Genomic DNA, 57671 nt, shown 5'->3' on the forward strand with positions numbered 1-57671 from the left:
GCCGTTACTTTCAACGGCTTGCTTTGCGCTGGAAGCAATTGGATGGAACTTGGGACTGCTACCAACTGGTTGGGCGTGATCACTCGTACACTTGCTACTGGTGTCGTCTGATTTTGTGTCGTGCCGTCTCCCAGTTGTCCTTTGTCGTTTCGACCCCATGCCCACACGATTCCGTCTTCCTTGACTATCAGGACGTGATCACTACCCGTTGACAACCTCCGTACCTTGCTACCTGGTTCCGTTCCTTCGATTACTTTCACCGCCACGCTCCGCTGCTTGCCGGAAAATGCTGCGGTAAGCGTCGCCGTTCCTGCTTTTTTAGCTGTCAGCAAACCGCCCGTACTTACGGATGCGATGGACGGGTCATCGACAGTGTACTGAGCCTTGTCGGTAATGTCGGACTCTGTTCCATCTGCGTGTACAGCCTTGACGATGAGCTGTTTCGTCGCATGTTCCAGTAAGGTAATGGCTTCCGAAACGATCTTGATGTCCATAACCGCGTTCTCCGCCGTGACGACAACGGGTACGTTGACGCTCACGCCTTCATACGTCACAGTGAGGCTCGTACTTCCTGCCTGGACAGCGGTGACGAGTCCGTCAGGCTGGACGGTTGCTGTGGCTGGATCTTGCGACAAGTACGTAACTTGTTTGGATACGTCTGCCGTTTTGCCGTCTTTATAGGTGGCCGTTACTTGCAAGGTTTGCGTTTTGCCTACCAAAAGATCCAGTTGGGCAGGGGTTACGGTCAGGCTCTGGACGGGCTCCCGGGCTTCTGTGATTTGAACGGGCACAGAGACGGTTTTGCCGCCAAACGTAATCGTAATCGTCGTGGAGCCTACTGCCACTCCCGTAATCAATCCAGTCGCTGAAACCGTGGCAATCGCGGGTTGGGCGATTTGGTAGGTGGCTTGGCTGGTCACATCGGTCACCTTGTTATCGCTATACGTTGCTTTGACTTCCAGTTGCTGAGCCGCACCCTTTCTCATGTTGACGGACTCTGGACGAACGGCGAGCGTCTGCAAGCTGACGACACTTCCCGTGACCGGAATCGAGATGCTCTTTCCGCCATATTGGACCGTAATTTGCGCCGTGCCTTCCGCCAGTGCTGTAACTACACCGCTGCTACTTACGGAAGCAATCGTGGCGTTGCTGCTGGTGTACGTGGCCTTTTGGGAAACATTTTCTTCCGTGCCATCTTTGTAGGTTGCCGTCACTTGCAACGTCTGCGTCTTGCCTACCAAAAGCTCCAGTTTAACAGGCGTGACGGTCAGACTCTGCACCGGCTCCTGAGCTTCTGTGACCTGTACAGGCACAGAGACGGTTTTACCGCCAAAAGATACGGTAACTGTCGTGGAGCCAACGGCCGCTCCTGTTATCAAGCCAGTCGCTGAAACTGTGGCAATCACGGGTTGGGCGACTTGGTACGAAGCTTGGCTGGTCACATCGGTCACCTTGTTATCGCTATACGTTGCTTTGACTTCCAGTTGCTGAGTCGCCCCTTTTTTCATGCTGATGGACTCCGGACGAACCGAGATGGTCTGCAAGGTGACGACCGTTCCTGTCACCGTGACGGGAACGGAAAGGCTTTTCGCTCCGTAGGTGACCTGGATGGTTGTCGTTCCGGCGGCAGTTGCCACCACGCCTCCCATGCCATCGACCGAGGCAATCGCAGGGTTGCCGCTGGTGTATTGGGCTTTGGCCGAAACGTTTTCCTCGACTCCGTTGGAATACTGTGCGTAGATGCTCAGTTGTCCCTTGTTTCCGGCTGCCAGCGAAAGCTGCGCGAGACTGGCTTTCAGCCCCAGCAAGTAGGCTCCCTGCACCGTTACTTGAGCGGAAGCGCTTTTGCCGTTATAGGAAGCGGTAATCGTCGCGGTTCCCGGGGCGATCCCGGTCACGACGCCCTGGCTACTCACCTGCGCCACCGATGGACTGGAGGAAGAAAAGCTGGCGACGCTGTTGATGTCTTTGCTGCTGCCATCGGTGTAGTAGGCGGTGGCGTACACGCGCTGGATTTGTCCTTCTGCCAGGGTCGTTTGCGCCGGGCTCAGGCTGATGGACGACAAAGAGATCGCCGGAGCGCTTACGGTAATCGTGAGTGTCTTCGTTTGTCCGCCGTAGTACAGCCGTGCCTGGGTGGTCCCGCCGTTGACGGCGTAGACGCGCCCGTTGCTGATGTACGCCACGGATGGATTTTCCACGATGACCGTCACTTGTGAGGTGACGTCCACCTGACTGCCATTTTCCAGCGTTGCGGTTACCTGGATGGACGCCGAGCCGCCGGAGGACACATCCACTTTGTCTGAATCCAGCTTCAGCGCGGTTGCCTTTGGCTGAGGCGAAACGGCTTGCTTGACGCTTTTGAGCAGATTGCCGTTCTCATCGTGGGTGAAGGTGACGCTGTTGGCGCCGTTTTCCTTGATCGCCGTGATCCGGTTGTTGGCATCGTAGACGTATTCATACAGCGTGCCTCCTGCCAGTGGAGCAAAGACGGTAAACGACAGGCTAAGCGCAGTGGTGTCGTTGTTCGTCAGCCGGACGGTGTAGCTGCCGGATGCCAGCTCGTACACGGCCTCGGCCTCGCTTGGCTTTTGCTTCGGACTGACGAGCGTGCCGTTGGACAGCACAGCGACCGTCGGGTATTTGCTGCCTGGATTTTTCAGTTGGACCACGGTGCGGTAGGTTCCAGGGATCACTGCATTCATGGACAGCTCGACCGATTGCCCGGCTGGGATCGTGAGTTCCTTGGCCTGGTTGAACACAATCGCTTCTCCGCTCGCCTTGGCCAGGAGCGTCGCGTACAAGGAGCTGCGGGACTGGACGGACAGATAGTACGTTTTGCCTGCGACCAGCGCCGCGCTGACACTCCCGTTTTCACCGGAAGCGATTTGGTCCGGCGTTTGCAGAGACGCGCTGCGGAACACCGCGATTTTCCCTGCGGCGAGGGAACTGGAATCGTTGGTCAACGTAAACTGGTACGTGCCGCTCGTTTTGGCGGTGAGCTTGAAATATTTCGCTTGATCCGCCGGGTAGTACATGCGAATCGGGCTGTTTTCCTGCAACAGCGTGAAGTTTTCCTCCGCAGGCAGCGTCTCGACGGAAATCGAAGCCGGGTAGCTGCTGATTCCAGATGGGCTGTAGGCCCACAGCATGATCGTATAGGCGCGGCCTGGCTGGAGGCCGGAGAACGTATAGCTGGTGACGTTCCCTACATCTCGCGCCAGAGGATGGTTATCCAGGCGGATCTGGTAGGTGCTGGCTCCGGGGCTCGGGTTCCAGTACACCGTGATGGCGTTCTTGGTCGGCTCGGTCTTGACAATGACCGGCGCTCCCGGTTTCCGTTCGACGACCAGGACTCCGCTGTAAGAAGCGACATGTTTGCTTGCGCTGCGTACCTCCGTATTCGTATACGTACCTTCACCCAGCTCCTGGCCCAGCCAGCTCATACTCCAATAACCAGCTGAACCAGTCGTGGTCGTCGTTTTCCTGGCATACGTCGCCGGGTAAATCGTTCCTGTGAGCGTATCTCCTGCCTGCAAGCGGCTGTACGTGCCATCCAGGGTAAAGGTTTCCTTCAAGTCGATAATGCGCTTCTCTTTAGGGGTGTAGACCGCCAGATAAGGGAGGTGATCCACCAGACGAGCCGAGTAGACTTGCGGCTCCGACCAGGCTCCGCGGTTATCTTGGGCCTGCGCGGTCCAATAGATGGTCCGAAACAGCATGTCTTTGGTGATGGGAAATTGGTAGCGACTCGAGGTTCGCTTGGCCTGATTATCCTCGGGGAGGTTCTCCATTGTCTCTCCCACCTCATTCCCACCCGGCGTCCAGCCGACCCGAAGTTTCCGTGCCACCAGCTTGTCTGTAGCATCCTTTTCCACAATCGAGTAGGTGATAAGTCCGGTGTTTCCTGAGTAAATGACATCAAATTCCGTGCTCTCCATGATGGGCGCCGTATTCCCGTACAAAATCTTGAAATTCCGTTTGATCGTGGAGCCTTCTACGTACGACGGCACACCGCTAATGTTCAAAACGGTACGCAGCCGCGCTTCCACCGTAGCGTTTTTCGTAATCATGGATGTGTCCATCTCATACGAACGGGTTTTGGCAGACAGCTTCTCCTTGATCGTCGGCGTGAGTTGTCCCGATTGCGTAATATAAATCGTCAATTCCTGACTCGTTATTTTGTCCCCATACACACTGAATGGATAGTCTGGCGAGTAATCCCAGGTGAATACGATGCGATCTCCCAAATGAAACTCGGTGTTGTTCGCGGGGCTCTTCCAGGTTGCCTCGATATAGACCGGGTCTTTTTCCTTGGCCTGCGCGCGCATATCCAGGGTGAAGTCCACCTGCTGCACGGGAGACAGGCCCTGCTTCTGATCGGTGGCCCAGACTTTCAGGGAGTATACGTCGTCTGGCTTCAGGTCTTGCACCGGAGCATGGTACAAAAAGGCGGAGGCGTTTTCTGACGCCAGGAACGAAGCGATCTGGTGCACTTCCCCTTCGTCGATTTGATACCAGAGGCTGACGCGATCCCCGATGTTCGGGTCCATGACCCAACCGGAAAGGGTGATCACATCCTGTCCGTTCACCTGATCGATGACTTTTCCCGTAACGGGAGTGGTGACGTACACACGCGGCGCGGCGTTATCCGGGATGTTCGTGGAGAGATAGTCAATCTCCGGGGTCCATTTGAATGAATCCCCCACCTCGGTTTCTTTTGCCTGCGCTTGGAAATACAGCTTGTCTCCTGCCTCAACTTCCAGCTCTTGCGCTAGCTCCACCCCAATCTGATCGTTGAACGCAATGGACTGCCAGCCTGCCGACGGCCAGATTTGGGTATCGTTTTTCAAAAGGCGGAGGTTAACGCCGTCTCCTTCGTTTCCTTCGAGCATGGACGCCCAGCCGCCGACGTGAATCTTCCCGGAACGCGGCGCTTCCCAGCGAATGACCGGATCGGAGCCGCCGATGTGCATCCACGTATTCCCGATGATCGTCTCGCCTTGCGGGCTTTTCCACTGCTCGCTTTCCTGGTTCCACACCAGTTCGGTGTAGCGCTCTTCCTTGGCCTCCAGGTAGGACCAGTTGTGTTTGCCCTGTTCCTTGGAAAATTGCAGCCAGTAGCGATTTTCTTCGGTGATCGCCTCGACAATCGTTACCGTTCTCTCCAGGTTGGTTTGTTTTCCGTCTTTTTCGGTAACCCGTACGGTCAGCTTGTGCGTTCCCTTTGGCTGCTCCTCTGCACGCAGCCTATAGGAAAAGCCTGGCTTCGCGCCTTGGCTGCCCGGGTACGTGCGCAGCACATCGGGGCGCTCGGTGCCGTACAGCGCCTCGCCCAAAACGGTTTCGTCCAGCAGCACCTCGATTTTGTCCAACTCGCCCTCAGGGAGGAACCAACCCGTGACGAGATAGTTGCCGCTGATGACTTCGTTGTCTGACGGCGTGTCGATTTCTCCACCGTGGCTCGGTCCGTCTCCTTGGACCTGCACCGGATACGTCTGCACGATTCCGGCATACGATACGCGCAGATGCGTGTTTCCTGGCATCAGGCCCGTGATCAAGCCAGTCGACGCCTCGATTTTGGCGAGGGCCGGGTTCTCAAACGCGTACGTCGCTTCGGCCGTGACGTCTTTTGTGCTGTTGTCCCGGTGAGTGGCGGTCAGTTGGAAGGTCACGGTCTTGTCTTTTTCCAATGCGATCGAGGTGAGATTGGCGGTCAGTTTGGCAACGGGACCAATGACCACGTCTCTTTCCAGCACGAGGCTTTCCTGTCCCGTCTGATTCGTGGCGCGGATAGTCAGCTTGTGCGTGCCTTCGGCGAACGGAAGCGTGTCCCATTGGTAGCGGAACCCGGCGTTTGCCTGGCGGTAATGCGGATACAGCGCCGCAATATCCGGGCGAGGCTCGCCGTATTCGGCGGTGCCCACAGCTTGTCCATCCACGAGCACCTCGACTTTGGCAATGCCAGACGGATCGAGCAGCCAGCCTTGGACGGTGGTCACGCCGCCGATGACAGCGCGGTCAAATGGCAGCTCTAATTGCCCTTTTGGCTGCGTGGACCCGGCTTCTGTCTCCGTCACGGTGACGGGGATGGTGACAGATTGCCCGCCGTAGCTTGCGACTACGTTGGTCTGGCCGACTTGCAGCCCCGTTACCACACCGAGAGGGCTGATGTGGATGATCTCAGCCTTTTCTGCCGTGTACTGTGCTTCTCCTGTGATCTCTTTGGTCGTTTGCTCCGTCAGTAGCGCGGAGATGGTCAGCTTTTTGCTGGAATCTTTCGGCAAGGTGACGGTTGGCTCTTGTGGCTGCAAACGAAGGATCGGGGGTTGTTTCCCGATGACAAAACGTTTTTCTGGCAACGGATGCGATTTGCCTTCTCCGTCGATGGCCACCACGGCAACGGTATGCTCCCCGGCTGGCAGGTCGGATCCCTCCAGCGTCAGGCTAAAACCGGCGTGGCTGTTCGCATAATCCGGGTACAGCAAGGCGATATCAGGGCGAGCGATGCCTGCTTTTGCTTCGCCTTTCTTCGTTCCGTCTACGAGAACATCGTAACGCGTAATAGGTGTCGTCGCTAAAAACCATCCGGCAATCGTGCTTGTGCCCTCGATGACAGCTCCCTGGACGGGCGTCTCCAATTCGCCCATTGCGGACAGTGGCCCGGCTTCCGTGACGGTGATGGGGATCGAGAGGCTCTGCTGTCCGTAGGTAATGGTCAAGTTTGCCGTGCCAGGTGTAATGGCGGTGACGAGGCCATCTGTGTTTACTTTCGCTACTAACGCATTATCCACTATATAGCGAGCTAACTTGGTGACGTCATGCTCACTCTGATCTTCCAAGATCGCCTTGATCACGAGTAGATGCGTTTTTCCCTCTGCGAGGCTCAGTTCAGTGCGGTCTGCCCGCAAGCTTTTCGCTGGCAAAAGCGGAACGACGTGGATCTTTCTTTCTCCAAGCATCGTCTGCGTCCCGTCTTGGCCCGTTCCGCGTACGGAAAGCGTATGCGTTCCTTCCTGGAGCTTGCCCGTATCGAGATCGAATTGATAGCCGATATCGTGATTCGGCGAGGAGACATCCGTGATCTCTACTTCTGGACGGGGTATGCCGTAGGCGGCTTCCCCTTGGAGGATACCGTCTACCAGCACTTCCACCTTGGCGACTCCGCCCGAGTGGAAATACCAGCCCGTAATCGGGTACACGCCGCTAATGGTCGCGTTGTCCGGTGGGGTATCGATTCCGCCTTGGATGAAGCCTGCCGCTTCCCGTACCGTTACGGGAACGGTCAGCACATGCTCCTGGTAGTGGACGGTGATGGTCGTTTGTCCGGCTTCTAATCCCGTGACCATTCCGCTTGGCGAAATACTGGCCACATGCGGATGGTCTGCGGCATAGGTCGCTCCTGCGGTCACGTCTTTTGTCTCTTGATCGGAAAGGACAGCCGAAATGCGTAGCTGTTGCGTTTTCCCGCGAGCCACTTCTACTTTTTCAGGCGCAGCCGAGATGCTTGTCGTTGGCTGTTCTTGTTCAACTAGGATAGCTCGCTCCGCCAGCACATGTTCCGTGCCGTCGTTGCTGACAGCCGTTACTTTCAACACATGCGCCCCTTCTTGCCCAGCGCTTGTCTGGAAAAGGAACTGAAAACCTGCCGCCGGATTGCGGTAGTCCGGGTAAGCTGTTTCGATGTCGCGACGGGCAAGCCCGTACTGCGCATCCCCCAGCCGCGTTCCGTCCAGTTGCACTTCGATCTTCGCCACGCCTGCCGGGTCCAGATACCAGCCTTCCACCAGCACTTGACCCGCTACGGTGGCGTTGTTTGCCGGGCGCTCCACTTCCCCGCGCGCAGGGAGCGGCGTTTCTTCCTTGACTTGAACCTGTACCGGGATGACCAGCGTCTTATCTTCGTAGGTAACGGTAAGGTTTGCACTGCCGACTCCAACCGCTTGCACGACTCCCGTCTCACTCACGATAGCGACTCCCGGGTCAGAGGAAGTATAGCTGGCAAGCTGCGTCACGTCTTGGACCGAGCGATCCTCCAAAATCAGGGAGATTTTCAACGGATGGCTGTCGCCCGGAGCCAGCTCCAGCTTCTGGACATCCGCCTGCAAGCCCTCCGGCAACGGCGTTTCCCCGACATAAAAAGCTCGGCCCGCGATGGTCGTTTTCTCGCCAGCCGCATTTTCTATGATCACCGCCAGTGTATGCGCTCCGCTCGCTAGTGTTTGCGTGTCCAGTTGGAACGTAAACCCGGCGTTTGGATTGCCATACGCCGGATATTTCGCCGCGATATCCGGGCGTGGCTGACCGTACTGCGCTTCTCCTGCGTCAGCCCCATCCACTTGGATGCGAATGCTCGCCACTCCCGCAGAATCGAGATACCACCCTTTTCCATTCAACAGGCCGCTCGTCCATTCGCCATTTTCCGGACTATCCAGCCCTGCCAGTGGACGCAGCGGTTCCGGCGGGGTCACCGTAACGGAAATCTCGAAGTGATGTCCTTCCAACTCTCCCGTTACTTTGGTTTCGCCCGGCCCGACGCCGCTTACCACGCCCGCAGCACTTACCTTGGCAATGGCCTCATCCTGCACGGCATAGCTGACCCGCTTGGTCACGTCTTGCTCCGAATCATCTGTGCGCTTGGCTGTGACTTTGAGCGGCTGGCTTTCCCCCTGTGCCAGCTTGAGTTCTGAAACAGAAGGCAAAAGCGCTGCGATTTCCGCAGAACTTTCCCCTTGCCCCAGCGCCTTCTCCAAATGCACCAGCCCTTTGCCATAAAAACGGGACTCGCCCAGCGGCGTAGCGCTTTTCGTCAACAGATCGCGCAGCTCAGTGCTAGAAATGTTTCCTTTCGCCGACCAAATCACGGCCGCCGCCCCCGCTACGTGCGGAGCAGCGAGCGAAGTGCCGGACCTCGTCTGAAAATCTCCACCAGGCGCGGTACTCCGGATATCCACCCCTGGCGCCATGAGATCCAGCTCTTTTCCGACACTGGAAAAATCGGCGCGCTGGTCTTCCCGGTCAACCGCGCCGACCGAAATCGTTTCCGCATACTGAGCCGGGAACAGCTCGGTTTCTTCGCCCAAGCCCCGGTTGCCCGCCGTCGCAATGACCAAAATACCGTGCTCATTCGCCCGTTTGATCTGGTCGTGCAAGGCGCGGCTGTTCACATAACCGCCCGCGCTGATCGAGAGGATGTTCATCCGGTTTTGAATCGCCCATTCGATCCCCTGGATCATGCTGGAGTAGGTCCCGTGGCCTTTTTTGTCCAACACTTTAATCGCGTACAATTCCGCTTCCGGCGCGACGCCGACGATACCAAAATCGTTGTCCCGAGCGGCGATGACTCCCGCTACAGCCGTACCGTGGCCGTGCTGGTCGCCAAAATCGTCCTCCCCTTCGATGTAGGACACACCGCCCTTGATCTCCAAGTCAGGATGAGCGGAAATTCCCGTATCCAGCACCCCGATTTTGATGCGTTGCCCTTTGTACTGCTGGCTGTGCGCAGCGGCGGCGCCGATATGCTCGACGCCCCACGGCACTTGCTGGCTTTGGCTCGGCGAGAGACTTGCTTCCGCCAGCTCGGTTTCGCTGTCTTCTTCGATGTAGGCGACATTTTCGTCTTCCAGCATCGCTTGTTTCTCGCTTTCGGTCAGTTCGGCGACCACGATTTGTCCGGTGAGTGGCTCAACGGATGACCGCTGGATCGCCCTGACCTTGGCGCGTTCCTGTTTCTTGAAGCCGATCAGGTACGTCTTGCTGTCCGCACTCGCCGCCGCATGCACGGGAACGAGCTGCAAAAGCAGGAGCGACACCAGGAGGAACGCCTGGAACATACTGAATAAACGGATGAAGGCCTGGTTCATTCACGTGACTCCTTATCTAGGTTTGGTTTGTTAGTTGCGCTTGTGCATCAGCAGTCCAATGGCTCCCACTCCTTTTCGCCAATAGTTGGTTTAAATTGATAAAAAAGCAAAGATAGGAAAATATTCCTGTTGCATTCAGGCGAATTATATTATTTTTAAAAATTTGGTTCAACAGGAATTTACTTAAAAGGCGTTTTTTCGACATTAATAGAATTTTTTCGACAAAAACGACTTGTAGAAAATAACCCATAAAAAAAGAAACCCCGACTACCCACGGGGTTCCTCAACAAACCAGCCTGCAAAAAGACCGCTCTTTCCAACCGGAAATCTATCCAAACCAATCATTTCTCAATCCGGTAATACCGATCCCCTGTCTTCGGATTGTAGTAGACGCGGCGCTTTTCCTGCGAGACGGGGTCGATATTCACTTCGTTCGTCCACTCAAATCCGGGCGGGATTTCTTCTCCATGGTCTTCGTGCAGCCGCTTGTCCTTGATTTTTGACAAGATCAACAGAACGAGCAGGAGCACGACCTGAAAAATGAGGTAATAGACGAAAAAAATCATCCACTACACCTTTTCAACGACGACCGCTGTGCCGTACGCGACGACTTCGCCCATGTTGCCCATGCTTCCCGAGTCGTAGCGGAACATGACGACAGCGTTTGCTCCCATCGCGTTGGCGTTTTTGATCATGCGGTCGAGCGCCTGTTTGCGCGCATCTTCCAACAGAACGGTATATTCCTTGATTTCTCCGCCGACGACAGAACGCAGCCCAGCCATGATGTCTCCGCCGATTCCTCGCGCGCGAACGATCAGGCCGAATGTCGTTCCTTTCACTTCAACGATGCGATAACCTGGAATGTTTTCGGTTGTTACTACGAGCATTTGCTTCCCTACTTTCTGCTTTTTTTGAAAATCACATGCAGCACGATATCTGCGCTGAAATGACTGATGATGGCAGCTTCCAAGCCGTATTGCCAGAACAGGCAGCCAAACAGGATGCCCATGATGCCGTTCAAAAGCAGTGTCCACAGCGTGGCGACTTTGCCTTTTCCGTACGTCATGAAATTCGCCGGGAGGTGGGCGCAAGCAAAAGCGAGAGCCGCAACCCCAATGCCCAGCCAGTAGGCGGTGTCTGCAAGACCGAGCTTCTGTGCCAAAAATACGACGACCGTCATGACGCCGAGCCGCATGAGCACTTCTTCGCAGAACCCTCCGTAAAAAGACGAGAGGACACCGAGCAGCCGCGACGAGATCGGCTCTTTGCCTCTTTTCGCCATCATGTGCGGCTGGAAAAAGCAGTGGTCCAGCCATTTGACCACGAGTCCTACTGCGATGCCCGATCCAAGCGACACCGCCCAAAAGCTTTGCATGGAAAAAGGCAGCGCCGCCCCGGACGACCAGTGGTCGAGCACAAACAGCCGAAGCTCAGTTGCAGGCAGGAGCCACAAGCCTGCAGCAGTCGCGATAGCGAGAATGACGCAGGTCTGAATCATCGTCAGCGCAACCATGACAGGCACTGGCGGAACCTTGCTGTTGCTGGCAGGATGCATCTCTGCTTGCAGCTGCACTTGCTGGCGAATCGTTCTGAACTGAATCGGGATGATCCCTAGAGCGCACAAGACGCTGATCACCCAGATTAGCCAAAAGTGTTCCACAGCGACGCCCCCCACCTAGATTTCAGATCGTTCCAGCAAGTACCAGCCCATGAAGAAAAAGACGAAGTTGAGCGTCAAGACGCCTGCAAGCCCCGGCACAGCTGTAATGGCGGCTTCGGCAATTGTCGAGTTTTCCTGGATCATCATGATCGCGGCGTTTGTCAGTCCGCCCGGTGACACCATGTCCAAAAACTTGCCGAGAAACTGTGGCACGGTAAAAATCACGATGTTGAAAAGCAGCGAGGCCCCGCCAGCGCCGACAGCGTTGTTGAAAAAGCTGGAGGCGCAAATTGTCGTCGTTACGACAAGCAATAAGTTCGGTATGTAAATGAGCGTACCGAGCCACACGTGCGCCCAATCGAGTTGGCCGAAAAGCAGCTGCGTGTAGTATGCGGTGATCCCGATTCCGATCAGCATGCTGCCGATGGTCAAGGCGTAATAAGTGACGGCTTTGGCGAGGTAATACTTGGCCCGGCTGACTGGCTTGACGAATACCATGGAGGCGACCCCGGACGCTTTTTCTCCGGCAATCGTTCCCATCGCGACGAGAATCAGCACGAACGTGCCCAGCGAGCTGAATTTGCTGATCGCCGTCGAGAGCACTTCCGGAGCAGACGGGGTGGGGATATTGATGACCGTCCCTTTTGGCAGTCCCGTAGAATTGGCCAAAATTTCCGGCAGCATTTTCATCGTGATCGGCTGCGTGATCATCAAAGCGATAAACACGATCGGGACGATGAGAATTTTGTAGGTCTTCATCAATTCATGAAATTCTTTGCGGATCATCGGGTAGGAAGTCATCCGTTGTTCACCACCTTGAGGAAAATATCCTGAAGGGTCAATGCCGACAGGCGATAATACGCAAGCGTCCCGCCAGATTCCAGAACGATGTGCGGCAGACGAGCCTTGGCTTGCGGCATGTCATTGGCGAAAACCTTGTAAACGCCGCCATCCTGACTCCACTCTTTCACCCAGGCAAGCCCGTCCAGCACGTCCGCCAAATCGATGTCCTCCTGATCCAGCTTGAACTCGATCAACGGCTCTACATGGCTGGCCCGCAACTCTTCCAGACTGGATGACAAAAGCACCGTGCCGTCCTTGATGATCACGATATGATCGGCGATTCTCTCGACGTCATCCAGGATGTGTGTCGACATGAAGACCGTCATGTGCCGTTTCAGCTTTTCGATCAGGAGCAAGACGTCATGCCGCCCCATGGGGTCGAGAGCGGAAACGGGTTCGTCGAGGACGAGCAGCTTCGGGTTGTGGATCAGCGCCTGGGCAATTCCCAGACGCTGCTTCATTCCCCCGCTGTAGCCGCTGATCGGACGATTGCGCGCTTCATTAATTCCGCACAGTTCCAGCAGTTCATCCGTGCGCTGCGCAATCGTATGCTTGTCCAATCCGTACAGTTTGCCAACCCAGTGCATCCACTCCACTGCTGTCATGTAGTTGTAAAAGGCAGGAATTTGCGGGCAGTAGCCTACTTCACTGGTAACTTTGTTGCGTTCGGTTACGACGTCGTAGCCGACCACTTTCACTTTTCCGGCTGTCGGTGCAGCCAGGCCAGTCAAAACGCGAATCGTCGTCGTTTTCCCCGCGCCATTTCCCCCGAGGAACCCGATGCAGCCGATATTGTCGATGGAAAAAGTAACGTTCTTGAGCGCTTTATGGTCCTTGTATTCCTTGGTGAGGCCGTCGCATTCGATTACTCGCAAAGAAGGTCAACCCTTTCTTCGTTTCTTGGGCTAGTCTTTTCGGCCGACAAAGAAATACACAATAGGCCCCAACGTATTGATAAAGATGATGCCGAGCGCCCACGGCCATTTTTTTCCGCCCGCCACTCTCCCTGCATCGCGGCGAACAAGATCAATCAGGGCGATCACCATCAGGAGCAATTGAATCCCAATCAGCGGAGCGAGGAGCTGCATATCTACTTCCATGGATAAAACCTCCAAATTTTATAGTTATTTAAAGTTTACCATTAATTTCATTTTTTTCCACCCAACATCCTGTATCGAGATGTCGGGTGGACTGTTTTTGTGTCAGTTCCGTGTATTTTGTGTCACACGCAATTGACCGGTTCTGGCAAAGTAATCGAGAACTTTCGCAAACACCTCTTCATCGATTTCCGGGCACTCGATGTCAGCCTGGCGCAACAGACGAGTCGTTTTATTGCCGACGTAAACGACGCTGCCCCTGCTGCTGTGACCGTCCGAGAACAGATTGCCGAGCGGTGCGGCCGAGTTGGCGTCCATGCCTTTGTCCTTCGCGTCTTCCTGCACGGCTTCGATCCATTCGTCCATCGTGACTCGTTCCAGCTCAAAGCCTTTGTTCTCGATGGCTGCGATCAAGTCGTCGTAATCGGTTGCGTTCGGATTGAGCAGGTGGAAGTTGCTGTTCATGCTGTGCTCGGTCATGGAGAGGTGAACGATTCCTTTACTTGCAAAATCGACTGGCATCATGTCCAAATCGCCGCTCATGTCAGGAGCTTTGCCCAAATCGATGATTCCGGCGGCAATTCTCCACATCAGGTCGTCTTTTTGGCATGCCCCTGTTTCGCTGTCGCCCGTCATCCGGCCGCAACGGTAGATCGCTGTCGGAATACCGCGCTGGCGAGCCAGGTTGACGATGTGCTCGGCGACCCATTTGCTCTGCGTATAGCCGGAAGTGAGGATGCGGCTGTTCTCCGGCATGTCTTCCTCGCGAACAGCGACGGATTCCTCGCCTTCCTCCGAGGCAAAGGTGAAAATCGTCGAGACGAAGTGGACAGGCTTGGTCTTTTTGGCCGCAGCCAGGCGAATAATTTCCTCCGTGCCGATGACGTTTGCCTTTTTCAAGGCGGCGTACGGATAAACGAAGTTGACCAAGGCGCCGTTGTGGTAGATGACATCGACTGTTGCGGCCAGCGCGTCAAACTGCCCGGCAGACAGTCCGAGTCGCGGCTGGGCCAAATCGCCGATTACCGGAATGATTCTGTGTGCCTGAGCTTCATCCCACAGCTCGTACAGCTGCAACGTTTTGCGCAGGCGGGCCAGTCCTTCTTCTTCGCCAGAAGCGCGAACGAGGCAGTAAATGTCTGCATCTGTCATCTGCAACAGGTCGCGCAGCAGGAAGGCTCCGAGGAAGCCTGTAGCTCCTGTCAATAACGCCGCCTGGAACTGGCTCGGGTCGCCTTCGTACGGCTGTTCGGCCAAAATCGCCGGATCGAGCGCGACTTCATCCTGAAGACCTTTGGCGTCGATCTCCTGGGAAACGGACGTCAAACCGTGTTTGATAATTTCCTCGATCGTCTTGGCCATCCCCGCGATCGTCGGCGTCTCGAACAAGATGCGCAACGGCACTTCCAGTTGCAGCTCTTCGCGCACTTTAAAAATCAGTTGCGTAGCGAGCAGCGAGTGTCCGCCGATCTCAAAGAAATTGTCGTGCACGCCGATCGTTTCCATTTCCAGCACCGCAGCCCAATGCGCGTGCAGCATGATTTCCACTGGCGTTTGCGGCGCGACGTATTCGACTCCCGCTTCCGAGCGGTCGTATTCCGGCTTCGGCAGCGCTTTGCGATCGAGCTTGCCATTTGGCGTCTTCGGCAAGCTGTCCAAAATCATGTAATGCTGCGGAATCATGTACGCTGGCAGCTTGTCGGCCAAAAAGTGATTCAGATCGTGAATCTTGCTTGTGCAATCGGCCTCGAACACGATGTACGCAACCAGGCACTTGTCGCCTTCCCGGTCTTCGCGGGCGAGCAGCACGACCTCTTTGACGCCCGGGAAGCGGTTCAGCACGGACTCGATTTCGCCCAGCTCGATGCGATAGCCACGGATTTTCACCTGGTAATCGACGCGGCCGACAAACTGGAGATTTCCGTCCGGCAAGTAGCGCACGAGGTCGCCAGTCCGGTACATTCTCGCTCCCGGTTCGCGGAACGGATTTTGCACAAAACGTTCTGCGGTCAGATCGGGACGGTGCAAGTAGCCGCGCGCCAAGCCGGAACCGCTGAGGTACAATTCCCCCGGCACCCCTACTGGCACAGGCTTGCGGTGGCTGTCCAGCACGAAGACGTGCGTATTGAACTGCGGTCTGCCGATTAGCGGTTCGTTCGTCGCTCCTTTTGTCACGATCGCGTGTGTGGAGTAAACGGTATCCTCCGTCGGCCCGTACAGATTGAACACTTTTTCCACGTGCGGGAAGGCGTACAGCTCTTGTGCCAGCCTGTTGGAAAGCGGCTCGCCGCACAAGTTGATGACTCGCACCGAAGCGGGTATGCCCTTCATGCGGACAAGCTCTGTCGCGGCCGATGGCACTGTATTGACGAGCGTCACCTGATCGGCTGCTGGCAAGGCTGGCAGTTGCAAGGCATTTTCCGCCATGATCACTTTGCCGCCCATGGTCAAGGTGGCAAACATCTCGTACACAGACAAGTCGAAGCAGATCGATGTGGAGAACAGGACGCCGCTCATCTCCTCAGGCGTATAAGTGTCATGCGCCCAAGAGAGGAAGTAAATCACGCTGCGGTGTTCCAGTGCTACCCCTTTTGGATTGCCGGTAGAGCCTGATGTGTAAATGACGTAGATCAAATTGTCGGAGGTCGCAAGCTTGCCTGGATTTTCCTCGGACTCAACCGCTACCGTTGCCCAATCGCGATCCAGGCAAATGACGTTGGCCTGGTGCTCAGGCAGCGTCGGCAGCAGATGTTCTTGCGTAAGCAGAACCGGAATTTGCGAATGCCCGATGATGTAGGCAATCCGCTCTGCCGGATACGCCGGATCGATAGGCACATAAGCGCCGCCAGCCTTGAGGATCGCCAAAAGTCCGATCATCATTTCGACTGTCCGCTCTGCGCATATGCCGACGAGCACTTCCGGGCCAACTCCTTGCTTGCGCAAATAGTGCGCCAGTTGGTTCGCCTGCCTGTTCAACTCGCCGTACGTTACGCGCTGCTCACCCACGATCAGGGCGATGCTGTCCGGTGCTTTGCTCACCATTTCCTCGATCATTTCATGGACGCATTTTTCCCGCGAATACGGTACTTCCGTGCGGTTCCACTCGGTGATCAGCAACTGCTCCTCTTCCTCGCGCATAAGCGGAAGCAACGTAATCGACTGATCCGGGTTCGCTACGATCTCTTCCATCAGCTTGTGGAAGTGCTCGACCATGCGAGTGATCGTGCTGCTGTCAAACAGAGCCTTGTTGTACTCTAGCGTGGCAAGCAATCCGTCCGGTGTTTCCACCATCGTCACCGTCATGTCGAACTTCGAGGTGACAGCGCCCAGCTCAAGGTCAAAGCTGCTCAGTTGAATGTCGCCAGCAGGTTCAGCCTGTACCGGGATGTTTTGCAAAATAAACATCACCTGGAACAGCGGAGAGTAGCTCATGCTGCGCTCCAGTTGCAGCTCGTCCAGCAGTTTTTCAAACGGAACATCCTGATGCGCATAAGCTTCCAGCGCGGTTTCGCGAACGCGCGCAAGCAACTCGCGGAAGCTCGGGTGGCCGGACATGTCCGTGCGCAGGACGAGTGTATTGATGAAGTAGCCGATCAACTGCTCCGTCTCTTGCTTGTTGCGTCCGGCAATCGGCGTTCCGACGAGAATGTCGTCCTGGTTGGTGTAGCGGTACAGCAAAGTTTGGAACGCGGCAAAGAGCGTCATGAACAAGGTTGCCCCTTCTTTTCGGCTCAGGCTTTGCAATTGTTCCAAAAGCTCCGCTCCAAACTGGACGGACATTTTCTCCCCTTCGTACGTCTGGACGGGCGGGCGCGGGCGGTCTGTCGGCAGTTGCAAAAGCGGCTCGCTGCCCTTCAATTTTTCTCGCCAGTAGCCGAGCTGTTCAGCGAGAACTTCTCCGCTCAGCCATTCCCGTTGCCAGACGGCGAAATCCGCGTACTGGATCGGCAATTCCCCAAGCGGTGACGCTTCTCCCTGACGAAAAGCCTTGTAGTTGGTCATAAGCTCACTCAGCAAAATTCCCATCGACCATCCGTCTGACGCAATGTGGTGCATGACGAACAGGAAAACGAAGTCGTTGGCATCGAGCTGAACCAGACTCGCCCGGAGCAGCGGCCCTTTGGTCAAGTCAAATGGCTGGACAATCGCCTGTTCTGCCAGGCGCTTGATTTCCGCTTCCCGTTCGGCAGGCTCCAGCGCACGCAGATCGATCCGGGTCATTGCCCAATCGCCATGCGGCTGAATGACCTGCACAGGTCGGCCGTCCCGAACCTCGAAGCTGGTTCGCAAGCTTTCGTGGCGCAAAATGATCGCGGAAAAGCTCGCTTCCCAAGCGGCCACGTCGAGCTCGCCCTGGATGCGCAGGAAAGACGGAATGTTGTTGATCGAGCTGTTTTGCGTAAATTGCTCCAGGAACCACAAGCGCTGCTGCGTAAAGGACAAAGGCAGCGGCTCCTTGCGGGATACTTTTCCAATCGGTGGCGCGAGCTTGCGGGATGACTGCTTCGTGAGCAGCTCCAGCTGTTCGCCAAGCCCGGCGACTGTCGGGTGTTCAAACAACGTGCGCAGTTGCAGTTCCACGCCAACGATTTCCCGCAGGCGAGAAACCGTCTGCGTCGCAAGCAAGGAGTGACCGCCCAGCTCGAAAAAGTTGTCGTCGATCCCGACTTTTTCCACGGCGAGCACTTCTGCGAAGACGTTGGCGATCATTTCTTCCAGCGGGTTGCGCGGAGCGACGTACGCAGCCGTGATTTGCCCCCAATCAGGAGCTGGCAACGCTTTGCGATCGACTTTTCCGTTCACGTTCAGCGGAATGGCCGGAAGCCACGTGTAGCTCGCCGGAACCATGTAGTCTGGCAGCTTTTCCTTGAGCCATTGCTTGATCTCGTCCACGGACAATTCTTGCTCGGCGGCGCTGGTCAAATAGGCAGCCAAACGCTTGTCACCCGGTCGCACTTCTCGCGCAAGCACGACTGCTTCACGGATCGCTGCGTGCTGTCTGAGCGCCTCTGCGATTTCGCCCAGCTCGATGCGATAGCCGCGAATTTTTACCTGATCGTCGAAACGGCCGAGGTAGTCGACGTTGCCATCCGGCAGGTAGCGCACGAGGTCGCCAGTCCGGTAAAGCCGTTCGCCCGGTTGTCCGAATGGATTGGCGACAAAACGCTCCGCTGTAAGCTCGGGGCGGTTCCAATATCCGCGCGCCAGGCACTCGCCGCCGATGTACAGCTCTCCCGGCACGCCGACAGGAACGGGCTTGCGGTTTTGATCCAGCACGTACAGCTTGGTGTTCGGGAACGGACGGCCGATTGTCGGGGTATCGTCGTCAAGCGTCAACTGTTTGATCACGGTACCGACTGTCGCTTCGGTCGGGCCGTAGCAGTTGAAAAATTTTCGTCCTGTTGCATAACGGGCAACCAGTTCGCGGCTGCAAGCATCTCCTCCTACTTCCAGCACGGCGAGATCCGGGTATTCCGCCACAGGTAGCGAAGCCAGCAAGGAGGATGCCATCGATACTTTGCTGATGCGGCGCTCGCGCAACGTGCGGACGAGGTCCGGCCCTGGCAACAGCGACTCGCGATCTTCGATGACCAGCGTCCCGCCTGAAAGCAGCGCCTGCCAAATTTCCGAAACCGAGACGTCGAAGCTGAATGAGGTGAATTGCAGGACGCGACTGGATTCGTCCAATCCGAAATAGGCGATGTACGCCTGCACCATGTTCATCGCACTGCGATGCTCGACAGCTACCCCTTTTGGCAGCCCGGTCGTACCTGATGTGTAGATGACATAAGCGAGATTCGTGGACGCAACATCCGTCTGAATGTTGTCCACGTCTACATGCGCACGATCCGCGAACAGCTTCTCGCCCAGGCAAATGACCGGAGCTGCCGCTTGCGTGAACTTGTCCGCAAGTCCCGCTTGGGTCAGCACGACGACCGCTTGCGAGTCATCCAGCATGTAGGCGATCCGTTCTTCGGGATGCGCAGGATCAATCGGGACATAGGCAGCTCCCGCTTTCAGCACACCGAGAATGCCGATGATCATTTCCATGGAGCGCTCCACGCAAATCGCTACAGTCGTGTCAGGCTTAACGCCTTGGGCGAGCAGCAGATGAGCCAGCTGGTTTGCCCGCTCGTTCAGTCCGGCGTAGCTCAAGCTTTGCTCTTTGTATTCAAGCGCAATGTTGTCGGGCGTTTTCGCCGCTTGCTGTTCAAAGGCGCGATGGAGGCAAAGCTCGCGCGGATACTCTTTTTCCGTGCGGTTCCAGTCGATCAGTACCTGCTTGCGCTCGTCTTCATCCATCAACGCGACGTCATTCAGACGCAGCTCCGGCGATTTGCTCATATAGACCATCAGACGGGTCATCTGGTTCAACACGCGCTCGATCATGGCGTCATCGAAGCGATCCTGGTCATACTTCAACTTGAACGCCACTTGTTTGCCTGGCGCTGCGACCAACGTCAGCGGATAGTTCGTTTGCTCGACTGCCGCTACATCGTGAATTTCCAGAGAAACGCCGGATGTCGCAGATGCAGCCTCGTCTTCGCCTTTTTTGGCTGCTTGCACAGTCGGATAGTTCTCAAACACGAGAATCGATTCAAACAGCGCAGACCCGCGCGGCAGTTCACTCCAGCCCTGGATGTCGAACAGCGGCGTGTATTCGTACTCGCGAATTTCCAGCTGTCGTCGCTGCAAGTCTTTCAGCCAGGCAAGCAAAGTCGCATCCGTCTGCAACGGAACCCGCACAGGCAGCGTATTGATGAACGAACCGACCATCGTCTCGACACCGGGAAGGTCAGCCGGACGCCCTGAACCTGTCGCCCCGAAAAGCACTTCCTCTTCCCCGCTGTAGCTTCCCAAAATCCAGCCCCATGCCCCTTGCACGAGTGTATTGAGCGTCAGCTGATGCTCGCGCGTGAAGCTTTGCAAATGCTCGGTCGCTTCCTCTGACAAAAGGACGCTTTGCTCCTTGTACTGCTTCTGCTGCGAAGCGGCAACATTTTTGCCCATTCCCAAAGAAGTCGGCTCGTGGAAGCCTTTTAGCTGATCTGTCCAGAATGGCTTCGCTTTTTCCCTATCCTGGCGCTTCAGCCAGGCAATGTACTGGGAGAACGGCTGCGAAGGCACAAGCTTTCCTTCTCGCCCCTCGCTGATTGCAGCATAGTGGGCAAGCAGTTCGTTCAACACGATCGGAACGCTCCAACCGTCAAGCAAAACGTGATGGAAGCTCCAGACGAAGCGATACTCCTCGTCTTTGGTCTGGAAGACGACCCAGCGAGACAATGGCGCTTGCGCAATATCGAAGCTGCGTCTGCGGTCTTCTTCCAGGAAAGCGGCCAGCATCTCGTCCTGCACATCTGCTTGCAGGTGGCGCCAGTCTTCCTTGGTGAGCGTGACTTTCACGTCTTTTCGCACGACCTGGTGCGGCTCGCTCAGTCCTTCCCAAACGAAGTGCGTCCGCAAAATGGAGTGGCGATCCAGCACGTTTTGCCACGCTTTTTCCAGGACAGACACGTCCAGGTTTTGGAACGTGACCGCAAATTGCACGACGTAATCGCCGCTGTCCTGGCTGTACAAGGAATGGAACAGCATCCCTTGCTGAAGCGGAGACAACGTGTACACATCCTCGATTTGTCGGTCGAAACCGATGTGTTTGTCGATCTGCTTTTGCTCCAGTACAGCCAACGGGAAGTCGGACGGGGAGTACCCTCCTGCTTCCGGCAGTGTGCAATGGGCGACAATCTCGCGCAAGGCAGCCATGAAGCTCTCCGCTACTGCCGCAATCGTACTCTCTCGATGAAGCTTCTCGCTGTACCGCCAAGTCACGTGGAGCTGTTCCCCTGCCACTACGCTGTTTACGTCGAGCAGGTGATGCCTTTGCGCGCTCGGGCAAAGATTCGCTCCGCTGGACTCAGGTGCCGAGCCAAACAAGGAATCGCTGCCGACGATCTGATCAATTTTGCCCATGTAGTTGAACAATACGTCGGCTTGTATGCGGGATATGGCATCGACGATCTCCGGTTCCGCATGGAGGTAGCGGAGCACGCCGTAGCCAAGTCCTTTGTTCGGGATGGCGCGCAGTTCTTCTTTCGTTGTCAAAAGCGCCCGTCTCACCGAAAATGTCTCGTCCCATTGCAGGTGTACCGGATACATGCTGGTGAACCAGCCGACGGTGCGGGACAAATCCAGATGTTCCGCCAGTTCTTCGCGTCCGTGTCCTTCGACGTTGACGAACACCGAACGTTTGCCCGTCCACTGACCGAGCGCCTTGGCCAAAGCGGCCAGCAAGACGTCATTGATCTGGGTACGGTACGCTTGCGGCACCTGCTGCAAAAGTGCTTTCGTCTCTTCGACGGTCAAGGAAAAATGAACGGACTTGACTGTCGCTTCCGTATTTTCCGCACTATCTGGCATGTCTACGGGCAGTTCAGCCGAATGGACGGAGGACTTGGACAGCCAATAGCTTTTTTCATGCTTGAACGCTTCGGAATGCGCGTAGCGCTCCAGTTCTTGCGCCCACTCTTTGTAGGACGTAGTTTTCGCTGGCAGCTTCACCTCTTGACCTGCGGCGATTTGCTGGTAGGCATGCTGCAAGTCTTCGAGGATGATCCGCCACGACACGCCGTCTACAACCAGGTGATGGGCGACGATCAGGAGGCGGCCCGGCACCTCTTTTCCGAGATGGAAGTAGATGGTTTGCACGACTTGCCCGGCACGCAAATTCAGTTGCGTCTGCGTCTCGTTGGCAATCGCTTCGATGGCACTGGCTTGTTCCTCTGGTGCAAGCTGGGACAAATCTTCCACGCGAAACGGAATCGTCTCGCTTGGCGCATCCATCGCTTGCAGCCAGCCGCTTTCGCTTTGTGTATAGCGCATGCGGAAAGCATCGTGCTGGAACATGAGCTGTCCGACCGCTTGTTTCAGCGCCGCAGGATCGATGCCAGCCTGAATGGAAAGCAGCACGGACTGGTTCCAATGATCGCGGTTTGCCAAAGGAAGCTGGAAGAACCACTTCTGAATCGGCAAAAGCGGCAGCTCGCCTGTGACGGCTCCTTGTTCCGCTTGCACTGCTGCTTTTTCCTCCACGATCTCCGCCAGTTCCGCGATCGTCTGGTATTCGAACAGCTGCTTCGGCGCAAGCGACAACCCTGCCTGATTCGCGCGGGACACGATCTGGATGCTGAGAATCGAGTCGCCGCCCAGCTCGAAGAAATTGTCGTGTATCCCGATTTGTTCGATCCCGAGCACGTCTTTCCAGATGGCCGCCAAGCGCCGTTCTTTTTCTGTCGAAGGCGAGACGAACTCTCCTTCCAGCTCCGGACGTTGGAAATCCGGCGCAGGCAAATTTTTACGGTCTACCTTGCCGTTTGGCGTGAGCGGCAAGTACGCCAGCTGGGTGAAAAATGCCGGAACCATGTAATCCGGCAATGTTTCCTTGAGCGCTTTGCGAATGTCGCCTGTCGCAAGCGCCGCCCCTTCCTCCAAAACGAGGTAGGCAGCCAGGCGCTTCGTCCCTTGCTTGTCGGTGCAAACGGTGACGACCGCTTCTTTTACCGCTGGCAAGGCAACAATTGCCGTTTCCACTTCTCCCAGCTCCACACGGAATCCGCGAATGCTCGTCTGATCGTCGGCACGACCGATGAACTCGATACTGCCGTCCGGCAAGGAGCGCACCAAATCTCCTGTGCGATAGAGACGTGCCCCTGCTTTCTCCGTGAATGGATGAGCGACAAAGCGCTCTTGCGTCAAATCGGGACGATTCAGGTAACCGCGCGCAAGGGAACTTCCGCCGATGTACAGTTCACCGGAAACGCCTACAGGAACAGGCTGCCTATGGGCATCGAGAATGTACACCTGAACGTTGTCGATCGGACGGCCAATCGTGGGAGCGGCCGTTTGCCCTGCCTCTTTCGGAACGATGCCCGCCGTCGCCACGACCGTATTTTCAGTAGGGCCGTATTGGTTTACGAGAGTGAACGGAATCTTCTCTGACGGGTAGTGATGCAGCTTGTCTCCGCCTGTCAGCATGTAGCGAAGCGCAGTATCGCCCGGCCACTCCAAAGCGAGCATGCTCTCCGTCAGCGGCGTCGGCAAAAAGCTTACGGTAATGTTCGAAGCGACGAGCCAGTCACGCAGTTTTTCCGGGACAAGCCGGATTTCTTCCTCCGGCAAATACAAGGTGGCTCCTTTTGTTACATAAGGCCAAATTTCCCAGACGGATGCGTCAAAAGCTGTCCCGGCAATTTGCGATGCCCGGTCTGTCGCCGTGACGTCATACGCCCGCTGATGCCAGAAAATCAGATTCAAGAGAGCGGCGTGCTCGATCTCGACTCCTTTTGGCGTGCCAGTCGAACCGGATGTGTAGATGACGTAGGCCAGGTCGCTTGCGGCAGTTGTGTTGACCAGAGCTGCTGTAGGCTCTTGCGCAATCGTCTCCCAATCGGCGTCCAGGCAAATCAGCCGACTCGTGTCTGCGGGCAGTTTTTGCCTGAGTTTTGCTTGCGTAAGCACAATCGCCATGCTCGCATCGTGCATCATGAAGGCGAGACGCTCTTTCGGATACGCCGGGTCCATCGGGATGTAGGCAGCGCCCGCTTTCATGATCGCCAGCTGCCCGATGACCATCTCGACAGAACGCTCGACGCAAATGCCGACCAGACTGCCTCGACCCACGCCTTGCTTTTGCAAATAGTGCGCCAACTGGTTCGCTTTGGCTTCCAGTTGTCCGTACGTCAGGAGTTGATCACGCGTGACGACAGCAGGCTGGTCTGGCATGTCGCGGGCCACTTGTGCCACCAGCTCATAGACAAGCTGCTCTGTGGAGTAGGCCACAGCCGTATCGTTCCATTCCAGGACCAGCTGCTGCTCCTCCACTTCGCTCATCAGCGGCAAAGCAGTGATCGCCTGGTTCGCGTTGGCAGCAACGGCTTTCAGCAACGAGCTAAAGTGCCCGATCATCCGCTCCACCGTATTTCGCTCAAACAGCGCCGTGTTGTACTCGAACGTCGCCGCCAAACCGTTTGCCGCTTCTGCCATCGTCAAGGTGAGATCGAACTTGGTCGTCTCGACCTGCTGGCTGCCTTCCAGCGGCAAAATGCGGATTCCATCCAGCGCGTCTGCCTGAACCGGAATGTTTTGCAGGACAAACATCACCTGGAACAGCGGCGAGTAGCTCAAGCTGCGCTCCACGTTCAACTCGTCGACCAGCTTTTCAAAAGGCAAGTCTTGATGGGCATACGCGCCCAAAGCCGTCTCCCGCACGCGGGCAAGCACTTCTTTGAAGCTCGGCTCGCCTGACAAGTCGGTTCGCATGACGAGTGTGTTGATGAAAAAGCCGATCAATCCTTCTGTCTCCTGGCGACTGCGGCCCGCTTCCGGCGTGCCGACGAGAATGTCGTCCTGGCCTGTATAGCGGTACAGGAACACTTGGAAGGCTGCGAGCAGCGTCATGAACAGCGTCGTTCCTTCCCTTTTGCTCAAGGCAAGGAGATTCGCTCTCAGCTCGTCATCGAACAACAACGAGATGCTGCTGCCTGCATAAGACTGCACAGCGGGACGAGGACGATCTGTCGGCAAGGCAAGCAGCGGTTCTGCTCCCCCAAGCTTCGCCCGCCAGTACGACAGTTGCTCGTCCAAAACATCGCTTGTGAGCCATTCGCGCTGCCAGTAAGCATAATCGGCGTATTGAATCGGCAATTCAGCCAGTTGCGGAGCTTCCGCCTTGGCAAACGCCTGATAGCAATGGAACAATTCACGGATCAAAATGCCTGCCGACCAGCCATCGGCGATGATATGATGCACATTTAACAGGAAGATGAAATCACGCTCGTCTGTCTGGATGATCGTCGCGCGCATGAGCGGGCCTGTGACGAGGTCAAACGGCCTGTTCGCCTCCTCTTTCGCCAAGCGCAGTCCTGCTTCATTGCGCATTTCCTCCGACCGTTCGCGCAGATCGATCCGTTCCAGCTTCCAGTCGATCTCGGGGTGAATCACCGACACGGCTTCTCCGTTATGGTCCGTGAACGTCGTGCGCAAGCTTTCGTGACGCTGGATGATCGTCTGCAAGCTTTGCTCCAGAGCGTCCATATCCAGCTCCCCTTGCAAGCGTACAGCTGTCGGGATGTTGTAGAGCGCACTGTTTGGCATCAACCGATCAAAGAACCACAAGCGCTGTTGGGCAAAAGAAAGCGGCAAATGCCGATCGCGGGAAACGGGAACGAGCGGGATGCGCGACAGCCCAGATTTGTCTTCGCCAGCAGCCGCGATCCATTCGCTCAGCTTGTTCACTGTCGAGCATTCAAACAGCACACGCAGCGGCAAATCGACGCCAAACGCTTCTTTCAGACGGGAAACGGTTTGCGTAGCCAACAGCGAATGCCCGCCAAGCTCGAAAAAGTCGTCGAAGCTGCCGACCCGCTCTACCGAAAGCACTTGCGACCAGATGTTGGCTACCATTTCCTCTGTAGGCGTGCGCGGCGCCACATACTCCCGCTTCGTGGAAAGCTGGCCCCAATCCGGGACGGGCAGCGCGCGGCGATCTACTTTTCCGTTGACGGTGAGCGGAATGGCATCGAGCCAAACAACACCAGCCGGAACCATGTATTCAGGCAGCGTCTCTTTCAGAAAAAGCGCGATCTCCTCTGCGGGCGGCTGTGCTTTTCCCGCTGCCACCAGATAGGCGGCCAGACGCTTGTCTCCCGCTTTTTCTTCGCGGGCGATGACGACAGCCTCCTGTACGGCAGGGTGCTGCCGGATTGCATTTTCAATCTCGCCCAATTCGATGCGGTAGCCGCGAATTTTCACCTGATGGTCGATGCGACCCAAAAATTCGAGATTGCCGTCTTGCCGATAGCGAACGAGGTCGCCTGTCCGGTAAAGCCGCTCGCCTGCCGTGCCAAAAGGATGCGGGATAAAGCTCTCGGCTGTAAGCTCGGGGCGGTTCCAGTAGCCGCGAGCCAAGCCTTTGCCTCCGATGTACAGCTCCCCTGGCACGCCGACGGGAACGGGATTGAGGTTGGCATCCAGCACGTACACGGTTGCGTTGGCAATCGGGCGGCCAATCGGCGGGTTGTTCATCCCGGCCTGGCAAAGCATCATCGTGGAGCAAACGGTTGCTTCTGTCGGCCCGTAGCAATTGAAAAACTGACGGCCTGGCGCATAGCGTGCCACAAGCTCGCGGCTCGGCGCTTCTCCGCCGACAATCAAGGTGTGCAGGTCAGGCAGATCAGCATCAGGCAAAGCCGCCAGAACGGAAGACACCATGGAGACGGTTGTAATGCGTTGCTCTTGCAAAACCTGAATCAGTTCAGGGCCTGGCAAAAGCGACTCCCGATCCTCGATGACAAGTGTCGCACCCGCGAGCAGAGCCATTACAACTTCGGAAACTGACACGTCAAAGCTGAACGAGGTGAATTGCAAAACGCGGCTGGTCGGCTGAATGTCAAAAGCGTCGATCAGCGCATAAGCCAAATTGATCGCGCTGTGGTGCTCGATCATGACCCCTTTTGGCAATCCGGTAGAGCCCGACGTGTAGATCACGTAAGCAAGGTTTTGCTCCGTCACCTCGGAAGACGCGTTGTCAACAGGTTCATCCGCCAAAAGATCGCTGTCGAGGCAAATCACGTGTGCGGCTGTCGCTGGCAAAATCTCCAGCAGCGACTGCTGGGTCAGCAATACGCTCGCTTGTGAGTCGGCAACCATATAGGCGATGCGTTCCTGCGGATGGGCGGGATCGATCGGCACGTAGGCGGCTCCCGCTTTCATGACCCCGAGTATTCCGATAATCATTTCCGGGGAACGCTCCAAGCAAATGCCGACGAGCGTATCCGGTTTGACCCCTTTGCGGATAAGCCGATGCGCCAGTTGGTTTGCCCGCTCGTTCAGCTGCGCGTAGGTCAGCTCTCTGTTTTTATAGGCGACCGCTACTGCATCGGGCGTCTTTTCTGCTTGCTGTTCAAAAGCTTGGTGAATGCAAAGCCCGCTCGGGTAATCCTCTGCCGTCTGGTTCCACTCGACCAAAACTTGTTGCCGCTCGCTCTCGCTGATCAGGGACAGATCGCCAATCCGCTGCTTCGCGTTTTTTGCAATCGAGCTCAAGAGCGAATGAAGCTGGTCGACTACCCGCTCAATCGCCGCAAGCTCAAACTGGCTTTCATCGAATTTGACTTTGATGTCGATCGTTTTGCCTGAAGCCGCAACCAGCGTAAACGGATAGTTGGTCTGCTCCTCGGAATAGACGTCCACAATCGAGATGGCGCTTTCCCCGCCTCCCGATTTTCCGACAGGCATGTTTTCAAAAACGAGAATGCTTTCGAACAAAGACTGGCCGCGCGGGACGTCGCTCCACCCCTGGATTTCCACAAGCGGGGTGTATTCATACTGGCGAAAATCCGCTTGCTGCTGTTGCAGCGTTTTGAGCCAGTTGATGACGCTCTCTTCCGCGTTGACTTGCACGCGGACTGGCAATGTATTGATAAACAAGCCGATCATCGTCTCGACTCCGGGCAAGTCAGCCGGGCGTCCCGAAACGGTGGCTCCAAATACGATGTCATCCTGGCCGCTGTAGCGATTCAACAACAGCGCCCACGCGCCTTGCACGATCGTATTGACCGTCAGGCGGTGCTGGCGAGCCAATGTTTGCAGCGCTTTGGAAGTTTGCTCGCTGACGGTCAAATCCAGCTCCCGATACTGTTTTTGATCGAGGTACGGATTTTTGTAGGCTCGTCCGAACGAAAGCGGCGTGGCTTCGGTAAAACCTTGCATATAGGTGCGCCAAAACGCTTCCGCCTGCTGCAAATCCTGCTTTTTCAGCCAGACAATGTAATCGCGGTAAGCTCTGACCGGAGGGAGGCTCAGCGGCTGCCCTTTGCTGAGCATCTCGTACGCCGCAAACACTTCCCCGAAAACAAGCGGCATACTCCATCCGTCGATCAATACATGGTGCAACGTCCACAAAAAATGAACGGTATCACTGTCCAGATGAAACACATTCAGCCGCATCAACGGCGCTTGCTCGATATCGAAACCGCGTTTGCGGTCTTCTTTGGCAAAATGGTGCAGAAACGCTTCTTGTTCAGAGGAAGAAAGATGAATAAGATCGTGTTCGACCAGGGAAATTTTCAAATCCTTCAAGACGACCTGGACGTATTCTTTTACTTTTCCGCCAACGAATCTGGTGCGAAAAATCGCGTGCCTGTCAACGAGGCACTGCCACGCTTGTTCAAACAGCGGAATATTCAGAGGACCTTGCAGCTTCAACCCCATCTGCACGATGTAGGCTCCGGACTCCGGCTCCAGCAAACTGTGAAAAATGAGGCCCTGCTGCAAAGGAGTAACGGGATAATACGTTTCAATGTTATTCATCTTCTCCTGCTCACTCCCATAAAAATTTGCCAAAGGAGGCGCCGGCGTTTGACGCCTCCTGGCAGGTTGTATGCCTTACTTGTCTTGGATGAGATCAAGCAAGTCGGCAATCTCTTCGTCATCCCAGCCAAATTCGGACAAGTTGCTCGCAGCCGATTGGGCTGGTGCGGCGGCTTTGTCTGTCTTTGCGTGTGCAAGCAATTGGCGCAAGGCAGTGATGTAGTAATCTGCCAGCGCTTCGATCGTTTCCTTGCGGTAAATTTCTTTGCTGAAGGCGATGCTCACCACCAGTTGACCACCGACGACCGAGCACCCGAAATCGAGCAGGTGTTGGCGATCCGAGTTGCGGTTGAAGTTGTCGCCTCTCGCTTCGCTGGCAAAGCCGAACAGGGAGTCCGTGTCACGAACCGCCTGATCCAGCTGGCCGAGGTAGTTGAAGCTGATCTGCGCTTTGGGCAAAGACTTGAACTTCTCCGCCGTTTCCTTGTTCAAGTAACGGAGGATGCCGTAGCCGATTCCTTTGTGCGGAATGCTGCGCAACTGTTCTTTCGTCATTTGCAGCGCTTCTGTAAGCGAGCTTGTTCCCCGCGTATCCAGCAAAATCGTGTACATGCTCGTGAACCAGCCGACTGTCCGGGACAGATCGACATCGTCAAAAATGTCTTCGCGTCCGTGCCCTTCCAGATGCACCAAAGTGGTCTGATTGCCCGTCCAGACGAAGACCGCTTCTGCCAAGGCAGTCAGCAAGACGTCGTTGATCTGGGTTTGGTAGACGGCTGGCAGCTCTTGCAACAGCACTTTCGTCTCTTCCTGCGTCAAGGCGACGGAAACGGTTCTGGCTGCAAGCTCGCGGTTTTGACCGTGCTCGTAATCTTTTGGCAGAGCAGCCACCTCTGTATCGAGACGGCTCAGCCAGTAGTCGGCCTCTTCCGTGAGACTGTCGGACGCGGCGTACTCGACCAGTTTTTCCGCCCAATATTTGTAGGAGCTTGTCTTCGGCGGCAGTTGTACCTGCTTGCCTTGCAAAAGCTGGTTGCACGCCTTGTTCAAGTCTTCCGTGATGATTCGCCATGACACCCCGTCGACTGCCAGGTGGTGAATGACGATCAGCAAACGGCCTTCCTGCCCTGCGCCCATGTCGAAGTAAACGGCGCGGAGCAACGGGCCATCTGCCAGGTGCAAGCTTGCCTGCGCTTCCCCGGACAGCTTCTCGATCTGCTCCACTTGCTGGTTCGCTGGCAAATCTCCCAACTCCACCACATAAAACGGAATGATATCGGTCCACTCAGCGCCCGCCTGCTTCCACGCTCCATTTTGATGGTAGAAACGGAGACGCAAGGCATCATGGTGACCGAGCAAGTGATAAAAGGCTTGTTTCAAAATCTCCGGATCGATCGGCTGAACGGTGAGCAGGACGGATTGGTTCCAATGGTTGCGATCCGCCAGTTTTTGCTCGAAGAACCAGTGCTGAATCGGCAGGAGCGGCACTTCGCCTGTGACAAGACCTTGTTCCGCGCAAATGTTGACCGAATCTCCCACAGCATGCGACAGCTCGGCAATCGTCTGATTTTCGAATAAAAGCTTGGGCGACAGGCGGATGCCGGACTGCCCTGCTCTGGCCACAATCTGAATGCTCAGGATCGAATCGCCGCCGAGTTCAAAGAAGTTGTCGTGAATCCCGACTTCCTCGACTCCGAGCACTTCCTTCCATATTTGCGCCAAAACTTTTTCGACGAACGTCTCTGGAGCTACATATTCGCCATCAGCAGCTGTGTACTCCGGCACAGGCAAGGCCCGGCGGTCTACTTTGCCGTTTGGCGTGAGCGGCAGAGCTTTCAGCGTGACAAAGGCCGCTGGCACCATGTATTCCGGCAGTTTCTCCTTGAGGTAGCCGCGCAAATCGTCAGCTTGTTCCGCATCGTCTTCTGCGACCACGACATAGGCGGCCAGTCGTTTCACGCCCGGCATATCTTCGCGGGCAAGAACGATCGCCTCTTTGACCGCTGGGTGCTGATACAGCACACTCTCAATCTCGCCCAACTCGACGCGGAAACCGCGGATGCTCACCTGGTCGTCGGAGCGGCCGATAAATTCGATCTGGCCGTCTGGCAAATAGCGCACGAGATCCCCCGTCCGGTACATTTTCGCCCCGCGATTCGCTGTGAACGGATTGTCGACGAAGCGTTCCTGCGTCAGATCAGGACGCTTGTAGTAACCGCGAGCCAAGCTGCTGCCGGCAATGTACAACTCGCCTGTCACACCAATCGGCACTGGCTGGCGCTGTTCGTCCAAAATGTACACTTGCACGTTGTCAATCGGTCGGCCGATCGAAGGCGGAGTGACCTGACCAGCTTGAACCGCGACGATGCCTGCTGTGGCGACGACCGCATTTTCCGTAGGGCCGTACTGGTTGACCAGCGTAAACGGCACATGCTCCGCCGGGTAATGATGCAGCTTGTCGCCGCCTGTCAGCACGTAACGCAAGGCAGCATGGGACGGCCAGTCAACAGACAGCATGCTCTCTGCCAATGGCGTCGGCAGGAAGCTGATCGTGATTCCTTCGGCAACGAGCCAGTCGCGCAGTTTTTCCGGGATGAGACGAATCTCTTCCTGCGGCAAGTACAGCGTGGCTCCTGCCGTCATGTACGGCCAAATTTCCCAGACAGCGGCGTCGAAGGCTGTTCCCGCGATTTGCGATGCCCGATCATCTGGCGTGATGGTGTAGGCACGTTGGTGCCAATAAATGAGGTTCAACAGAGCGCGGTGCTCGATCTCTACCCCTTTTGGCGTTCCGGTTGAGCCGGACGTGTAGATCACGTAGGCGAGCTGGTCGGTTGTCGCTGCCATTTCCGGCGCTTGCGTGCTCTCTTCGGCAATGACCTCCCAGTCCGCATCGAGGCAAATGAACGCGGCATCGCCCGCAGGCAATGTTTCCAGCAAGCGTTCTTGCGTCAGCACAAACGGCATGCCTGTGTCTGCCATCATGAAAGCCAGACGCTCTTGCGGATAGGCTGGGTCCATCGGAACAAACGCGCCGCCCGCCTTGAGAATGCCCAGTTGTCCGACGATCATCTCGCTGGAGCGTTCGACGCAAATCCCGACGAGCGTCTCTGGTGTAATCCCTTGCTGTTGCAGGTAGTTCGCCAACTGGTTCGCTTTTGCATCCAGTTGTGCGTACGTGAGCGAGCCTTCGGCGAAGACGACCGCCAGTTGCTCCGGCATTTTTTCGGCCATAGCGGCAACCAGCTCGTGCACGGTTTGCTCGTACGTGTAAGCGGCAGCCGTGTTGTTCCAAGCGGATACAAGCTGCTCGCGCTCACCTGTCGCAAGCAGCGGCAACGCCTGAATCGAGCTGTCCGGTCGGGCGACGATGCCCTCCAGCAGCTGATGGAAATGATTGACCATGCGCACGATCGTGCTGTGGTCGAACAGATCGGTGTTGTAGTCAAACGTAGCGACCAAGCCGTTTTGCGTTTCCGCCATCGTCAGGCTGATGTCGTACTTGGACATGACGGCTTCGTTCTTGCTTTCAAACGGCACGATCTCGATGCCCTCAAATTCACGGGTCAGCATCTGGAAGTTTTGCAGGGCAAACATGACTTGGAAAAGCGGCGAGTAGCTCAGGCTGCGCTCCAGCTCCAGTTCGTCTATTAACTTTTCAAAGGGCAGGTCTTGATGGGTGTAGGCTTCCAGCGCCGTATCGCGTACTCTCGCCAGCAGTTCGCGGAAAGTAGGTGCGCCGGACATGTCCGTTCTCATCGCCAAGGTGTTGATGAAAAAGCCGATCATCGACTCGGTTTCCTGTTTGTTGCGTCCGGCGACCGGGCTGCCGACGATGATGTCGTCTTGACCGCTGTAGCGATAGAGCAAAGTCTGGAACGCCGCAAGCAACGTCATGAACAGCGTCGCGCCTTCTTGGCGGCTTAAAGCGTGCAGCTTTTCTGTCAACGCCAGCGGGAACGCCGTCGTGTACAAGGCTCCGTGATGCGTTTGCACAGCCGGGCGCGGACGATCTGTCGGCAAAGCCAGCATCGGCTCGGCGGCCCCCAGTTTTTCTTTCCAGTAAGCCAGTTGCTGTTCGAGCACCTCGCCTTGCAGCCATTCGCGCTGCCACGCGGCAAAATCGGCGTATTGCAGCGGCATTTCGGCGAGCTGCGGCGTATCTCCCTTGGAGAGCGCTTCGTAAATCGTCGCAAGCTCTCCCATGAAAATGCTCATCGACCAACCGTCAGAGACGATATGGTGCATGTTGAGCAGGAAGACGAAATCTTCTTCGCCTGTCTGAATCAGCGTAGCTCGCAGCAAAGGTCCTGTACGCAAGTTGAACGGCTGGCTTGCCTCTGCCTTTTCCAGACGCTGTACCGCAGCTTCGCGCTCTTCGTCCGGCAAATCGCGCAGGTCGATTTCAACGAGACGCCATTCCATCATCTCGTGAATGACTTGCACCGCTTCTCCGCCGATGTCGGTGAAAGTCGTGCGCAAGCTTTCGTGCCGCTCGATGATCGTTTGCAGACTGCGCTCCCATGCCCGGATGTTGAGCTGCCCTTGAATCCGTACGGCAGACGGGATGTTGTACAAGGCGCTGTCCGGCATCAGGCGATCCAGGAACCACAGCCTTTGCTGGGCGAAAGACAGCGGCAACTGTTTGTCCCGCGGTACAGGAACGAGCGGAATGCTGGTGACGCCTGATTGCTCCTCTAGCAGCCCGGCAAGCTTTTCGCTCATTCCGGCCACATCTGGATGTTCGAACAGCGTGCGCAGCGGGACATTGACGCCAAATGCTTCTTTTAAACGGGAGACGGCTTGCGTAGCCAAAAGCGAATGTCCGCCCAGTTCAAAGAAATCATCGTAAACGCCGACGCGCTCTACAGAAAGCACTTGTGCCCAAATGTTCGCCACGATTTCTTCGATCGGCTTGCGCGGCGCCACGTACGCTTTGCCTGTCTCGGCATGTCCGTAGTCAGGAGCTGGAAGGGCGCGGCGATCCACTTTTCCGTTGACCGTGAGCGGAATTTTTTCCAGCCAGACGTAGCCTGCTGGCACCATGTATTCCGGCAAGGTCGACTTCAAGTAGCGGACAAGCTCTGCTTCATCCGGCTGCTGCCCGGTCGCGGCGACCAGATAAGCCGCCAGACGTTTGTCTCCCGCTCCCTCCTGCCGTGCGATCACGACGACATTTTGCACCGCTGGATGCTGTCTGAGCGCATTTTCGATTTCCCCCAGCTCGATGCGGTAGCCGCGGATTTTCACCTGGTCGTCGATCCGGCCGAGAAATTCCAGCTCGCCGTTTTCCAAGTAACGCACCAGGTCGCCCGTCCGGTACAGTCGCTCGCTTGCTTGGCCGAACGGGTTCGCGATAAAGCGCTCTGCTGTAAGCTCGGAACGGTTCCAGTAACCTCTCGCTACCCCTTTTCCGCCGATGTACAGCTCACCTGGCACACCGATTGGCACAGGTTGCAGATGAGCGTCCAGCACGTAGACCGTCGTATTGGCGATCGGGCGGCCAATTGGCGGATTTTTGCCGTCGTCCTGGCAATGCTTGAGCGTAGCCGTGACGGTTGTTTCGGTCGGTCCGTAGCAGTTGATGAATTGACGGCCTGTAGCGTAGCGGGCGACAAGCTCCCGGCTTGGCGCTTCCCCTCCGACAATGATCGTCCGCAAGTCTGGCAAATCTGCTTCTGGCAAGGCAGCCAGCACAGAGGAAACCATCGCGAAGGTCGTAATTCGTTGCTCCTGGAGCACCCGGATCAGCTCTGGTCCCGGCAAAAGCGACTCGCGATCCTCGATTACGAGTGTCGCTCCGGCGAGCAGGCTCATGACGATCTCCGAGACCGACACGTCGAAGCTGAACGAGATGAATTGCAGGACGCGGCTGGTCGCATCGATCTGGAAATGGCGGATCAAGTCATAGGCCAAATTGATCACGCTGCGATGCTCGATCATTACGCCTTTTGGCAATCCGGTCGAGCCGGACGTATAGATCACGTAAGCGAGATTGTGCTCGCCGACGCTCGTTTCCGCGTTTGTGACAGGCTCGTTCGCCAATTCGTCGCTGTCCAGGCAAATGACCTGACGGGACGAAGCTGGCAGTCTGTCTGTAAGTGAAGCCTGCGTCAACAAAACGCTCGCCTGCGAATCCTCGATCATGTAGGCAATCCGTTCTTGCGGGTGCGCCGGGTCGAGCGGAACGTAAGCTGCCCCTGCTTTCATCACGCCGAGGAAAGCGACGATCATTTCCGGAGAACGCTCGACGCAAATGCCTACCAGCTCATCCGGTTTTACCCCTTCAGCAAGCAATCGGTGGGCCAACTGGTTTGCCCGCTCGTTCAACTCGGCATAGGTCAGTTCCACGTCCTTGTAGACGAGAGCAACGGCATCCGGCGTCTTTTCCACTTGCTGTTCAAACGCCTGATGGACGCATAGCTGCTGCGGGTAGGCCACGCTCGTCTCGTTCCAGTCGACCAAAACTTGCTGGCGCTCGCGCTCACTGATCATCGACACGTCCTGGAGACGTTGTTCCGGCTTTGCTGTCATGTCCTGAAGCAACTGAGACATCTGCTGCAACACGCGCTCGATTTGCTCAGGCGCAAAGCGGTTTTGCTCGTACTTGATTTTTACAATCAACTCTTCGCCCGGGCCGCAGACGACCGTAAGCGGATAGTTCGTCTGCTCGATCGTCTCCACGTCAGACAAGCGCAACTGGTGCTGCTCGTCTTTCACCGACTCCCCGATCGGGTAATTTTCAAAAATGAAAATGCTTTCGAACAAGGCGGTGTTGCGCGTCATTTCACTCCAGCCCTGGATGTCGACCAATGGCGTGTACTCATACTGGCGAAGCTCCACTTGCTGCTCCTGCATGCCGCGCAGCCATTCCCGAACGGATTGGTTCGCATCCAAAGCAACGCGAATCGGCAAAGTGTTGATGAAAAGTCCCACCATGCTCTCTACGCCAGGCAGATCGGCGGGACGCCCGGACCCTGTCGCACCGAAGACGACGTCATCCGTTCCGCCGTAGCGGCCAAGCATCAGCGCCCACGCCCCTTGCACCAACGTATTCAGCGTCAACTGGTGCGAGCGGACAAAAGCTTGCAAGCGGGCGGTCGCGTCTTTCGCCAGACGAATTTCTTGCTCCTCGTACCCTTTTGGCAAATCAGCCCGGCCGCCAGTGCTGTTGCCCATCGCCAGTGGAGTTGGCTCGTAAAAGCCTGCAAGCTGCTCACGCCAAAATTGTTCGGCGGCTTGCAAGTCTTGCCGCTGTACCCACTCTACGTAATGAGCGAACGGTTGAACAAAGCTGTGCGCGACTTCTTTTCCTTCTGCCAGAGACAAATAAGCGCTAAACCAGTCTTTCAGCACAATCGGGATGCTCCAGCCATCGAGCAAGACGTGGTGGAAGCTCCATGTGAAGCGATACGCACTCTCGCTCAACCGGAACAGCGTCCAGCGCATGAGTGGTGCCACAGCGATCTCGAAGCTGCGTCGGCGGTCAGCCGCCAAGTATTCGCTCAGCTCCGCTTTTTGCTGGTCAGGCGTCAGATGGCGCAGGTCGATTTTTTCCACGCACGCCTTCACTTGCTTGCGGACGACTTGATGCGGTTCCGTCAAGCCTTCCCATATAAACGAGGTGCGCAAAATCGAATGGCGATCCACGACTTTTTGCCACGCCTGCTCAAACGCTTCGACATCCAGTCCTTCCACCGTCATCGCCAGTTGAACGACGTAGTCTCCTCCCTCCTGCTCGTACAGAGAGTGGAACAACATGCCGCCTTGCAACGGACTTAGCGGATAGACGTTTTCGATCGAGCGATTTTGTCCCAAATACTTGTCGAGCGCGCGCTGATCCATCCGTGCAAGCGGGAAGTCAGATGGCGTATAGCCGCCTGCCGCTTCGGACTGGCCGTGCGCAATGATTTCACGCAGCGCTTCCAAATAGTTGTGGGCAAGCTGCTGGATCGTGGCTTCCTCGTGAATGTTTTCGCTGTACATCCACGTGACGTGGAGCTGCTCCCCTGCAATCACGCTGTTTACGTCGAGCAGGTGCTGGCGAATCGCCTGCTGCCCCACATTGGCGCCTCTCGCTTCTTGCGCCATCCCGAATTTCGACTCGGGTACAACTGCCTGATCAAACTGTCCGAGGTAGTTGAAGCTGATTTCTGCCTGCGCCTTTTCTGCCAGACGTTTTTGCAGTTCCGCATCCTCGCTCAAATAACGCAAAATGCCGTAACCGACGCCTTTGTTCGGAATGCTGCGCAACTGTTCCTTGACCGCTTTCAGCGTGTCTCCCCACGGCTTCGTCGGGTCGACCGAAAGCTGTACCGGGTACAGGCTCGTAAACCAGCCAACCGTCCGGGACAAGTCTGCGCCCTCGATCAACTCCTCGCGCCCATGCCCTTCCAGATGAATCGCGACTGTCTGCTCGCCTGTCCAGCGATGGAGCGCTTTGGTCAAAGCGGCAAGCAACACGTCATTGATTTGCAGACGATATGGCGAGAGCGTATCTTGCAGCAAGGCGCGAGTCTCTTCCGCGTTCAAGGAAAGCATGACTTGTTTAACGGTCGCTTCCGTGTTTTCGCTTGGCTCGAAGATGCGGTCAATCGGCAGCGGTTTTACCTCGTCCATTTGTTCCAGCCAAAATGCTTTTTCCTGACGAAGCGCTTCGGACGTCGCGTACAATCGCAATTGCTCGGCCCACGTCTTGAACGAGGTCGTCTTCGCCGCAAGCTGCACCGCTTGTCCTTTTGCCAATTGCTCGTAAGCGGTTTGCAAGTCTTCGAGCAAAATGCGCCAAGATACACCGTCTACCACAAGATGGTGAGCGACGATCAACAGACGGCCCGGCTGTTCGGCCCCTAGCTGGAAGTAAACCGCTTGGACAACAGGCCCCTCAGTCAGATCGAGGCTCGCTTGCACTTCGCTGGCTATTTCCTCCAGTCGCATCTCTTGCTCCGCCGTCGTCGGGAAGGCGGAAAGGTCGACGCTGCGGAAAGGAATTGTCTCGGGAAGTCCTTCAATCCGCTGTGTCCAGCCTTGCTCTGTCCGGCTATAGCGCATGCGCAATGCGTCATGATGAGCGAGCAGGCACTCGATGGTGCGCTCCAAAACAGCCAAATCCACAGGCTGCTGCACCGTCAAAAGCAAGGATTGATTCCAATGGTGCACAGACGGCTGTTCGGAGGCGAAGAACCACGTTTGAATCGGCGTGAGCGGCACGTCACCTGTCACGATGCCCTGTTCATTCGGCAGTTTTGTTGCTTCGCTTTCGTCCGTCACTGTAGCGACGCTTGCCAATTCCGCAATCGTCTGGTTTGCCAAAAGCTGTTTCGGCGTCAGGCGAATCCCCGCCTGGTTGGCCCGGGACACGATCTGGATGCTCAGAATCGAGTCGCCACCCAGTTCGAAAAAGTTATCGTGTATCCCAACATCCGCTAATCCAAGAACATTTTTCCATATATGCGCAAGCTTGATCTCCAGCTCGGTTGCCGGAGCTACATAAGTGCCGTCCGCCTCGCTATTGAACAGATCAGGCGCTGGCAATGCGCGGCGATCCACTTTGCCGTTCGGAGTCAGCGGCAGGTCAGCCATGAAGACAAAAGCCGCTGGCACCATGTACTCAGGCAACAGTTCCTTCAAGTAGCTGCGGAAGTCGCCTGCTTGAACGGCTTGTCCTTCCTGCCCTTCTCGCTGCACGATATAGGCGACAAGCCGCTTCATCCCCGGCATGTCTTCGCGAACGAGGACAATCGTTTCTTTGACCGCCGGGTGGCTGTACAGAGCCGTTTCGATTTCACCGAGTTCGACGCGGAAGCCGCGAATGCTCACCTGGTCGTCAGCGCGTCCGATGAACTCGATGTTTCCATCCGGCAAGTAGCGGACAAGGTCCCCGGTCTTGTACATGCGCGCGCCCGCTTTTTGCCCGTACGGATTCGCGATGAAGCGTTCTCTGGTCAAGTCAGGGCGATGCAAATAACCGCGCGCCAGGCTGTCTCCGGCGATGTACAGCTCTCCCGCTACGCCAATCGGCACGGGTTGCAGCTTTTCATCGAGCACGTACACCTGCACATTGTCGATCGGACGGCCGATTGATGGCGCGGATACTTGGCCCGCTGCTGCCGGAACGATGCCTGCCGTGGCGACGACGGCGTTTTCCGTCGGCCCGTATTGGTTCGCCAAAACAAACGGCAGCGTTGCCGGCGGGTAGTCGTGCAGCTTGTCTCCCCCTGTCAGCATGTAGCGCAGCTTGGCATCGCTCGGCCACTCCAAGGTCAGCAACCGTTCCGCCAATGGCGTCGGCAAAAAGCTGATGGTGATGCCTGACGCGACGAGCCAATCTCGCAGCTGCTCCGGCACGAGACGGATTTCTTCAGACGGGAGGTACAGCGTCGCTCCCTTTGTCAAATACGGCCAGATTTCCCAGACAGAAGCGTCAAAAGCTGTCCCGGCAATTTGCGTCGCCCGGTCTTCTGCGCCCACCTCGTACGCGCGCTGGTGCCAAGAGACGAGATTTAACAAGGCAGCATGCTCGATCTCTACCCCTTTTGGCGTTCCGGTCGAACCAGACGTGTAAATGACGTAAGCCAAATTGTCGCGGTTTGTAGCGATCACCGGAGCCACGTCGCTCTCTTCTGCAATGAGACTCCAATCGCGATCCAGGCAAAGGAACGTCGCTCTCGCCTCTGGCAATTGCGCAAGCAGATGCTCCTGGGTCAATACGACTGGCATCTCGGCATCTTGCATCATGAATGCGAGCCGCTCTTGCGGATACGCCGGGTCCATCGGGACGTAGGCACCGCCCGCTTTGAGTATCCCCAGCTGAGCGACGAGCATGTCGATGGAGCGATCCAGGCAAACTCCGACAAGCGTTTCAGAGGTAATTCCCTGCTTGTGCAAGTAATTCGCTACTTGATTCGCTTTGGCATCCAGCTCGGCATAGGTGATCTGTCCTTCGTCCGAGACGACTGCCAGTTGATTCGGCAGCTGCTGCGCGATTCGGGCAACCTGCTCATGCACGCACGTATCGCGTTCTGACGGCACGCTCGTATCGTTCCATTGGAAAAGCACTTGCTTACGCTCCTGGTCGCTGACAAGCGGAATGGCAGTGATCGGTTGCAGCGGATTGACCGAAACAGCTGCAAGCAGGTTGGCGTAATGGCCCGCCATGCGCTCAATCGTCGCCGGATCAAACAGATCGGTATTGTATTCGAAGGTCGCCATCAGCCCTGCAGGCAATTCGACCGTGGTCAAGGTGATGTCAAACTTCGCGCTGACTCCCTCTTGACCGATGTGGAACGGCTCAAGGCGAATGTGCGACAGCGCTTGGGCGTCCATCGGGATGTTTTGCAAAACGAACATCACCTGGAACAGCGGCGAGTAGCTGAGGCTTCGTTCCAACTCCAGTTCATCGACCAGCTTTTCAAACGGCAGGTCTTGATGGGCGTACGCTTCCAGCGCCGTCTCGCGCACTTTTCCAAGCAAATCGCGGAAGGTCGGTTCACCGGACAGGTCCGTGCGCATCGCCAGTGTATTAATGAAGAAGCCGATCAGCGACTCGGTTTCCTGTCTGTTGCGTCCCGCGACCGGACTGCCGACGACGATGTCGCTTTGGCCGCTGTAGCGATAAAGCAAGGTCTGGAAGGCAGCGAGCAAGGTCATGAACAAAGTCGAGCCTTCTTCCCGGCTGAGTGTTTTCAAAGCCGCAAGCCGCTCTGCCGGAAGCGTGATTGTATGCATGGCTCCTTTGTGGCTTTGCACGGCCGGACGCGGACGGTCTGTCGGCAAGGCAAGCAGCGGTTCTGCGCCACCAACTTTTGCTTTCCAATACGCAAGCTGCTGCTCCAGCACGTCGCCTTGCAGCCAATCGCGCTGCCATGCGGCATAGTCAGCGTATTGCAGCGGCAGTTCGGCAAGCTGTGGCGTTTCTCCGGCAGACAATGTTTCGTATATGGTCACAAGCTCTTCCATGAATACGTTCATCGACCAGCCATCCGCAACGATATGGTGCAGGTTGAGCAAAAAGACGTACTCTTGCTGAGCCATGACGAGCAAACTCGCCCGCAGCAACGGGCCGCGCTCCAGGTCAAACGGCCGCTTGGCATCTTCTATCGCGAGCTGCAATGCCTTCGCTTCGCGCTCAGCTTCGGCCCATTCGCGCAAATCCACTCGGCCCAGGCTCCACTCGATTGCCGGGTGAATGATTTGCACCGCTTCCCCGTCTCGATCCGAAAAAGTCGTCCGCAAGCTCTCGTGACGCTGGATCAGCAGCTTGAGACTGCGTTCCCACGCCTCGACATCCAGTTCCCCGTGCAGACGGGCAGCAGACGGGATGTTGTACAGGGAGCTGTTCGGGATCAGCCTGTCCAGGAACCACAACCGTTGTTGCGCAAACGAAAGCGGTACATGCTGGTCGCGCGGCACTGGCACGATTGGCTGGCTGCGAAGAGCGGTTTCCCCTTGCAAAAGGGACGCAATCTGTGTACTGATCGCCGCCGTCGTCGGGTGATCGAACAGCATGCGCAGCGGCAATTCTACGCCAAATGCTTGCCGCAAGCGGGAAATCGCTTGTGTCGCCAGGAGCGAATGTCCGCCCCGCTCAAAGAAATCGTCATGCACGCCGATTTTCTCGACGGAAAGCAGTTGCGCCCATATATTCGCTACCATTTCCTCCGTCGGCGTCCGCGGCGCGACATACTCTTGACGTGTCGCCAAAATCCCCCAATCCGGTGCGGGCAATGCTCTGCGGTCGACTTTTCCGTTCACCGTGAGCGGAATCGCGTCCATAAAGACAAAGCCTGCCGGGATCATGTAGTCGGGCAATGTCTCTTTCAAGTAACGGGCAAGCTCCTCTGCCGCTGGTTGTGCTTCGCTCGCTGCCACCATATACGCGGCCAGACGCTGCTCCCATGCGATGACAACCGCTTCCTGAATCGCCGGGTGCTGGCTGAGCGCACTTTCGATTTCGCCCAGCTCGATGCGGTACCCGCGAATTTTCACTTGGGTATCAATGCGTCCGAGGAACTCAAGGTTGCCGTCTGGCAAATAGCGAACGAGGTCGCCCGTGCGATACAGACGCTCTCCTTTTGCTCCGAACGGATGCGCGATAAAGCGCTCTGCGGTAAGCTCCGGGCGATTCCAGTAGCCGCGCGCCAGTCCTTTTCCACCGATGTACAGCTCGCCGGGCACCCCTACAGGTACAGGCTTTTGATTCGCATCCAGCACGTACAAGGTCGCGTTGGCGAGCGGACGACCGATCGGCGCGCTCTTCATCCCCGCGTTGCAAAGCATCATCGTGGAGCAAACCGTTGCCTCTGTCGGCCCGTAGCAGTTGAAAAACTGACGACGATCCGCATAGCGGGCGACAAGCTCGCGGCTCGGTGCTTCTCCGCCCACGATCAGCGTCTGCAAATCAGGCAGATCGGCGGCGGGCAGTGCCGCCAGAACCGAAGACACCATCGAGACTGTCGTGATGCGCTTTTGTTGCAAAACCGAGATTAATTCCGGGCCAGGCAAAAGCACTTCGCGATCCTCGATCACCAAGGCCGCACCTGCGAGCAACGCCATGACGATCTCGGACACAGACACGTCAAAACTGAACGACGTAAACTGCAAGACGCGGCTGGATGGCTGAATCCGGAACGCCTCGATCAAGGCATGAGCCAGATTCACCACGCTGTGATGCTCCACCATGACCCCTTTTGGCAATCCGGTTGAACCAGATGTGTACATGACATAAGCCAGATTTTGCTCCGTTACCTCGCTTGCCGGATTGGCAACAGGCTCATTTGCCAGCGAATCACCGTCCAGGCAAATCACGCGAGCCTTTGTTTCCGGCAAAAGCTCAGCCAAAGATTGCTGCGTCAGCAAAATGCTCGCCTGCGAATCTTCGACCATGTAGGCGATGCGCTCTTGCGGCAAAGCCGGGTCGATTGGCACGTAGGCAGCTCCTGCTTTCATCACCCCGAAAATTCCGATGATCATTTCCGGGGAGCGTTCGACGCAGATGCCGACCAAGGTGTCCGGCTTCACTCCTTGCGCGAGCAGCTGATGCGCCAGTTGGTTTGCCCGCTGGTTCAGCTCGGCGTACGTCAGCTCCACGTCTTTGTAGATGAGCGCCACGGCATCCGGCGTCTTTTCCACTTGCTGTTCAAAGGCTTGCTGCACGCAAAGCCCGGTCGGATAGTCCACTTTCGTCTCGTTCCACTCGATCAAAACCTGCTTTTGTTCACTCTGACTAATCATGTTCACGTCAGCCAACAGCTGATCCGGGTTGGCGGTCATCGATTGGAGCAAAAGCGTCATTTGCTCCAGCACGCGTTCGATGCGTCCACCGTCAAATCGGCTTTGGTCGAACTTGATTTTCACGAGAAACTCGGCGCCAGGGCCGCAAACAACCGTAAGCGGGTAGTTCGTCTGCTCGACCGAGTCCACATCCGCGATCTGGAAGCTGTGATCGACTTCTTTGACCGACTCGTCAATCGGGTAGTTCTCGAAGATGAAAATGCTCTCGAACAGCGGAGCGTTGCGGGCCATTTCACTCCAGCCGTGGATGTCGACCAGCGGCGTGTATTCGTACTGGCGCAGCTCCACTTGCAGCTCTTGCAGTTCGCGCAGCCACTCCCGGACTTTTTTGCCGGGGTCCAGCGTCACGCGAATCGGCAACGTATTGATGAACAGCCCCACCATGTTTTCTACGCCAGGCAAATCGGCAGGACGACCTGATCCGGTTGCTCCGAATACGACATCTGCTTCTTTGCTGTACGTGCCGAGGATCATCGCCCAGGCACTTTGCACCAATGTGTTCAGCGTCACCTGATGCTGGCGGGCAAAAGCTTGCAGCTCTCGCGTCCGCTCTGCGGAGAAGCGGATGCTGCGCTCGTCGTAGCTTTTCGTCTCCCCGACAGCTTGCACGGTCTGCCCGAAGTTCACTTGTGTCGGTGCGTAGATCCCTTTCAGATGGTTGCGCCAGAAGCGTTCAGCCCCTTGCAGGTCCTGACGCTGAATCCACGCGACGTACTGGGAAAACGGATGGACAGCGCCGAGCTGAATGTCTTTTCCGTCAGCCAGAGCCATATAGGCAGCGAACCAGTCTTTCATGACCAGCGGCACGCTCCAGCCGTCAAGCAAGACGTGGTGGAAGCTCCAAATAAACCGATAGGCCGTATCGCTGATGCGCAGCAACGTCCAGCGCATGAGCGGCGGTTCTGTGATCGCGAAGCTGCGCTTGCGATCCTCCTCCAAAAAGGCGTCCCACTCCGCTTTCTGCTGATCGGCGGGCACATGCCGCCAATCTTGTTCATCCACGACAACCTGGACGTGCTTGCGAACGATCTGATGCGGCGTGGACACCCCGTCCCAAATAAACGATGTACGCAAAATGGAGTGGCGATCCACGACTTTTTGCCACGCCTGCCGGAAGACGTCGACCTCGACATGGTGCATCGTCATGGAAAACTGAACCACGTAGTCTCCGCCCGCATGTTCGTACAAGGAATGGAAAAGCATTCCTTCCTGCAATGGCGTCAGCGGATAGACGTTCTCGATCGAGCGATCCCGGCCCACATAGTTGTCGATGGCGCGCTGATCCAGTCGCGCTAACGGGAAATCGGATGGGGTGTAGCCCCCTGCCTCTTCTGATCGGCAATGTTCCATAATCTCGCGCAAAGACTCCATGTAATCACGGGCAAGCGCTTCGATTGTTTCTTGGTTATGGATGTTCGCGTTGTACATCCAGGTGATATGCAATTGCTCCCCGGAAATGGCGCTGTTTACATCAATCAAATGAGCGCGAATCGCGTCTGCGGCGATATTCGCCCCTCGCGACTCCTCGGCCATGGCGAACTTCGCGCCAGCCGATACTACCTGGTCAAACTGCCCGAGGTAGTTGAAGCTGATCTCCGGCTTCGTATGGGCTTGCAGTTGCTCTTTCCACTCGTCATCATTGCTGAGGTATTGCAGGATGCCGTAGCCGATGCCTTTTTGCGGAATGTGGCGCAGCTGCTCCTTGACTGCTTTCAGCACATGCCCCCATGGCTTCGACTGGTCAAAGTCAAGCTGTACCGGATACATGCTCGTGAACCAGCCAACCGTCCGGGACAAATCCGCACCTTCGATGATTTCCTCGCGTCCGTGCCCTTCCAGATGGACATGCAACGTCTTTTGCCCTGTCCAACGCTGCATCGCTTTCGCCAAAGCGGCCAGCAATACATCGTTGATTTGCAGGCGGTAAGCGGTAAGCGTCTCATGCAGCAAGGCGCGCGTCTCGTCTGCCCGAAGCGAAAGCGTCACTTGCTTCGCAGCCGCTTCCGTGTTCTCGTTCGGCTCGTACGGATGATCGACCGGAAGCGGGCTTCCGCCGCTGCTTTGTTGCAGCCAGTACGCTTTTTCCTGCTCTAGCGTATCCGAGTCGGCATAGGCAGCCAATTTTTCCGCCCACATTTTGAACGAAGTCGTTTTCGCCAGGAACGACACGTCTGCATCATTCGCCAATCGCTCGTAGGCATGCTGCAAATCTTCGAGCAAAATGCGCCACGAGACGCCGTCGACGACCAGGTGGTGAACGACGAGCAGCAATCGGCCCGCTTTCTGTTCACCCAGATTGAAATACACGGCTTGAACGACATTGCCTTCCGCAATATTCAGGCTCGCTTGCACCTCGCTGGCGATTTCCTCCAGGCGGGCTGCCTGCTCTTGTTCTTGTGTCGAAAGGTCGGACAAATCCACGCAACGGAACGGGGTGTGGTCGCCAAGTCCGTTCATTTGCTGCGTCCACGCGCCATCCACGAAAGAAAAGCTCATGCGCAACGCATCGTGGTGGGACAGCAAGCTTGCGATGGCACGCTCCAGCACGGATACGTCAACGGGTTGCTGAACGGTCAGCAGCAAAGATTGATTCCAATGGTGCAACGACGGTTGGTCGGCTGCAAAAAACCACTTCTGAATCGGGGTAAGCGGCACATTTCCCGTCACGATGCCCTGTTCGTTTTCCCATTTCGTATGGGGCAACTGGCTGGAATCCGCCACGACGCGCAGCAATTCGGCAATCGTCTGGTTTTCGAACAGTTGCTTTGGCGTGAGCCGAATCCCGAGCTGGTTGGCCCGGGCCACGATCTGGATGCTGAGAATCGAATCGCCGCCCAGTTCAAAAAAGTTGTCGTGGATGCCCACATCAGTGACACCCAGCACCGTTTTCCATATATCCGCAAGCTTCACTTCCAGCTCCGTTGCAGGAGCGACATAACCGCTGGCGGCCTCGCTGCGCGCATACTCGGGAGTCGGCAGCGCCCGGCGATCCACTTTTCCGTTCGGAGTCAACGGGAAGCTGTTCATCTGCACGAAAGCGGACGGGATCATGTACTCAGGCAGCTTATCTTTCAAATACGAACGCATCTCGACAGGCTCGACGGTTTGGCCGCCTGCAAAAACGAGGTAAGCGGCAAGCCGTTTGTCGCCAGGGGCATCCTCGCGCACCATGAGAAACGCTTCTTGCACAGCCGGATGGCGAAGCAGTGCCGTCTCGATCTCGCCCAATTCGATGCGGAAACCGCGGATTTTCACCTGGTTGTCGATCCGCCCGATAAACTCGATCGCGCCGTCTGGCAAATAACGCACCAGATCGCCCGTCCGGTACAGACGCGAAGCTTTTTGCGGGTCGAACGGATTGTCGACGAACCGCTCTGCGGTCAGTTCCGGGTTGTTCAAGTAACCGCTGGCAAGCCCATCGCCGCCTATATACAATTCGCCAGCCACGCCCAGCGGAACGGGCTGTCTGTTTTTGTCCAAGACGTACACGGTCGTGTTGCTGATCGGTCGGCCAATCGGGAAGGAAGTAATATCTTCCGCCAGCTCTGTGACAGGATAGCAGCACGTAAAAGTCGTGTTTTCCGTCGGGCCGTAGCCGTTGATTACCGTCACTCCGCCCAGCGCCAGCACTTTGCGCACGTGCGGAACAGAGACGACATCGCCGCCGACGAGCAGTTGGCGCACCCCGCGCAAATAGTCCGCGTTATGGTCGACCATGATCGAGAACAAGCCTGCCGTCAGCCAAAGCGTCGTTACTTTGTGCTGCACAATCGCTTCGCCCAGTTCATCGAGGGATGGCAAATCCGGCGGCATCAGCACCAGCTTGGCTCCGTTCAACAACGCGCCCCAGATTTCAAAAGTAGCCGCGTCAAACGAAACCGTAGACGCTTGCAGGAATACATCCTCTTCGGTGATCGTGACGTAGTTTGTGTTTTTGACCAGGCGGACGATGCCGCGATGAGCGACGAGAACCCCTTTTGGCGTGCCTGTCGAACCGGACGTGTAAATGACGTAGGCGAGACTGTCTTTTGTCGCATCCACGGCAGGCGCAAGCGGACTTTCCGCTGCCCACTTTTTCGCATCGCGGTCGAGATAGACCGTGCGGCGCTTGCGTCCTTTCCATTGCTTGCCTAGATGTTTTTGCGTCAGCAAAATCGATACGTTGGCATCTGCCAGCATGAAGGCGAGGCGCTCTTCGGGATAAGCCGGATCGAGCGGCACATACGCTCCGCCTGCTTTCAAAATCGCAAGCAGACCGACGAGCATATCCAGCGAACGGTCGACGCACAGCCCGACGAGAGTGCCTGCTTCCACGCCTTGCTTTTGCAAGTAGTTGGCAAGCTGATTCGCTCTCGCTTCCAGCTCGGCATAGGTCAATTGCTGATCACCCGCAACTGCGGCAATGCGCTCCGGGTGCCGGGTTGCTGTTTCTGCAAACAGTTGGTGCGCCGTTTTGTCGCGCGGATAGTCGGTGGCTGTCTCGTTTTGCTCCACCACCAGCCTATTCCATTCGCTCTCGCCGAGGAGGGCAAGCTGATCGAGCGACGCTTCCGGTTGCGTGACGATCGACGCCAACAAATGTTGCAAATGCTCAGCCATTCGCTCAATCGTCGTGCGGTCGAACAAGTCCGTGCTGTACTCAAATGCAGCGACGAGGGTGTCTTCCTTCTCTCGCATCGTCAAAGTCAGGTCGAACTTGGAAGTCGTCAGATGGCTCTCGGTATCCACTGGCGCAACGTGAAGACCTGCTGTCTCGACGTCCTCCAGCGGGAAGTTTTGCAGAACGAACATGACCTGGAACAGCTGCGAGTAGCTGAGGCTGCGCTCCAGTTGCAGTTCATCGACCAGCTTTTCAAACGGCACATCTTGATGCGCATAAGCTGCCAGCGCTGTTTCGCGCACCCGCGCCAGCAATTCGGTAAAGGGCAAATCTCCTGACAAGTTCGTGCGCAAAGCAAGCGTGTTGACGAAGAAGCCGATCAATTTCTCGGTTTCCTGACGATTGCGTCCAGCTACCGGACTGCCCACGACGATGTCTTCCTGACCGCTGTAGCGATACAGCAACGTTTGGAAAGCGGCGAGCAATGTCATGAACAAGGTCGTGTTGGCTTCCTTGCTGAGCTTTTTCAATTTAGCGAGCAAATCGTGCGAAAAGCTCGTCGTGTAAGTCGCCCCTTCGTAGCTTTGCACGGCAGGACGCGGTCGGTCTGTCGGCAAAGCGAGCAGCGGTTCCGCCCCGCCAAGCTTCTCTTTCCAGTAGGCGACTTGCTGCTCCAATACTTCGCCCTCCAGCCACTCGCGCTGCCAGGCGGCAAAATCGGCATACTGAATCGGCATTGGCGCAAGCTGCGGCACTTCGCCTTTGCTGTACGCTTCGTATTGGGCAAACAACTCGCGCAGGAAGACACCCACTGACCAGCCGTCAGAAACAATGTGATGCATGTTGATCAAAAAGACGTGCGCTTGCTCCTCTGTCCGGATCATCGTCGCGCGCATCAACGGACCTTGGCGCAGATCGAACGGCCGGGCGGCATCGTCAGCAGCCAGACGCGCGCTTGCTTGCTGCTTTTCCTCGCTGGAACGGTCGCGCAAGTCCACGGTATCCAGTTTCCAGTCCAGTTGCGGATGAATCACCTGTACGGCTTGTCCGTCTATGTCAGTGAACGTCGTACGCAAGCTTTCGTGACGGGCGATAATCGCTTGCAAGCTTTTTTCCCATGCTGCGACGTCGAGTTCCCCCTGCAAACGGAGCGCAAACGGGATGTTGTACATCGGGTTGTCCGGCATCAACTGATCGAAGAACCACAAGCGTTGCTGGGCAAAAGACAGCGGCAAAGCGCCATCTCTTGGCACAGGCTGAATCTGAGTCGAGCTGCCATCCGTGCCCGGCTCTCCCAGCTGAAGAGCGGCCGTTTGTTCACTCCACGCGGCAATCGTCGGGTGCTCAAAAATCGAGCGCACAGACTGCTCGACTCCAAACACTTCGCGCAGCCGGGAAATGACCCGTGTCGCCAAAAGGGAGTGACCGCCAAGCTCGAAAAAGTTATCGTGAATCCCCACTTTTTCGACTCCAAGCACCTGCGACCATATGCTTGCGATCAGCTCTTCCGCCTGATTGCGCGGCTCCGTGTATGCTTTTGTCTCTGAACGGTTCCCCCACTCCGGCTCCGGCAAGCGTCTGCGGTCGATCTTGCCGTTTGCTGTCAGCGGCATCGCGTCTAGGAACACATAAACAGAAGGCACCATGTATTCAGGCAGTTTCGTTTTGAGCCATGCCTGCAAATCGGCAACTTCTGGCGCATCGTCTTTGGCAACCGTCACATACGCTGTCAAATGCTTCTCGCCCCGGTCATTTTCCCGCGCCATCACGACCGTTTCACTCACTTCCGGGTGCAAGGCAAGCGCTGCCTCCACTTCCCCCAATTCGATGCGGAAACCGCGGATTTTCACCTGGTTGTCGATCCGCCCGATAAATTCAATCGTGCCGTTCGGCAAGTAGCGCACCAGATCGCCCGTCCGGTACAGACGCGATCCTTTTTGCGGGTCGAACGGATTCTCCACGAACCGCTCTGCGGTCAGCTCCGGATTGTTCAAGTAACCAAGAGCAAGGCCGTCTCCCCCTATGTATAACTCGCCTGCTACTCCATACGGGACAGGCTGCTTGTGTTTGTCCAAGACGTACACGGTCGTATTGCTGATCGGTCGGCCAATCGGGAAGGAAGTAATATCTTCGGACAACTCCGTGACAGGATAGCAGCACGTAAAAGTCGTATTCTCCGTCGGGCCATAGCCGTTGATCACCGTCACTCCGCCTAATGCCAGCACTTTGCGCACGTGCGGAACAGAGACGACATCGCCGCCGACGAGCAGTTGGCGCACCCCGCGCAAATAGTCCGCGTTATGGTCGACCATGATCGAGAACAACCCTGCCGTCAGCCAAAGCGTCGTTACTTTGTGCTGCACAATCGCCTCTCCGAGTTCATCGAGGGATGGCAAATCCGGCGGCATCAACACCAGCTTGGCTCCGTTCAACAATGCGCCCCAGATTTCAAAAGTAGCCGCGTCAAACGAAACCGTAGACGCTTGCAGGAATACGTCCGCTTCGCTAATCGTGACGTAGTTCGTGTTTTTGACCAGGCGAACGACGCCGCGATGCACGGCGAGAACTCCTTTTGGCGTGCCTGTCGAACCGGACGTGTAAATGACGTAGGCGAGACTGTCTTTTGTCGTATCCACAGCAGGCGCAAGCGGGCTTTCCGCTGCCCACTTTTTCGCGTCGCGGTCGAGATAGACCGTGCGGCGCTTGCGTCCTTTCCATTGCTTGCCTAGATGCTTTTGCGTCAGCAAAATGGAAATTTTCGCATCTGCCAGCATGAAGGCAAGACGCTCTTCGGGATAAGCCGGATCGAGCGGCACATACGCTCCGCCTGCTTTCAAAATGCCGAGCAGACCGACGAGCATATCCAGCGAACGGTCGACGCACAGCCCGACGAGAGTGCCTGCTTCCACGCCTTGCTTTTGCAAGTAGTTGGCAAGCTGATTCGCTTTCGCTTCCAGCTCGGCATAGGTCAATTGCTGATCACCCGCAACTGCGGCGATGCGCTCCGGGTGCCGGGCTGCCGTTTCCGCAAACAACTGGTGCACCGTTTTGTCGCTCGGATAGTTGGTTGCCGTGTCGTTCAGTCCGACAAGCAGATGCTGTCTTTCTTCGGGACGGAGCAATGACAGCGCAGACAGGGACTGCTCCGGATTGTCGACGATAGCTTCCAAAATAAGCGCCAACTGGTCGAGTGTTCGTTCGATCGCCGCTTGTTCAAAGCGGTCTGTCGCATACATCATTTTGATGCTGAACGAATCACCCGGAATCCCGACAACCGTAAGCGGATTATCCACCTCCTGGAAGTGCTGTACAGCGGAAATGGTAAAGCCGACTTCTTTCTCGTCCTCTTCGCCAAGCGGATAGTTCTCGAATACGAAAATGCTCTCGAACAGCGGTGTCCCGCGCGGAACGTCCGTCCAGCCCTGAATGTCGACCAACGACGTGTATTCATACTGGCGCACTTTGGATTGCTGTTCCTGCAAAGCTTTGAACCAGTCAGCCAATGATTGCTCCGGTTCGATCTTCGCTTTCATCGGCAACGTGTTGATAAACATCCCGACCATTTGCTCGACGCCAGGCAGGTCGCTCGGACGGCCGGAGCCGGTTACTCCGTACACGACGTTTTCCTCGCCGCTCAACCGGCTGAGCAAAATCGCCCATGCCCCTTGCACGATCGTGTTGACCGTGACTTTATTCGTTCGCGCCAGTTTGGCAAGCGCTTTGGTCACTTGTGGAGTCAGAGCGCGGGTCGCTTCCCCGATCTGCTTTTCCAGTCCCTCATGGCCCGCGGTGCGCTTGGCGTGCGATTCGAACGGAATCGGCGTAGGATTTTCCATCGGCCCCAAAAACTCGCGCCAAAACTGCTCGGACGCCGTCTTGTCCTGACGGCGGAGCCAGGAGACGTAGTCTTTGAATGGCCTTGCCTGCGGCAGTCGCAAGTCTTTGCCTTGGCGGTACGCTTCATAAAAATCGAGAACTTCCTGAAACACGATCGGGCTGCTCCAACCGTCCAGCAGCAGGTGGTGGAAGCTCCAGATCAGTCGGTGTACGGCTTCGCCCAGCTTGATGATCGTCACGCGCATGAGCGGGGCTTCGCTCAAGTCGAAGCCCGCCGCTTTTTCATTTTGCAAAAACGCCGCCAGCATGCTCTCCTGCTCGTCACTTCCGTATGACGACCAGTCTTTTTGCCGGATGGAAAAAGGAACGCTTTCGAAGACCGCCTGCAGCGGCTTCTCCGTCTCTTCCCAGATGAATCCGGTACGCAAGATCGAGTGGCGCTGAATCACTTTCTTCCACGCTTTTTCAAAGGGAACGATGTCAAGCTCGCCTGTAAGAATCGCCGTAGTTTGAATCATGTAAGCCGATCCTTCCGAGTACAGCGAGTGGAACAGCATGCCTTCTTGCAGTGGGGTTAGCGTATATAGATCAGTGAGATCCCCCATGGAGTTCATTCCCCTTTCTATTTTTTAACCTTGCGAGCACCTTGTTCAAAGCGCTCTGACTCAAGTCTGCATCCTCGAAGTCTTCCGCTCTGTAGCTTTGTTTCTCCGCCTGGATCAATGATTGCAAAGCGTCCGTGTAGTGACGGGCAAATGTTTCGATATGCGATTCGCTGTACAGTCTTCCGTTGTAGAGGAAGCTGAGGCCGAGCTTGCCTTCGGTGACGGCCCCCACGACATCGATCAAGTGAGTCCGTCTGTTGTCCGGGCTGCTGTTTGCGCCTCGCTCGCCTTCCGCGTATGCCAGAAGCGCTTTCGCATCTGCTGCCTGGTGGAATTGTCCCAAATAGTTGAAGCTGAGCGGTGCTTGCGGAATCGCCTTTAGCTTTTCGACCAGTTCAGGGTCTTGCGCCACGTAGCGCAGCAGGCCGTAGCCGAGACCTTTGTGCGGAATTTGTTGCAGCTTTTCTTTGACTCCCGCAAGCGCATCCTCGGAAGACGTGTTTGGCTCCAGTTGAATCAGGAGCGGGTACATCGACGTAAACCAGCCGATGGTGCGCGAAAGGTCGACGTCCTCGAACAACTCTTCGCGACCGTGTCCTTCGAGATTGACCAAAAGCGCGGACTCGCCCGTCCATTTGCCGTATGCCAACGCCAGCGCCGTCAACAAAATATCGTTGATTTGCACGCGGTAGCGGGATGGAACTTTTTGCAGCAGGGCGTCCGTCTCTTCTTCTTCCAGGTGGATCGTCAACATCCGGCCGTTTGCTTCTGTGTTTTCCGCCCAGTCATGCACGGGCAGTGGGTGACCCGCCAGTTCGTCTGCCGCCTTGAGCCAGTAATCCTGATCAACCAGCATCCGCTCAGAGGACGCGTATTTATGCAATTTTTCTGCCCATGCCTTGTAAGAGGTCGTTTTCGGCGGCAGTTGAATCTTGTTGCCTTTTTCCGCTTGCCCGTACGCTGTTTGCAAGTCTTCGATCAGGATGCGCCACGAGACACCGTCGACTGCCAGGTGATGAATGACCATCAAGAGGCGGCCTGGTCGGTCGTACCCGAGATCGAAGTAGACGACTTTCAGCAGCGGCCCGTTCTGCAAATCCAGGCTTGCTTGGGCCTGCTGTGCGAGCTTTTCGATCTTCCGCGCCTGCTGGGCTGGCGGACTCATGGACAAATCCTCCACTTGCAGCGGCACTTCCGAATCGACGTCGGCATACGTCTGCTTCCACTGTCCGTCTGCGAAGGTGTAGCGCAAGCGGAGCGCGTCGTGATGAGCAAGCAGTTGGGCAACGGCTTGGCTCAAATACTCTTCCTCCAACGGCTCGTTCACTTGCAGCAGCATGGATTGGTTCCAATGGTGCGGCGTCGGTTGCTCTTGCTCGAAAAACCATGTCTGGATCGGCAAAAGCGGCACCTCGCCCGTCACGTTCCCTTGTTCTGCGTCCACCTTTGTACTTTGGCCTGCAACTTTTGCCAGCTCGGCAATGGTTTGCTGATCGAACAATTGCTTGGGAGTCAAATGGATGCCGGCCTTGTTCGCGCGGGCGACGATTTGAATGCTGAGAATCGAGTCTCCTCCAAGCTCAAAAAAGTTATCATGAATGCCGATGCGGTCCATGCGCAGTACAGCGCACCAAATGTCTGCCAGCGTTTGTTCGACATGGCTTGTAGCCGCTGCAAATGCGTCCTCTTCCCGGCTGCGTTCCAAAACAGGGGCTGGCAGCGCTTTGCGGTCCACTTTTCCGTTCGGAGTAAGCGGCAAAGCATCCAGCATGACAAAGGCGGCAGGCACCATGTAGTCCGGTACGTGTGCTTTGAAGTGCTGGCGCAGCTCGGCTGTCCCAAGCTCTTGCTCGGCGTCCTTGACTGCGTAGGCGACGAGCTGCTTCATGCCCGCCTCATTTTCGTGGACGATCACCACCGAGGCCGTAATTGCCGGGTGTTTGGCCAAGACCGCTTCCACTTCGCTCAACTCGATGCGGAACCCGCGAATTTTTACCTGGTTGTCGAGCCGCCCGATGAACTCGATCAGACCGTCCGGCAAGTAGCGCACCAGGTCGCCTGTGCGATAAAGACGTGCCGCCTGATCAGTTGCAAACGGATTGGGCACAAACCGCTCTGCCGTCAAATCTGGGCGGTTCAGGTAGCCTTCCGCCAGACCGTCGCCGCCGATGTACAGCTCGCCAGTCACGCCAATCGGAACGGGCTGCATGTGACGATCGAGCACGTATGCCGTCGTGTTTTTGATCGGACGGCCGATCGGGAAAGTGTGGGCCGATTCGGGCATAATCGTGACCGGGTTGCAGCAGGTGAATGTCGTGTTTTCGGTCGGGCCATACCCGTTGATCACCGTCAGCCCTGCGATTTCCAGCGCTTTTTTCACATGCGGAACGGATACGATATCTCCGCCGACGAGCAGTTGGCGAACCCCGGACAAATATTCCTTGTGATGGTCGACCATCAGCGTGAACAGCCCGGCTGTCAGCCAAAGTGTCGTCACGTGGTGCGACTGGATCGCTTGCCCGATTTCTGCGAGCGACGGCAGTTCTGGCGGCAGCAGGACGAGCTTCGCCCCGTTCAAAAGGCTGCCCCATATCTCGAAGGTCGCCGCATCGAACGACACAGTGGATGCTTGCAGGAACACGTCTTGCTCCGTGATCGTCACGTAATCCGTTTGTTTGACGAGACGAACGATGCCGCGATGAACGACAAGCGTCCCTTTTGGCAGTCCGGTTGAACCGGATGTGTAGATCACGTAAGCGAGACTTTCCGCTGTCGTGTCCACGTCAGGCGCCTGCTCGCTCTCCTTGGCAATCTGCGGCCAATCGCGGTCCAGGGCAATCGTAGTCCGTTCCCCTGACGGCAAGCCGGGCATGAGCTGCTCCTGCGTCAGCAAGACCGTGATTCCGGCGTCGCCCATCATGTAGGCCAGACGCTCCTCTGGATAATCAGGATCGAGCGGCACATAGGCTCCACCAGCCTTGAGTATGCCGAGCATCCCGATCAGCATTTCCGGCGAACGTTTGACGCAGAGGCCGACGAGCGCACCCGGCCGCACTCCTTTTTGTTGCAAGTAGTTGGCTGTCTGGTTGGCCCGGCGCTCCAATTCCGCGTACGTAAGCGTCTGATTTCCCGCAACGACCGCCAGTCGCTCAGGATAAAGCAGCGCCGTTTCCCGGAACAATTGATCCACCCGTTTGTTTCGCGGATAAGCGGTCGTCGTGTCGTTCCACTCCACCAGCAATTGCGCTCGCTCGCTCTGGTTCAGCAGCGGCAATCGGGCAATACCCTGATCCGGCATATGAACGATAGCTTCCAGCAGCTGAATAAAATGCTGCGACAGTCGCTCCATCGTCGCCTCATGGAACAGCGCTGTGTTGTATTCAAACGTGGCGAACAGTCCGTTTTGTTTTTCCGCCATCGTCAGCGTCAGATCGTATTTGGAAGTGACCAGATGCTTGTCCATCTCAAAATCAGCCACACGGATACCAGCTTTTTCGTCCAAGTTCAGCTGGAAGTTTTGCAGGACAAACATCACCTGGAACAGCGGCGAGTAGCTGAGACTGCGCTCCAGCTCCAACTCGTCGACCAGCTTTTCAAACGGCAAATCTTGATGGGCGTATGCTTCGAACGCCGTCTCCCGCACTCGTGCCAGCAACTCGCGGAAGGTCGGTTCTCCTGACAAGTCCGTCCGCAGCACCAATGTGTTGATGAAAAAGCCGATCAGCGGCTCCGTCTCTTGTCTGTTCCGTCCCGCGACAGGGCTGCCGACGAGGATGTCCTCCTGCCCGCTATAGCGGTAGAGCAAGACTTGGAAGGCAGCGAGCAAGGTCATGAACAAGGTCGCGCCTTCTTCCTGGCTGAGCTTGTTCAGCTTTGCGTACAGCTCGCCTGAAAGCTTGATCGTATGCATCGCGCCATCATGCGTCTGGACGGCAGGACGCGGCTGATCTGTCGGCAAAGCCAGCAGCGGTTCGGCTCCGCTCAGCTTTTCTTTCCAGTACGCAAGCTGCTCGGCAAGCACTTCCCCTTCCAGCCACTTCCGCTGCCAAACGGCGTAATCTGCGTATTGCACCGTAATCTCGGCCAATTCAGGCGCTTCTTCCCGCACAAACGCTTCGTACAGCGCCCGCATTTCTTTGAGGAAAATGCCGATCGACCAGCCGTCGAAAATGATATGGTGCAGGTTGAATAAGAAGACGCACTCTTGCTCCGCCAGACGAATCAGGGTGGTGCGCAGCAAAGGACCTTGGCTCAGGTCAAACGGCGTCGCCGCTTCCAATCCGGCCAAGCGATGAGCTTCCGCTTCCCGCTCGCCTGCTGGCATCCCGCGCAAGTCGATCACGTTCAGCTTTCCATCCAGCCGGGAGTGAATCACTTGCACCGCTTCCCCATCCACATCGCCAAAAGTCGTCCGCAAGCTTTCGTGGCGCTGGATCAGCACTTGCAGGCTCTTTTCCCAAGCGGCGATATCCAAATCTCCCAACAAGCGCACGGCTGACGGAATGTTGTACAACGTGCTGTCCGGCATCAGGCGATCCAGAAACCAGAGGCGCTGTTGCGCGAACGACAGCGGCAAATGAGCTTCCCGTGAGACAGGCAGCATCTGCGCTTCCGTTTCGTTCTGCCCAATCGCTCCAAGTGTCTCGGACAGCTCTGCAACAGTCGGCCGCTCAAAAATCGCGCGGATCGGCACTTCTTTCGCAAACGTTTCGCGCAGACGGGAAGCTACTCGTGTCGCCAGGAGAGAATGTCCGCCCAGTTCGAAAAAGTTGTCGTGCACCCCTACTTGCTCGATTCCGAGCACATCCGCCCAGATGCTGGCGACCAACACTTCCGTCTGATTGCGCGGCGCTACGTAGCCAGCGGCAGACGCGACTTGCCCCCACTCCGGTTCCGGCAGTTGCTTGCGGTCGATCTTGCCGTTCGGTGTCAGCGGCATCGCGTCCAGCCAGACAAAGAAGGAGGGAACCATAAACTCGGGCAATTTTGCCTTGGCCCAGCTCGTCAAGACGGCACGATCGCCGCACTCCCCGTCTTTTGTCGTGATGTAGGCAACGAGACGCTTTTCGCCCAGCTTGTCTTCTTTGGCCACGACCACTGCTTCCTTGATCTGTGGATGGCTGCGCAGGACAGCCTCCAGCTCGCCCAATTCGATCCGGTAGCCGCGAATTTTGACCTGGTGGTCGATGCGGCCCAAATACTCCAGCTGTCCGTCGGGCAAGTAACGAACGAGATCGCCTGTGCTGTACATCCGCGCATGCGGGTCGGGGTGGAACGGATTGGGCAAAAAGCGTTCTGCCGTCATTTTCGGACGCTTCAAGTAACCGCGCGCCAAGCCGTCACCGCCCAAATACAGCTCCCCAGGCAAGCCCAACGGCACGGGCTGCAGCTTGGCATCGAGAACATACGCTTGCGTGTTGGACAGAGGACGGCCAATCGTCGGCTCTGTCTTTGCCCCTTTTGTCACCTGGACATAAGTGGAGTACGTCGTATCTTCCGATGGGCCATACA

General features: G+C 56.5%; 10 protein-coding genes and 1 pseudogene (1 of these 11 running past the window's edge). All 11 read right to left on the reverse strand.

Annotated features, from left to right (window positions below; translation table 11 throughout):
• Positions 1-9863 (reverse strand): Ig-like domain-containing protein (locus EDM60_RS06710; protein WP_122963275.1); only part of this gene is annotated, 9863 nt, incomplete at its 3' end.
• A gap of 341 nt (positions 9864-10204) precedes the next feature.
• The gene (locus tag EDM60_RS06720) at positions 10205-10429 is read right to left on the reverse strand and encodes a hypothetical protein (protein ID WP_063230999.1); all 225 of its coding nucleotides are present in this window, start codon (positions 10427-10429) and stop codon (positions 10205-10207) included.
• Between the two features lie 3 nt (positions 10430-10432).
• A complete protein-coding gene (locus EDM60_RS06725) occupies positions 10433-10750 on the reverse strand; it encodes a heavy metal-binding domain-containing protein (protein WP_122963277.1) in 318 nt (105 codons plus the stop codon).
• A gap of 8 nt (positions 10751-10758) precedes the next feature.
• Positions 10759-11523, reverse strand: a complete 765-nt coding sequence (locus tag EDM60_RS06730; protein ID WP_122963278.1) for a CPBP family intramembrane glutamic endopeptidase — start codon at positions 11521-11523, stop codon at positions 10759-10761.
• A 15-nt stretch (positions 11524-11538) separates the two neighbouring features.
• A complete protein-coding gene (locus EDM60_RS06735) occupies positions 11539-12324 on the reverse strand; it encodes an ABC transporter permease (protein ID WP_122963279.1) in 786 nt (261 codons plus the stop codon).
• Positions 12321-13241, reverse strand: a complete 921-nt coding sequence (locus tag EDM60_RS06740) for an ABC transporter ATP-binding protein (protein ID WP_122963280.1) — start codon at positions 13239-13241, stop codon at positions 12321-12323. Before EDM60_RS06740 ends, EDM60_RS06735 begins: the two co-directional genes overlap by 4 nt.
• Positions 13242-13271: 30 nt before the next feature.
• On the reverse strand, positions 13272-13466 hold the full coding sequence (locus tag EDM60_RS06745) for a PLD nuclease N-terminal domain-containing protein (protein ID WP_063231004.1): 195 nt from the start codon (positions 13464-13466) through the stop codon (positions 13272-13274).
• 102 nt (positions 13467-13568) lie between these two features.
• Complete coding sequence (gene lgrD / locus EDM60_RS06750; protein ID WP_122963636.1) at positions 13569-28826, reverse strand: linear gramicidin non-ribosomal peptide synthetase LgrD; 15258 nt, start codon at positions 28824-28826, stop codon at positions 13569-13571.
• 75 nt (positions 28827-28901) lie between these two features.
• Positions 28902-50690 carry a non-ribosomal peptide synthase/polyketide synthase gene (locus EDM60_RS06755; RefSeq protein ID WP_425266754.1) on the reverse strand — a complete coding sequence of 7263 codons (21789 nt, stop codon included), beginning with the start codon at positions 50688-50690 and terminating at the stop codon, positions 28902-28904.
• Positions 50691-50711: 21 nt separating this feature from the next.
• A pseudogene (locus tag EDM60_RS29550) lies at positions 50712-52169 on the reverse strand (condensation domain-containing protein); the annotation flags it as partial.
• A protein-coding gene (locus tag EDM60_RS06760) for a non-ribosomal peptide synthetase (RefSeq protein WP_141254152.1) crosses the window boundary here: on the reverse strand, positions 52144-57671 show its end. It continues 9961 nt past the right edge of the window; the window shows 5528 of its 15489 coding nt (coding positions 9962-15489); its start codon lies off the right edge, out of view; the stop codon is at positions 52144-52146. The pseudogene EDM60_RS29550 and the gene EDM60_RS06760, both read right to left, overlap by 26 nt.

This window comes from Brevibacillus parabrevis, assembly GCF_003710905.1.
GTDB classification, from domain to species: Bacteria; Bacillota; Bacilli; order Brevibacillales; family Brevibacillaceae; genus Brevibacillus; species Brevibacillus parabrevis.

What these genes read in the sequence shown, in the direction of transcription:
- EDM60_RS06720 (WP_063230999.1), bottom strand. Translation starts at nt 10,429, where the DNA reads ATGATTTTTTTCGTCTATTACCTCATTTTTCAGGTCGTGCTCCTGCTC.
- EDM60_RS06725 (WP_122963277.1), bottom strand. Translation starts at nt 10,750, where the DNA reads ATGCTCGTAGTAACAACCGAAAACATTCCAGGTTATCGCATCGTTGAA.
- EDM60_RS06735 (WP_122963279.1), bottom strand. Translation starts at nt 12,324, where the DNA reads ATGACTTCCTACCCGATGATCCGCAAAGAATTTCATGAATTGATGAAG.
- EDM60_RS06745 (WP_063231004.1), bottom strand. Translation starts at nt 13,466, where the DNA reads ATGGAAGTAGATATGCAGCTCCTCGCTCCGCTGATTGGGATTCAATTG.
- lgrD (WP_122963636.1), bottom strand. Translation starts at nt 28,826, where the DNA reads ATGAATAACATTGAAACGTATTATCCCGTTACTCCTTTGCAGCAGGGC.